Source organism: Nocardioides immobilis (assembly GCF_003515065.1).
GTDB classification, from domain to species: Bacteria; Actinomycetota; Actinomycetes; order Propionibacteriales; family Nocardioidaceae; genus Nocardioides; species Nocardioides immobilis.
Genome location: NZ_QXGH01000011.1, coordinates 54,407 through 112,077, shown reverse-complemented (window position 1 = coordinate 112,077; position 57,671 = coordinate 54,407). Strand labels below are relative to the sequence as shown.

General features: G+C 68.7%; 49 protein-coding genes (2 of these 49 running past the window's edge). 30 read left to right on the top strand and 19 right to left on the bottom strand.

Annotated elements, in window-relative coordinates:
- The 4 genes from D0Z08_RS06180 to D0Z08_RS06165 all read right to left on the bottom strand — a co-directional run.
- Positions 1-1,006, bottom strand: the 5' portion of a protein-coding gene (locus D0Z08_RS06180) for a hypothetical protein (protein WP_118923741.1). Its footprint begins 80 nt before the window's first position; the window shows 1,006 of its 1,086 coding nt (coding positions 1-1,006); it begins with the start codon at positions 1,004-1,006; the stop codon falls past the left edge of the window.
- 107 nt (positions 1,007-1,113) lie between these two features.
- Positions 1,114-1,827: a sulfotransferase family protein gene (locus tag D0Z08_RS06175; RefSeq protein ID WP_118923739.1), complete on the bottom strand. Its 714-nt coding sequence runs from the start codon at positions 1,825-1,827 to the stop codon at positions 1,114-1,116.
- 171 nt (positions 1,828-1,998) lie between these two features.
- Positions 1,999-2,877 carry a class I SAM-dependent methyltransferase gene (locus tag D0Z08_RS06170; RefSeq protein WP_118923737.1) on the bottom strand — a complete coding sequence of 293 codons (879 nt, stop codon included), beginning with the start codon at positions 2,875-2,877 and terminating at the stop codon, positions 1,999-2,001.
- Between the two features lie 3 nt (positions 2,878-2,880).
- Complete coding sequence (locus D0Z08_RS06165) at positions 2,881-3,633, bottom strand: sulfotransferase family protein (RefSeq protein ID WP_118923735.1); 753 nt, start codon at positions 3,631-3,633, stop codon at positions 2,881-2,883.
- A gap of 259 nt (positions 3,634-3,892) precedes the next feature.
- On the opposite strand from D0Z08_RS06165, the gene D0Z08_RS06160 reads away from it, so the two are divergent.
- From D0Z08_RS06160 to D0Z08_RS06130, 7 genes are all read left to right on the top strand, one after another.
- Positions 3,893-6,028: a class I SAM-dependent methyltransferase gene (locus tag D0Z08_RS06160; protein ID WP_147381341.1), complete on the top strand. Its 2,136-nt coding sequence runs from the start codon at positions 3,893-3,895 to the stop codon at positions 6,026-6,028.
- A 337-nt stretch (positions 6,029-6,365) separates the two neighbouring features.
- Positions 6,366-6,761: a hypothetical protein gene (locus D0Z08_RS06155; protein ID WP_118923731.1), complete on the top strand. Its 396-nt coding sequence runs from the start codon at positions 6,366-6,368 to the stop codon at positions 6,759-6,761.
- Between the two features lie 60 nt (positions 6,762-6,821).
- Positions 6,822-8,462: a tetratricopeptide repeat protein gene (locus D0Z08_RS06150; RefSeq protein ID WP_118923729.1), complete on the top strand. Its 1,641-nt coding sequence runs from the start codon at positions 6,822-6,824 to the stop codon at positions 8,460-8,462.
- A gap of 23 nt (positions 8,463-8,485) precedes the next feature.
- Entirely contained in the window at positions 8,486-9,433 is a 948-nt protein-coding gene (locus D0Z08_RS06145) for an NAD-dependent epimerase/dehydratase family protein (RefSeq protein ID WP_118923727.1), read from the top strand.
- A gap of 40 nt (positions 9,434-9,473) precedes the next feature.
- Complete coding sequence (locus D0Z08_RS06140; RefSeq protein ID WP_118923725.1) at positions 9,474-12,695, top strand: rhamnan synthesis F family protein; 3,222 nt, start codon at positions 9,474-9,476, stop codon at positions 12,693-12,695.
- A complete protein-coding gene (locus tag D0Z08_RS06135; protein ID WP_147381340.1) occupies positions 12,659-13,714 on the top strand; it encodes a hypothetical protein in 1,056 nt (351 codons plus the stop codon). The genes D0Z08_RS06140 and D0Z08_RS06135 overlap by 37 nt, the downstream gene beginning before the upstream one ends.
- A 132-nt stretch (positions 13,715-13,846) precedes the next feature.
- Positions 13,847-14,722 carry a hypothetical protein gene (locus tag D0Z08_RS06130; RefSeq protein WP_147381339.1) on the top strand — a complete coding sequence of 292 codons (876 nt, stop codon included), beginning with the start codon at positions 13,847-13,849 and terminating at the stop codon, positions 14,720-14,722.
- Positions 14,723-14,772: 50 nt separating this feature from the next.
- On the opposite strand, the gene D0Z08_RS31960 is transcribed toward D0Z08_RS06130, so the two are convergent.
- The 5 genes from D0Z08_RS31960 to D0Z08_RS06110 form a co-directional block, all read right to left on the bottom strand.
- Positions 14,773-15,594 (bottom strand): class I SAM-dependent methyltransferase, encoded by an 822-nt coding sequence (locus D0Z08_RS31960; RefSeq protein ID WP_182481188.1) that lies wholly within the window; start codon positions 15,592-15,594, stop codon positions 14,773-14,775.
- A 284-nt stretch (positions 15,595-15,878) separates the two neighbouring features.
- Positions 15,879-16,052 (bottom strand): hypothetical protein, encoded by a 174-nt coding sequence (locus D0Z08_RS31955; RefSeq protein WP_182481187.1) that lies wholly within the window; start codon positions 16,050-16,052, stop codon positions 15,879-15,881.
- Positions 16,053-16,539: 487 nt separating this feature from the next.
- Entirely contained in the window at positions 16,540-17,445 is a 906-nt protein-coding gene (locus tag D0Z08_RS06120) for a glycosyltransferase family protein (protein ID WP_118923717.1), read from the bottom strand.
- Entirely contained in the window at positions 17,442-18,272 is an 831-nt protein-coding gene (locus tag D0Z08_RS06115) for a glycosyltransferase family protein (protein WP_147381338.1), read from the bottom strand. The genes D0Z08_RS06120 and D0Z08_RS06115 overlap by 4 nt, the downstream gene beginning before the upstream one ends.
- Positions 18,273-18,388: 116 nt before the next feature.
- Complete coding sequence (locus tag D0Z08_RS06110) at positions 18,389-19,441, bottom strand: sulfotransferase family protein (protein WP_118923713.1); 1,053 nt, start codon at positions 19,439-19,441, stop codon at positions 18,389-18,391.
- Between the two features lie 408 nt (positions 19,442-19,849).
- Between D0Z08_RS06110 and D0Z08_RS06105 the strand changes: the two genes are divergently transcribed.
- The 5 genes from D0Z08_RS06105 (at position 19,850) to D0Z08_RS06085 (ending at position 29,330) form a co-directional block, all read left to right on the top strand.
- Entirely contained in the window at positions 19,850-20,857 is a 1,008-nt protein-coding gene (locus tag D0Z08_RS06105) for a glycoside hydrolase family 16 protein (protein WP_182481186.1), read from the top strand.
- Positions 20,854-23,073 carry a glycosyltransferase family protein gene (locus D0Z08_RS06100; protein WP_118923709.1) on the top strand — a complete coding sequence of 740 codons (2,220 nt, stop codon included), beginning with the start codon at positions 20,854-20,856 and terminating at the stop codon, positions 23,071-23,073. Before D0Z08_RS06105 ends, D0Z08_RS06100 begins: the two co-directional genes overlap by 4 nt.
- A gap of 145 nt (positions 23,074-23,218) precedes the next feature.
- Complete coding sequence (locus D0Z08_RS06095; protein ID WP_245993702.1) at positions 23,219-24,286, top strand: glycosyltransferase family 2 protein; 1,068 nt, start codon at positions 23,219-23,221, stop codon at positions 24,284-24,286.
- 63 nt (positions 24,287-24,349) lie between these two features.
- The gene (locus D0Z08_RS06090) at positions 24,350-27,778 is read left to right on the top strand and encodes a glycosyltransferase (RefSeq protein ID WP_182481185.1); all 3,429 of its coding nucleotides are present in this window, start codon (positions 24,350-24,352) and stop codon (positions 27,776-27,778) included.
- 919 nt (positions 27,779-28,697) lie between these two features.
- Complete coding sequence (locus tag D0Z08_RS06085; RefSeq protein WP_147381337.1) at positions 28,698-29,330, top strand: hypothetical protein; 633 nt, start codon at positions 28,698-28,700, stop codon at positions 29,328-29,330.
- Positions 29,331-29,441: 111 nt separating this feature from the next.
- On the opposite strand, the gene D0Z08_RS06080 is transcribed toward D0Z08_RS06085, so the two are convergent.
- From D0Z08_RS06080 to rfbB, 4 genes are read right to left on the bottom strand one after another with little or no spacing between them, the layout of a single operon-like run.
- Complete coding sequence (locus D0Z08_RS06080; RefSeq protein ID WP_182481184.1) at positions 29,442-30,887, bottom strand: glycosyltransferase family 2 protein; 1,446 nt, start codon at positions 30,885-30,887, stop codon at positions 29,442-29,444.
- The gene (locus D0Z08_RS06075; RefSeq protein WP_147381336.1) at positions 30,884-32,752 is read right to left on the bottom strand and encodes a glycosyltransferase family 2 protein; all 1,869 of its coding nucleotides are present in this window, start codon (positions 32,750-32,752) and stop codon (positions 30,884-30,886) included. The genes D0Z08_RS06080 and D0Z08_RS06075 overlap by 4 nt, the downstream gene beginning before the upstream one ends.
- Positions 32,749-34,134, bottom strand: coding sequence for a sugar nucleotide-binding protein (locus tag D0Z08_RS06070; protein WP_118923699.1), 1,386 nt, complete (start codon positions 34,132-34,134; stop codon positions 32,749-32,751). The genes D0Z08_RS06075 and D0Z08_RS06070 overlap by 4 nt, the downstream gene beginning before the upstream one ends.
- Positions 34,134-35,132, bottom strand: a complete 999-nt coding sequence (gene rfbB, locus D0Z08_RS06065) for a dTDP-glucose 4,6-dehydratase (RefSeq protein ID WP_118924138.1) — start codon at positions 35,130-35,132, stop codon at positions 34,134-34,136. Before rfbB ends, D0Z08_RS06070 begins: the two co-directional genes overlap by 1 nt.
- Positions 35,133-35,165: 33 nt before the next feature.
- On the opposite strand from rfbB, the gene rfbA reads away from it, so the two are divergent.
- Positions 35,166-36,032 (top strand): glucose-1-phosphate thymidylyltransferase RfbA, encoded by an 867-nt coding sequence (gene rfbA, locus D0Z08_RS06060; protein ID WP_118923697.1) that lies wholly within the window; start codon positions 35,166-35,168, stop codon positions 36,030-36,032.
- 13 nt (positions 36,033-36,045) lie between these two features.
- Here the strand turns inward: rfbA and D0Z08_RS06055 are convergent, their stop codons facing one another.
- Positions 36,046-36,627: an O-methyltransferase gene (locus D0Z08_RS06055; protein ID WP_220454079.1), complete on the bottom strand. Its 582-nt coding sequence runs from the start codon at positions 36,625-36,627 to the stop codon at positions 36,046-36,048.
- Positions 36,628-36,699: 72 nt separating this feature from the next.
- Between D0Z08_RS06055 and galE the strand changes: the two genes are divergently transcribed.
- Together galE and D0Z08_RS06045 are read left to right on the top strand one after the other, a co-directional pair.
- The gene (gene galE, locus D0Z08_RS06050; RefSeq protein ID WP_118923695.1) at positions 36,700-37,704 is read left to right on the top strand and encodes a UDP-glucose 4-epimerase GalE; all 1,005 of its coding nucleotides are present in this window, start codon (positions 36,700-36,702) and stop codon (positions 37,702-37,704) included.
- 6 nt (positions 37,705-37,710) lie between these two features.
- Entirely contained in the window at positions 37,711-38,313 is a 603-nt protein-coding gene (locus D0Z08_RS06045; protein ID WP_245993699.1) for a ribonuclease H family protein, read from the top strand.
- Between the two features lie 22 nt (positions 38,314-38,335).
- Here the strand turns inward: D0Z08_RS06045 and D0Z08_RS06040 are convergent, their stop codons facing one another.
- Positions 38,336-39,535 (bottom strand): NAD-dependent epimerase/dehydratase family protein, encoded by a 1,200-nt coding sequence (locus D0Z08_RS06040; protein ID WP_118923693.1) that lies wholly within the window; start codon positions 39,533-39,535, stop codon positions 38,336-38,338.
- 302 nt (positions 39,536-39,837) lie between these two features.
- On the opposite strand from D0Z08_RS06040, the gene D0Z08_RS06035 reads away from it, so the two are divergent.
- The 7 genes from D0Z08_RS06035 (at position 39,838) to D0Z08_RS06005 (ending at position 47,662) form a co-directional block, all read left to right on the top strand.
- On the top strand, positions 39,838-41,253 hold the full coding sequence (locus D0Z08_RS06035; RefSeq protein WP_118923691.1) for a hypothetical protein: 1,416 nt from the start codon (positions 39,838-39,840) through the stop codon (positions 41,251-41,253).
- Positions 41,246-41,977: a glycosyltransferase family 2 protein gene (locus D0Z08_RS06030; RefSeq protein ID WP_118923689.1), complete on the top strand. Its 732-nt coding sequence runs from the start codon at positions 41,246-41,248 to the stop codon at positions 41,975-41,977. The genes D0Z08_RS06035 and D0Z08_RS06030 overlap by 8 nt, the downstream gene beginning before the upstream one ends.
- A 132-nt stretch (positions 41,978-42,109) precedes the next feature.
- Positions 42,110-42,301, top strand: coding sequence for a hypothetical protein (locus D0Z08_RS06025; protein ID WP_147381335.1), 192 nt, complete (start codon positions 42,110-42,112; stop codon positions 42,299-42,301).
- A 22-nt stretch (positions 42,302-42,323) separates the two neighbouring features.
- The gene (gene ftsY / locus D0Z08_RS06020; RefSeq protein WP_118923685.1) at positions 42,324-43,463 is read left to right on the top strand and encodes a signal recognition particle-docking protein FtsY; all 1,140 of its coding nucleotides are present in this window, start codon (positions 42,324-42,326) and stop codon (positions 43,461-43,463) included.
- Between the two features lie 134 nt (positions 43,464-43,597).
- Positions 43,598-44,989, top strand: a complete 1,392-nt coding sequence (locus D0Z08_RS06015; RefSeq protein ID WP_245993698.1) for an ammonium transporter — start codon at positions 43,598-43,600, stop codon at positions 44,987-44,989.
- Positions 44,986-45,324: a P-II family nitrogen regulator gene (locus tag D0Z08_RS06010; RefSeq protein WP_118923683.1), complete on the top strand. Its 339-nt coding sequence runs from the start codon at positions 44,986-44,988 to the stop codon at positions 45,322-45,324. The genes D0Z08_RS06015 and D0Z08_RS06010 overlap by 4 nt, the downstream gene beginning before the upstream one ends.
- A 94-nt stretch (positions 45,325-45,418) precedes the next feature.
- Positions 45,419-47,662 carry a [protein-PII] uridylyltransferase gene (locus D0Z08_RS06005; protein WP_118923681.1) on the top strand — a complete coding sequence of 748 codons (2,244 nt, stop codon included), beginning with the start codon at positions 45,419-45,421 and terminating at the stop codon, positions 47,660-47,662.
- On the opposite strand, the gene D0Z08_RS06000 is transcribed toward D0Z08_RS06005, so the two are convergent.
- Positions 47,628-47,924 carry a hypothetical protein gene (locus D0Z08_RS06000; protein ID WP_118923679.1) on the bottom strand — a complete coding sequence of 99 codons (297 nt, stop codon included), beginning with the start codon at positions 47,922-47,924 and terminating at the stop codon, positions 47,628-47,630. The two genes, D0Z08_RS06005 and D0Z08_RS06000, sit on opposite strands and share 35 nt — an antisense overlap.
- A 91-nt stretch (positions 47,925-48,015) precedes the next feature.
- Here D0Z08_RS06000 and ffh point away from each other — a divergent pair, with 91 nt between their 5' ends.
- Together ffh and D0Z08_RS05990 are read left to right on the top strand one after the other, a co-directional pair.
- Positions 48,016-49,614, top strand: coding sequence for a signal recognition particle protein (ffh, locus tag D0Z08_RS05995; protein WP_118923677.1), 1,599 nt, complete (start codon positions 48,016-48,018; stop codon positions 49,612-49,614).
- A gap of 4 nt (positions 49,615-49,618) precedes the next feature.
- The gene (locus D0Z08_RS05990; protein WP_118923675.1) at positions 49,619-49,987 is read left to right on the top strand and encodes a hypothetical protein; all 369 of its coding nucleotides are present in this window, start codon (positions 49,619-49,621) and stop codon (positions 49,985-49,987) included.
- A 3-nt stretch (positions 49,988-49,990) separates the two neighbouring features.
- Here D0Z08_RS05990 and D0Z08_RS05985 read toward each other — a convergent pair whose 3' ends face one another.
- Positions 49,991-51,625 (bottom strand): ABC-F family ATP-binding cassette domain-containing protein, encoded by a 1,635-nt coding sequence (locus tag D0Z08_RS05985; RefSeq protein WP_245993696.1) that lies wholly within the window; start codon positions 51,623-51,625, stop codon positions 49,991-49,993.
- A gap of 161 nt (positions 51,626-51,786) precedes the next feature.
- Here D0Z08_RS05985 and D0Z08_RS05980 point away from each other — a divergent pair, with 161 nt between their 5' ends.
- The gene (locus D0Z08_RS05980; protein WP_220454078.1) at positions 51,787-52,866 is read left to right on the top strand and encodes an amidohydrolase family protein; all 1,080 of its coding nucleotides are present in this window, start codon (positions 51,787-51,789) and stop codon (positions 52,864-52,866) included.
- Positions 52,867-52,868: 2 nt separating this feature from the next.
- Here the strand turns inward: D0Z08_RS05980 and D0Z08_RS05975 are convergent, their stop codons facing one another.
- Entirely contained in the window at positions 52,869-53,147 is a 279-nt protein-coding gene (locus tag D0Z08_RS05975; RefSeq protein WP_118923671.1) for a hypothetical protein, read from the bottom strand.
- A gap of 309 nt (positions 53,148-53,456) precedes the next feature.
- Here D0Z08_RS05975 and rpsP point away from each other — a divergent pair, with 309 nt between their 5' ends.
- The 5 genes from rpsP to D0Z08_RS05950 all read left to right on the top strand — a co-directional run bounded on the left by rpsP (position 53,457) and on the right by D0Z08_RS05950 (position 57,402).
- Positions 53,457-53,972 (top strand): 30S ribosomal protein S16, encoded by a 516-nt coding sequence (gene rpsP / locus D0Z08_RS05970; RefSeq protein ID WP_118923669.1) that lies wholly within the window; start codon positions 53,457-53,459, stop codon positions 53,970-53,972.
- 4 nt (positions 53,973-53,976) lie between these two features.
- Entirely contained in the window at positions 53,977-54,225 is a 249-nt protein-coding gene (locus D0Z08_RS05965; protein WP_118923667.1) for an RNA-binding protein, read from the top strand.
- A gap of 107 nt (positions 54,226-54,332) precedes the next feature.
- Positions 54,333-54,878, top strand: a complete 546-nt coding sequence (gene rimM, locus D0Z08_RS05960) for a ribosome maturation factor RimM (RefSeq protein ID WP_220454077.1) — start codon at positions 54,333-54,335, stop codon at positions 54,876-54,878.
- Positions 54,875-56,053 (top strand): tRNA (guanosine(37)-N1)-methyltransferase TrmD, encoded by a 1,179-nt coding sequence (gene trmD / locus D0Z08_RS05955; protein ID WP_118923665.1) that lies wholly within the window; start codon positions 54,875-54,877, stop codon positions 56,051-56,053. Before rimM ends, trmD begins: the two co-directional genes overlap by 4 nt.
- A 140-nt stretch (positions 56,054-56,193) precedes the next feature.
- Positions 56,194-57,402, top strand: coding sequence for an ammonium transporter (locus tag D0Z08_RS05950; protein ID WP_118923663.1), 1,209 nt, complete (start codon positions 56,194-56,196; stop codon positions 57,400-57,402).
- A gap of 113 nt (positions 57,403-57,515) precedes the next feature.
- Here D0Z08_RS05950 and D0Z08_RS05945 read toward each other — a convergent pair whose 3' ends face one another.
- On the bottom strand, positions 57,516-57,671 hold the final stretch of the coding sequence (locus D0Z08_RS05945) for a Fic family protein (protein WP_118923661.1). 1,065 nt of this gene lie beyond the right edge of the window; 156 of the gene's 1,221 nt are visible here — the last part of the coding sequence; its start codon lies beyond the right edge, outside the window; it ends in the stop codon at positions 57,516-57,518.

The window sequence follows — 57,671 nt, the reverse complement described above, 5'->3', positions numbered from 1 at the left end:
CGAGCAGGTCGAGGTAGTCGTCGAGCCGGGCCGGGTCCAGGACCTGCCGGGTCGTGGTCCCGTCCGTCTTGCGCTCCGTGTGGAAGAGCTCGCCGGTCGGGTCGCCCAGGAGCTCACGAGCCACGCGACGGTTCGAGTCCTCCCACTGACCCATGAACTGGTCCAGCTGGGCAGGGGGGAGGGTGACCTGAGGTCCGGAGTCGACCTGGCGGAGTCGCTTGACGTGCGGGCGATTCGGGATCCGGCGGGGGGTCGCCCCCATGTGCTCGACGCGATGCAGGTTCAGGAGCCGCAACAGCTCGACCCCCTCCACCCCGAGGCTCTCGTTCCTGGCGGTGATCGACCTGAGGTCGTCGGCGCGGACGTCGAGTCCGGCGGCCTCGAGGAAGTCCCGCGTCAGCGAGCCCTCGGGGAAGCGCGCGCGTTCGAAAGGCCGGACGGCAACGACCGCGGAATCGAAGGCGTCCTTCCACCGCGTCACGCGGCCCCAGTAGTCGTAGATGCCGGCGAAGTCGCGGCGGGACCATGCGTCGAGATCGAGGACCTCGCCCATCTTGACTGCTTGCTGGTACCGGCTGATGAGGTGGTCGTCCTGCCGACGGAGGTACACGACGATCCGGACCTGCCCGGCCAGCTCGTCGACGAGGCCGCGCAGCCTGCCGATCGACGGCGGGTCGCTCCGGTAAAGGGCTTCGTCCGAGAGCACGACCGTGGACGCGCCGGCACCGGTGATCTCGCGCCGGAGGCGGCGCCGGAGACGCCGCCGGAAGACGTCGGGCGCGGCTGAGTAGCCGTCCCGCTTCCAGATCCGGGCCTCGGGAAGTGCCTCGTCTGGCATTGCGTAGAGCCCGAGCTCGACGTGCCGGAAGTCGCCGGGCGCGCGCGGGTAGAGGATTCCGCGGTCCTTGAGAGCGGCGCGGTTGCGCCGCAGGAACTGCTGGATCGACGTGGTCCCGGTCTTCTCGCACCCGATGTGGAGCACGACGTCGACCGTGTCGCCGACCATATCCACCCCCTTCCCCTCGGTTGCGGCGTCAGGCTAGCCCGGGCCCACTGACCGACGACGGAGGAGCAAGCCGCACTCCCCGGCGGATGCCCGGCAGCACAAGAACGTCAGTAGCCGAAGATCTCGAAGTCCCTGGCATAGATGGCGCGGACCCTTTCCTCGAGGTCTGGGCGATCGGTGAAGGTGTCGGCGACCGCGTCGCCCTTGGCGCGGTTGCGTACCTCGACCGGCACTTCGGGCAGGCCCGTCGCCTTCCGGATCGTCTCGAGGTCGTCCTCGAAGGTCTCGATCCGCCCGATGTGGTCGTACGAGATGAGATCCGTCATCACGTTGATGTGCTGGGGGCGCCAGTGAGGATCCATCTCCCCGATCGGATCCTGCCGCTCGACGCCTGCCACGAACTCGTCCAGGCTGACCGGCCGCTCCGGGTCGGGATCCTGGCCCAGGGCGACCTGGATCTGGCCACGCCACCGATCGGAGTTGACGATCTTGTCGAGGTAGGCGGACTGGAACCGGCGCAACGGGTCACGGACGAACGTGAAGCTGTAGCCCTCACCGGACAACATCCGCGCAATGCGTCGGCGACCGACCTCCGCCACCTTGGGCAGCCGGTTGTCAGTGTGCACGTTCTCGGGGCTGAAGTCGTAGTCACCGGTGTGTAGTCGGTCCATCCACAGCAGTACTGTCGAGCACGCCGCCTTGGGGTTCTTCACGTAGACAATGCCGTGTTCCGGAAGCGCGTGGACGTGGTAGGCGAGTCCGCGGTGCGGGAAGTACTCCCTCATGGCGCGCCAGGTGACGTTCACGACGTCGGGGTCCACGGACGGCTCCTCGCTCCCGCTGGTCAGGCGCTGCGAAGAATAGCCGAGAGGCGCGGGTTGATCGGGCTGATGCGCCTCGACCGCGATCCGCTGCTGCTGCAGGCCAACATGTCCGGCAGCGGGAGCGGCAACAGCATGGTGCCGTCGTTCGAACCGCCGTCCTGGAACCGGCTACTGCTGCCGCTTGTCGGTGAACCGGATCTCCTCAGGGAACCGCGACTCCTCGGCTGCCAGCCTCAACAGATCCTCTCGGGCCAGACCGGGGCCGGGACCGGTCGCCGAGAGGTTCACCATGAATTCGTGCCGCACGGTGTCCCGGAAGTGGCTTTCCCGCACCGCGATGTACCCGAGCAGGTCAAGGTCGTGAAGCAGCAGCCGCAGATGGTGGGGCGTGAACACCCAGTTGTGCATGTCGATGTAAGCGTCTCCTCGTGCGCGCTGCGCCCACGCCCGGACCTGGGCAAGCTGGTTCACGAGCTCGTACTCACCGCGGTGGTCGGGCGCCCACGCCGTCGCTCCCCGGTGCTTGACGGCGTTGAGCTTGGCCTCGATGACCGTTCCCACCGTGTGCACGGCCGACGGTGACTCCGCAGCGTCGATCACGCGTGCCAGCGACGCGCGCTCGCGGAAGCGGTCGAAGCAATACCGGCTGTCGGGCACCACGAGGGCCAGGACGCCATCGGGCCGGAGCAGCCGATCGCACTCGTTCACGAAGTCGATCAGTGACACCGTGTGCTCGATCACGTGCGAGGCGACGATCAGATCGAACCGGTCGTCGATGACGTCAGCCATCGCCGCGCCGGGAGGCAGAACGAAGTCGACCTCCTCGATGTCCGCCGCTTGGTATTGCTGGTGCCGCTTGTACTTGTCGACAAGGCCCGTGCGGTCGAGGTAGTCGACCACCTTCACGTCGAACCCGTCCCGCTTGCGGAGGATCCCGTTGTGTGCGGGACCGATCTCCAAGGCGCGCGGCGCTGGACCAGAATTGGCGAGAACAGACTCGCGACGCAGCTCGAGTCGCTTGGCTGCGACCTCGGGCGAGGTTGCCATCGGCTAGTTTCCCAGCGCGCGTGCCGCGTGCCACAGTTCGTGGGCGGCCTCGTGCTCGACGAACTCGGCAACGTCCCCCGGCAGGTCCCGGCGTTTCGGCGCGATCTTCTCCCGGTGCGTCTTGCGGGCACTGGCGAAGGCGCTCCCGATCTCATCGGTCATGGGCAGCTGCAGGAACCGGAGCACCCGGCGCAGGGGGCGGTCGTCGTTCGCTCCGAAGAAGTCGGCATACTCCACGAAGCACACGAGGTCCGGGCACTGCTCGCGCACGTCGAGCATGGTGACCAGAGATTCGTTCCAGAACTTCACCGCGGCTCTCGCGTCATGCTCGGCACGCCATCCCCGGTCGCCAGGGTTGGTCGCCCGTGCCTGCCAGGAGTGCGCCACCTCGGCCACGTCCCGGACGATGCACAGGAACCGTGGCCTGGGAAACTGATCGGCCAGCGCAGGCATCGTCCCGGGTTCCGTCAGCTTGTCGCCAACGTAGGCGGCCGAGGCGTACTTGCCGCGAACCTCCTCGTAGTACGCCGACCAGACGGGCACGTCCGGCGTGATGTTGGTCGTGCGAGACCCCGCGAAGTCGAAGAAGCGCTCCTCCGCGAACAGGTCGGGGACGAGGCGATGGACGTTCTGGGGCTTCCACAGGAACTTGTAGCGCTCGACGCCAAGCGCGACCCGTGGGTGCGACCCAACGACGCGAGCCAGGGCAGTTGTCCCCGATCGGCCGAGGCCCACCACGAATAGGTATTGCGGCATGCGCGGCACCTTACTCGGACCCCTCGACCCACCACAGGCCCGCGTGGGGCCCTGCTTGCTGATCTGGCTGGGTGCCTTCACGACCCTCTCTGCCGCGCTGCTCGTGGTGTGGAAGAAAGCGAAGCCCAACGTCGAGCGCTACTCCCGGGGTACGGCCCCTGCATGTGGCCGGTCGCCATGGGGACACGGTTGAGTCCGAGCGCGCGCGGCGCTGTATAGCCTTCAGTCATCCGACACCCCGTGAGGCGGCATCTCAGACGTGGCAAGCATCGCAATCTCCTGTGTGGTCGACGACAGTCCGATCTTCCTCATGCAGGGCTGGAACTGGCTGGGCAGCCTGCTCCGGCTCGGAACCGTGGAGCGTGCGGACATCTACCTTCACCACGTCGACAACATCGACCCGGCCAGGCTGCGCACGTTCGAGAAGCTCGGCGCCCGGCTGGTCCCCATCAAGCCGTTCGGCGAGGGCGGCGCCCGTTACTGCAACAAGGTGCGCCAGCTCGAGACCCCTGCGTTGCAGGACTATGACCACGTCATCCTCACCGACGCAGACGTCGTGTTCGCCGCCTGCCCGACGCGGTATGCCACCGGCACGGCGGTGCGCGCCAAGCAGGTCGACAGGGCGAACCCGCCCGAGGAGGTGTGGACCGCACTGCTCGTCGAGGCTGGGCTGGCCGATCGCGCGGTCCGAGTGCCGCTGGAGCTGCACCCGGACGAGCAGACGTTCGACACCAACTTCAACGGCGGCTTCTACGTGATTCCGGCGGCGGCGTGGGCTCGCCTGCGAACCGGCTGGAACGAGTGGGCCAGCTTCTGCCTTGACCGGGCCGCGCTGCTCGGCGACTACGCCCATCACGCCGACCAGCTAGGCTTCGGCCTCGCCGTACTCGATGCGGGACTGGCCGTTGAGCCACTTGGGCTCGAGGCGAACTTCCCGTTGCACCTGCGGTCCCTGCACGCCGAACTGGCGCCGCTCGAGCTGGTCGGCATCCACTATCACCGGGAGTTGGACAGCCACGGCCTGCTCAAGGCGGGCCCCGTCCCGTGGATCGCCCAGCAGGTCCGGGCCGTCAACCAGGGCCTGGCGGAGTTCCGGCGTGCGCGGCTTGACAACTCGATCTTCTGGGACTTCCGGTACGCCACCGACCCGATACTCGGCAGCGGTGTCGGCTCCCGCGGCGAAACCCTCATCGAAAAGCGCGCCCTGCTACTGCCGTACTTCCGCGCTTTCGCGGACGCGCAGGTCCTCGACGTCGGCTGCGGCGATCTCGAGACCACTCGTTACATGCCGGCCCGCGACTACCACGGCATCGACCTGTCCGCGACCGCAGTGGAGATCGCCCGCAGCAAGCGCCCGGACTGGCGGTTCGACGTGGGCCGGGTCTCATCGCTGCCGGACAGGGCGTACGACCTTTCGGTCTGCCTGGACGTCCTGCTGCACCAGTCCGACCCCGACGAGACACGAAGCCTGGTCGCGGACCTGGTCCGGGTGGCCCGCCAGGCAGTCATTGTCTCCGGGTACTCGCGCCCGATCGACCAGACCGGGATCGTGTTCTACGCCGAGCCGCTGGAGGAAATCCTGGCCGCCCAGCCCGACGTGGAGCAGGTCGTCCGCATCGGCGGCTACCGCGACGTCGACTTGTTCGTGGCGGTGAAGGGAGCAGGCGTCGCGCCCAACCGGCACGACATCTCGATTCCCGCCCTTGCCTACGGCGCGATGCAGACTCCGGACTGGCCGCTGCTGAACGATCTGGTCGCGCTGAGCCGCGAGCGCCTCGGCTTCTACCCCAGCACGATCATCCGCACGATCGAGTACCCCTGGTTCGCTCGCCGGCTCGAGCGGCACGCCGGCGAACGGGTGCTAGACGTGGGCGCAGGCGTCAGTGTGCTCCCGCTATGGCTCGCGCAGCAGGGGTGCCAGGTGACCACCGTCGACCCGCACACGTTGGTGCGGGATCCCGACCATCCGAAGAACACTTGGAACGAGTGGGGTTTCATCGACTATGCCAAGCTCGACCCCCGCATCACGGCGCTGCAGGTCGATGCGTCGACGTACACGGCAGGGGAGCCGTTCGAGGCGATCTACAGCGTCAGCGTGCTCGAGCACCTGCCCGCCGACCTCCGCCGGACCATCTTCGCAAACCTGCGACGACAATTGGGCGACAGGGGGCGGTTGTACCTCTCTTTCGACCTGATCCCCGGGAGCGACGCCCTCTGGTTGTTCAGCGAGGGCAAGCAGGTCGAGGACGACGAGATCCACGGCACTCTCGACTCGGTCGTCGGCGAGTTGCAGGCGCTGGGATTCCTCATCACCGAGCTCACGACCGTGAGGCACATCTCGGACAGCCGGACGGATATCGTCATGCTCGAGGCGCGCCTTCGTGATACCGACTGACCCCCCGTCCTTCTCGCCTGGTCCTTCACGTAGGGCTGCCGAAGACCGGCACCTCTGCGCTGCAGGAGTGGTGCATCACGCACCGTGGGTTCCTTGCCGCACCGTGGATCTGGGACTCGCCGACCCCCGCGGGAGGCCAAGCTCCAGTTCCTCGTGCGGGCGCTGATCCGCGCTCGCTGGGCTGCGTGAACTGACCGAGTCCTACGAGACGAAGTCTTCGCAGCTGTGCGCCCCAACGAGCCCTGGCTGCGCTGGAGCGGATCCAGCGGCTGGCTCGCTACCCAGGCGCGGCGCCGACCTGGCCGCGGCGTTCGGAGCAGCTGAGGTACGACTCGGGGTGTACCCGGGCGAGTGGTGGACGACCTTCCCCGACATTCTCGGACTGGACGACGCCCCACCGCTCGAGCAATCGAACTCCTCGGCCTCGCCCGCGCTCGTCGAGCTGATCCGGCAGGTGAACGCGCTGGGGCTCTCGCCGACGGAGCGAGCAGCAGCTCTGGCAGCGCTCGAGCACTGCTTCGCCACCGGGAACCTGGTACTGCTGGATCTGGCCAGACAGCACACCGTCCCGGCCGTGACCGCTCTCACCGCCACGCTGGTGGGTCGCCTCGGACGGCTGAGAAGTCTCGGCAGGGCGGATTCCAGTGGACGTCGCAACACGGTTGGGCCGAATAGGCTTGTCATTCTCACGTCCTCGTCGATGCTGGCGAGCGCCGCGGTCGTGGCCCAGTGAGCGACGCAGAGGTGACCACGACGGCTACGATCTCGTCGGCGGACGGGAGATCGGAGTCGCATGACCAGCCAGCACGTGATCGTGGCAGGCTTCCATCGCAGCGGAACCTCCATGACGGCGCAGGTGTTGAGCAGGGCTGGTCTGCACCTCGGCGACGCCCTCCTGCTCCCCGACGCGTTCAACCGGGACGGTTTCTTCGAGGACGCTGACATCGTCGAGGCCCACGATGACCTCCTGGCCGACGCTGGGCATAACTGGCAGTACGTCGACGACGATCTGCCGCCAGTGCCTGGGCACAGGCTCGCCAACCTGCGGCGAATGGCAGCGGAGCGCGACCGTCGCCACGCCGTGTGGGGCTTCAAGGACCCCCGCGTTTGCCTGTTCCTCGAGACGTGGCGAGTTGTCCTGGACGACCCGGTGGTCGTGGTCGTCTATCGCCATCCGTCCTCGGCCGCGGCGTCACTGCGCAACCGGGCGGCTTGGCAGGTAGCCATGAGGCCTCCCGCTCCCGGAGCCGTTCGGTTCTGGTCGGACCCGGCTCTCGCACCTCGGATGTGGCTGCGCCACAACCGCGCGCTGGTGGACTACGCAGTCGCACACCCGGATCGGACCGTCGTCGTCAGCCAGGACGCGCTCGTGGCGGGCTTACCACTGGTGCAGACCTTGAACGAGCGCTTCCGGCTGGGGCTGGACGCGTCCGCCTCGACGGGGATCCGGACTGACGCGCAGGGACGCTTCGGAGCCGTTCCTCCTGGACTGCCTCGTGAGCTCGAAGCCGAGCTCGAGGACACCTGGGCGACCCTCAACGACCTGGCGAGCCTCGCAACGCCCCCGACGGTCGCAGCCCTGCCACTTGCTCGTGAGCAGGGCACCACGGTGCCCCTGGCCATCCGGGAGCGTGTGGCGCAGCTCTTAGGACGCCCGGACGAGTCCGGGACGGCCACGCCGGACGACGTCGTCGCCCTCGCAGAGGAGGCCCTGCAGGAGGGGCATCACGCCCGAGCGCTCGACCTGTTGCAGCTGGAGGGATGGCGTGCGAGCGAGGACCCGCAGATGTGGGGCATCATCGGGCGAGCCCAATACTTCCTGCACCGACACGACGACGCGATCGAGTCACTGCAGCGGGCACAGGCGATGCAGCCGGGACGGCTCCAGTTCGCCGTGGAACTGGGCAGGTGCCTGGTGGCGCGCGGCGCTCACCGTGAGGCCGAAGACACGCTACGCGCAGCGATGGACCTGCACCCCAGGAGCCCGGCCCCGACCATCGTCCTGGTCACCTCGATGTTCCGCCAAGGCAGGTTCGTCGAAGCCGTCCAGCTGGCTTCCGAGGCCGTGCGCCGCGCTCCTGAGGCGTTCCCGGCACAGATGATCCTCGTGCATGCCTTGCACCGCTACGGCCAGCTCGCAGCGGCCCTCGAGGTCGCCCACGCCGTGCAGAGGCGTTTCCCAGGCAATCTCGCGATACACGCGATCGTGGCCGGCTTGTTGTTGCAGCTCGGGCGACAGGAGGAGGCCGACGTCAGCGCATCCAAGGCGGCCGCGTCCGTCTTGGACATGGAGGGGTACGCCCGTCGGCTGGTATCGGCCGTCGAGTCGATTCCGGATCCGGTGCAGCGGGCTGACCTCGACGAGCGGGCCGGACATCATCTGGAACGCATGCTGTCCGCCGCGGTCCATGCGACCCTATCCGCGGGGCCGTAGGGACCGAACCGGAGAGGAACGACATGAAGGTGGCAGTGATCGGGGCCGGCGGATTCCTGGGCGGCGCCCTGACGACCGCGTTCGCGCGGCAGGGGATTCCAGTCCACGCGCTGGGCAGGGACTGGCGCGGCGTGCCCGTCGATGACACGGAGGACAGAGTGACCCGGTTCGAGGGTGACGCCGGTGACCCAGAGGTGACCCGCGCCGCGATGCGCGGGTGCACCGTCGCGTACTTTCTCGCCTACCAGGGCGTTCCCCTCATGGACGGCGCCGACCACCTCGAGGAGTACGACAACAACCTGCGCATGCTGGTGTCCGCCATCTCAGGGGCGGAGTACGGCGGGGTGGAGCGGCTGGTACTGCTTTCCTCCGGAGGCACCGTCTACGGGGAGACCGACGGTCCTGCGACCGAGGACGTCGAGCTGAGGCCCATTTCCCACTACGGTGCGATCAAGAAGCTCTCGGAGGAGATGCTTGCTCACTACGTGGCCGTCGCGGGCACCCTCAGCTACGCCGTTGCGCGGGTCGCCAACCCGTTCGGTCCGGGCCAGGTCAATGCCAAGCGCAAGGGCCTGGTCGTCTCGGCGATGCTCAAGGCGCTGGCCCAGGAGCCAGTCCTCGTGCACAACGACGGGACCCAGGTGCGTGACTACGTCTTCGTTGACGACGTGGTGCGGGCCCTGATGGCGCTCGGGACGAGCAGCGACGCGGCCAACGAGGTCTTCAACGTCGGCAGCGGTGCCGGTCGATCCGTCGAGGACGTACTGGCGGACATCGAGCGGGTGTCGGGCCTGGCCCTGGATCGGCGACACGTGCGCGGACGACTCCAGGATGTGGACTCCAACGTGCTGAGCGTCGAAAAGCTGGCGAAGGTCCTCGGCGATCCGGAGGCGACCGGTTACGAAGACGGGCTACGACTCACCTGGCAAGCCGTGAGCCGGGCCGCCGGGCCGGCGCGCGACCTGCCATGATCTGAACCCCACGACCCGGCGTGCGATAGGACTGAAAGTAATGGCCCAACCCAAGCGGAACACCAAGATCCGCCGCGGCGCGGTAACCCCTGGCACCACCTCCAAGACGAAGCACGAGCTCCCCCGCGGGTCCAGCGCCCGTGATATCAGTCTCGTCCGGGAATCGGGTGCGTTCGACCTGGATCACTACTGCCGGCAGTTGGAGCGTGAGCTCTCCTTGGAGGAGGCGGTCGATCACTACGTCTCGGAGGGGGAAGCGCGGGGCCTCGACCCCACGCCGGACTTCGACGCTCAGTTCTACCTGAGGACGAACCAGGACGTGGCGGTGGCGGGCGTGAACGCCTTCGCCCACTACCTCAAGTCCGGGCGCCGTGAGCGTCGGTACCCAACTGCGGCAGCCCTGGCGAGGGATGCCCGCGTGGTCCTGGAGGCAGGTGCCTTCGATGCCGAGTACTACGGGCGCACGAATCCCGGCCTCGATCCCGCCCACTACCTCCGGTCCGGCAGCCGTGAGCCGTGGCATCCGACTGCACCACGGGCCAAGGATGACCTGGGGATCGAGGCAGGTGCCCTCGATGCCGAGTACTACCGGCGCACGTATCCCGGCGTCGACTTCGGCAAGGTCCGGTTGCTCGAGCACTACTTGACTCTCGGTTGCCGACGCGGCATGCGACCGAACGAACGGTTCGACGACAAGTTCTACGCGCGGAACTACCCCGAGGTAGCCGATTCCCCGGCGCTGCCCCTCGTGTACTGGATCCAGGTCGGTGCCAAGCGTGGCCACCGCACGTGCTTCGAGGACGTGGAGCCGATTGTGGAGAAGGTTCGGGAGTCCTCGCTCTTCGACCCGCGCTACTACGAGTCCGCGCACGACCTGCCCGAGAACGACGCGGACCCGGCCCTCCATTACGTCCTCCACGGGGCGCGGAAGTGGCTGGACCCGGGGCCGGCGTTCTCGACCGAGTACTACCTGCGCCGATACCCCGATCTGCAGAGGGCCGGGGTCAACCCCTTGGCCCACTTCGAGCAGTACGGAAGTGCCGAGGGGCGGCGCGGAGTGCCTCCTTCCTACCGCACGGTGTTCGTCCCGGGCCGTGCGACGTTCCACTACGACCGCCCCAACCTCATGATCCTCTTGCACGAGGCTTCCCGGACGGGAGCGCCGCTCCTGGGCCTGGCCCTGGTGCAAGAGTTCGCCTCGAGCTACAACGTGTTCGTGTGGGCCGGTAGCGGTGGGGTGCTCGACGAGGACCTCATGGACGCGGCCTGCCTCGTCGGACACGGGTTCGCAGACCCGTTGGACTGCGAGTTCGTCCTCCGCGACCTGCTGGTCGAGTACGCCGTGGACGCGGTGATCGCGAACTCGGTCGAGACCTCGCCGGCGCACGCGGCGATCCTGGCATGCGACCTACCATCGGTGGGCCTTATCCACGAGTTCGCGAGCTACTCCCGGCCGATGGGCAAGATCACCGACGCCGTGGCGAGGCTCGACCGGTGCGTGGTGCCGGCCGAGCTGGTGAGGACGTCCGCTCTTCAGGAGATCGATACGATCTGCGGATCCAGTGCCACGAACCTGGTTGTGCGGCCCCAGGGGCACCTCCCGGAGTCGCTCTGGTCGTCCCGGTTCGCCGTCAACGACGACGACGACGGCATGCGGGCCCAGATGCAGCGGAAGCTGTCCGGTCACCGGGTCGTCCTCGGGGCCGGGTTCGTCCACATCCGCAAGGGGCTCGACCTGTTCGTGGAGACTGCCCGCTGGGCCAAGGAGCTGTCGACGGAGCCGGTGCACTTCCTCTGGATCGGCGACGGCTGGGCACCAAGGACTGACTTCACCTACAGCCTGTGGATCCAGGACTCACTGCAGCGGTGGGAGCTCGAGGACGACGTCACCATCATCGACGCCCAGAACACCATCGACTGGGCCTTCGAGCTTGCCGATGTCTTCCTGCTCTCCTCCCGCCTCGACCCCTTCCCCAACGTCGCGGTCGACGCGATGGCCGCCAACGTGCCGGTGGTGTGCTTCGACGGGACCACCGGCGTCGCCGAGTTCATCGGCGACACGGGCGCCGCGGGCGCCGTGGTGCCCTACCTCGATGCGCGAGCGGCCGCCGCTGCCGTGGTCGACCAGCTGGGACTCGACACGGGCAGCGTGCGCAACGAGAAGATCGTCGAGGAGCGGCTTGACTTCCGCCGCTACGCGCGCGCCATCGAGGGGGAGATCGAGCTGGCGAAGCAGGATGTGGCGAGCCGGCGGCGGCAGGTGGGGGCTCTGCACGACGCCGCCTGCTTCGACCGCTCCTTCTATGACATGCGGTGGTCGAGGTTCCCAGACGACAGCGGTGCGCTCAAGGAGTACGTCGCCCGCTCGATGAAGGGGATCTACCGGACGTCGCCCCTGCCAGGGTTCCGGGACACGGAAGTCACCGGGGCGGGATCGGCAAACGGCGACGTTCCCCTGCTGCGGAAGGTGCTGGAGCATCCCTCGGTGCTCCCGCGAACTCACGACTGTGTCATCGTGGACGAGGAGACTGAGGTACGTGCGTCGCCGGGTCTCAAGGTTGCCCTACATCTGCATCTCTTCTACGCCGATCTGGCCGAGGACGCCCTCGCCATGCTCATGGACGCGGGAATCTCGGCGGATCTCTACGTCTCGTGCAGCGAGCTCGCGGCACAACACCTCGGCGTGCAGTTTCGGCGCTACCGGCGCGGGAACGTCACGATCCGAGCGGTGCCGAACATCGGCCGCGACATCGGCCCGTTCGTCGCCGAGTTCGGCAAAGAGCTACTTGAAGGGGGCTACGACATCATCGGCCACCTCCACGGGAAACGCAGCAAGGACATCGGGACCGGCGACGCCTGGCGCGCCTACCTCTGGGGCAATCTCCTGGGCGGGCCCGGGGTATGGTCCGCCGTCGAGCACGAGTTCGCAGCCGACGGTTCCCTCGGTCTGATGTTCCCCGAGGACCGCCACGTCATCGGGTGGGCGCGAAACAAGGAGTTCGGCGAGGAACTACGAGAGCGGCTGGGCGTGAACCGAGAACTCCCTGCCGTGCCAGTCTTCCCGCTGGGAACCATGTTCTGGGCCCGTCCCGAGGCCGTGCGTCCACTGCTGGAATCCGGACTCACCTGGGACGACTTCCCGTCGGAGCCGCTGCCGTACGACGGGTCCATGCTCCACGCAATCGAGCGACTGCTGCCCACCATCTGCGAGGAGACAGGACACCGGTGGAAGACAATCTACGTCCCGGGCACGACGTGGTAGAACGCGGCGAGCCGGTCCGTCTCTGCCTGCACATCGGGATGCCGAAGACCGGCACTTCACTCATCCAGTCGGTGCTGCAGGGCCTACGCCCCCAGTTGGCCCACGAAGGTGTGTGGCTGCCGCCCAACAACTTGGCGGCGCACCGCATCGCCGTAGAGGCTTTCGCTGCTGACAGCCGGTTGAGCACCAGGGCCGATGTGGAGGCCATTCGGGAAGCGATCACCTTCGAGGAGGCCGTGGCGCACTCTCGCCCGACGTCCGAAGAGTTCACCAAGGTGATCCTGTCCTCCGAGTACTTCCAGCAGTGTTCAGTCCCCCTGTTGCTCCCTCTGCTGGAAAAGATGGGCTTCTCCTCGGAGGCGACCTCGGTGGTCGCCGCCCTCCGCCGCCAGGACCGGATCCTGGTCTCGGGCTTCAACCAGGACGTCAAGGCCATGCACCGGAGCACCCCGCTGATCTGGGATCCCGACGACGCGCACCAACTCGACTGGTACGCCTTGCTCACGCCGTGGGCGGAGACGTTCGGCAAGGACGCGATCAAGGTCCAGGTCTTCGATCGGGAGGTCGCCAAGAAAGAGAGCCTGACCTGCCTGTTCCTCGAGGCCTGTGACGTCTCGTACGACGAGGCGAGCGTGACCTCACTGGAGGTGAGCCGCCGCGATCAGGAGAACGCCAGCCTGCCGGCAGACCTGCTCGCCTTCAAGTTCGTCGCCAACGGGGTGACCCGCCCGGGCGAGGTGGACTGGCTCATCGACGAGGCTCAGGCGCGCGGCGTCGGCGGCGGCGTCTACGGACTTGCAGAGGAGACTGTCCAAGCGATACTTGAGCATTATCGGATGTCAAATCGGCAGGTGGCACTCGAATACCTCGGCGAAGATGGCGACCTTTTTGATGATGTGGTGACGGCGCCGACCCATACAGACCTGACAGTCGATCCGGTAATACTGTCGTCTCTACTCGCCATCTGCGTAGCTGCCCAGCCTCGTGCCGAGGGCGCGCGTAATCATCATCTGAGGTAATCGAGAGAATCTATGGGTCTAGTCACGCTGCACATCGGGATGCCGAAAACGGGGACGAGTGCGTTTCAGGAGGCACTCATCCGGGGCAGGGACAGCGTGGTGGCGCAAGGGCGTTGGACTCCGAGGCACCTGATGGACAACCATCGGATCGCGCTCGAGGCCTTCCCGCCGGATCACAAAGATTGGCGGTTCCCGCATTTTCAGAGAGTCAAAGCAAGTGGCCACGACCATTCGCTCGAAGAGTTCGGCTCAGCTGTTGGTGAGAACCGGGACGTCGTATTATCCTCCGAATACTTTTCGGCAGCTGGGCCTGACCTCACGCGGGGGTTCTTGGAGGCACGTGGGGTGGCGCCTGGTGATGTGAGGGTGGTCGTTGTCATCCGGCGGCAGGACGCCTTCTTGGCCTCGGCCTTCAATCAAGAAGTGAAACGGACGGGGAGATCGCGGCCCTTCGCGTGGGATCCGCAGAATGCCGTGTCTTGGGACTGGTACAAACGGATAAGCCGGTGGGCCGATGTCTTTGACGACTCGGCCATTAACGTGCTTGTCTATGAGCGTTTGGCGCATGATGCGGCGCCGCGAGGTCTTGTGCAAGGGCTGGCGCAAGCGTGTGGCATTGAGCTGGCCAGTCCGGAGGATGGCTCCGACAGAGAAACGGGGGCAAATCGGAGCCTCAGTGCACCGTTGTTGCGATTCCAGATGCGCGCCAACGCAGTCACGGCACTAGGGGAGACCGAGTGGCTTGTTGATCGCGCCTTGGAAAGAGGGGGTTCATATGAGCGCTTCTGCATTCCTGCGCCCTTGGCACGGGAAATTGTCGACTACTACCGAGAGTCGAACGAGGCCGTCGCTGCGAGATTTCTCGGGAATGAGGTGCCGATTTTCCCCGACCAGGTAGACGGCGACCCTGACCAGGTTTCGCTCGATGAGGACACTCACGCACTGACGAGCTTGCTCGCTCTCTTGGCTGCCGAGATCGGCCGGACGCGAAACACCTGCAGTTCATAATACCTGCGAGCCACGAGTCGGCTAGTGAGAACAGACCTGCTTCCGGGTTACTAGTTTTTGCGGAGGACCGCGACGTCCTGCCGCCCAGCAACAGAGCCGTTGAGTACAATATCCACCACTTCGAAGAACTCACCCCAGTGTGTTCGCACGTACTCCGAAGTATGGTACGCATCACTATAGAACCCGGGGAAGACGCCCTCCCAGGCATCATTGGAAATATAAGTGAAGCCGCCGCCATCCCGAAGACCGGCGCGGACGCGGGCAGCGTATTCGGCATTGTCCGGGGAGATGACCCGGGACACGAAGTCTTCGCTGCGAAATGTGGGAATAAGTAGACCGCCCGGGCGCAGCAGTCGGTGCCACTCCCACAACCAGGCATCTTGTTGGACCTCGTTGAGGTGAGTCAACACCGAGGCAGCGTAGATAAGATCGAACGTCCCGGTCGCCTCGTTCAGTGGCGGAGTCTCATGACCGTCGTGCCAACGCCCGAAGGGCATATGTGTGCGGCACCATTCTATCGACGGCTGATGCAAGTCGTAGCAGACGAGTTCAGCATCGGAGTCTGCATGGATGGCTCTCAGCACGCGTCCCGCGCCACCGCCGAAGTCCATGATTCGCTCCATGGTTTGCAGTGACGCTCCAGCGTTAGAGACGAACTGGGACAGAGCTTCGGCAGAGCTTCGACCAGTCCGAAGATAGGCGTCAGAGCTTGGAACACTCGTAAAGGCTTGAGCGAGCCAACTGGGAGGTATCGGTAGGCCAGTGTCATCGACGAGCGGGTTGGTATAACTGGGGTCTGCAACTCCATCCACAGGCCGAGCTAGGATTCCGGTAGCATTTGGTGTCCATTTGATAACGTCACCCGTGCGCATGCCGAAATTGTGACCAGGGAGGACGAATCCCTTAGCGGTTAACCGAATGGGGGTGCCGTCTACGGCTTCTTTAGAGATATGGATCGCTTCCCCCTCGAGTGTGGCTTGGTAAGTGCCAGGGGGAGACCACCCCATTTCCTTTAGCATCGTCGGCGGGGCCATCAGTCGTTGACGGGACCGCATGATGCTGGTGCTGTTGGGATTTCGAGAGGGATCCAGTTGCATATCCATACGTCCTGTTAGCGGGATGGGATGGCGAAGGCGCCGAGATCTGTCAGCCGTACTCAGTCGCGGCCGGACTGCTCCCGCATGCTTTGCCGCACTCTTATCTTGTACTCCTTGCGGCTCTCCTGGGGGAGGCTCTTCCAGTCGACTCCCTCTGATCGAGCCAAGCGCGCTGCCTGCCGAGCGACCTCCTGGGGGTCGAACGCGGTGGGCTTGTCTGCCGTCTCGTTCATGAGGCACTCCTCGCATCATTGGTCTTGACTGCCAACCGGAACACTACCAGTCGGGGATCGTTGACGTGTGACGCTTGGGAGCGCGGGCGGGGACCGTGTCAACCACGTCAAGTCAATCGCGTCGCGTGGTGCTTTGCGGAATGCTTGAGCCAGGTTGAATCGACCAGTGCCAAGACAGTCCTCTATTCTTCAGCGAGGCTCTTCAGTGCGAGCGACGAGCGAGTTTGGTTGAATTGCTTGACGACCGAGGGTTTAGGACTGAGGTGACCGTGTTTATCCGGAGCCCGGTCGAACATGCGATTTCCTCTTGCCGACACGGGTGGCGGACTGGCTCTCCGAGAATGCGCGCTACCTCACTGATTGTCTGGTCGACGTGGCCAATGGTGTTAAGCGAAAGGGCATGGACGGGCGGTCGGCAAGACGCTCGCTCTCACCCTGCCGTGAGCATTCTCGACCGGCGTCGGGTGTTCTGGGCAACGGCGGATAGTCAGCGGGTGACGGCTGCCAGGGCCTCGGCCAGGCCGCGGTGGGCGACGTGGTCGATGACGTGAACGCCGGCCGGGGCTTCGACCCGGTAGAGGAAGTCGGGCTCGAGCTCGGCATACAGGCCGGCCCGGAGCTTGGTGAAGACGTCGTACTCGCGCACCTTGCGGGGTGAGCGCTCGGGGTGGAACGCCTCGATGCTGGTCCAGTGCGCGAACTCGTCCGTGTCCAGCCACTTCAGCTCGAAACACAGACCTGGTGGCATCGTGATCCGCTCGGCCTCGGCGGGGTGGGAGCGGATCTCCCAGTCGAAGCCCTTGAGGTAGATCGACTCCGGGCCCATGGGGTAGATCCAGGGTTCGACATTGCGCAGCTTGAGGTCGAGGTACGCCACCTGCGGACTCTCGATGTACAGCGGGTGGTGCTGGAAGAGGACCACGGTTTCCACTGCGCTGATCTGCCATCCGAGGTCCCTGAGCATGCTGGCGCCCTCGGGCGTGAGGACCATGTCACCGTCCCACTTGAGCGAATACCTGGTCTGCACCTGACTGAACGACCAGTTGTAGAAGTGCGTCAGGCTGTGCACGGAGTCGGCTGGTGTCTCCAGGTGCTCGGGGCCACATCTGCTGACCTCGAAGGGGTACTCGACGATGGAGATGCGGTCACTTGCGTCGTTCTTCATCGCCACTTCTGCGCCGACCGTGGCCGTGCCATCGTCCGAGCAGTTGTCGATGAGCACGACATGATCAACGGAGCGCAGCAGCCGGGGGAGAACCCAAGGGAGGCTGCGCGCCTCGTTGCGCACACGCAGGACCGCCGTCATGCCCGGCGGCAGGACGCGTTGCGCCCAGGGCCAGGTGACGTCGAACTCCTCGATCCCCTCGCGGTTCCTGATGACGGGCGAGATCATGACCGGGGAGGCATCTCCCGATCGTGGACGAGGGGGCGAGCCGCGCGGGGGAGCCACTCGCGGGCGACGTGGTCCACGATATGCACACCTCTCGGGGCTTCGATCCGGAACAAGCGGTCGCAGGCGTCCCACCGGCCGGCCTTGATCGCCTGGAACGTCGCGAACTCGCGTCGCTTGCGACGAGTGCGAGAGCTCGTCGCGAAGGCCTCGTGATCGGTCCAATGGGCGAACTCGTCTTCGTCGAGGTGCTTGAGCTCCAGGCACGAGCCGCCGGGGAGGGCGTGGTTCCGGCTACCCTGCGGGACCCGGAGCATCTCCCACTCGAAGGCCTTGACGTAGGAGTAGCTCGAGAGGATGGGGTGGCCGTAGTGCTCCACGTTGTGCAGCCCCAGGTCGAGGTAACCGACCTGTTCACTCTCGACGTAGAGCGGGTGCCTCGGCAGCAAGAGGTTGACACGGGTGTAGCCGACCTGCCAGCAGAAGTCCCTGATCTGGGCCGCTCCTTCCGCGGTGAGCGCCATGTCGCCGTCCCACTTCAGGGCGTAGGCCGTCCGGACGTGCGAGAACGCCCAGTTGTTGAAGTAGACGAGACTGTGCACCGAGTCCGGGGGCGTCAGCAGGTGTTCGGGACCGCAGCGGCTCAGGGCAAAGGGGTAGTCGAGGATCCAGAGCCGATCACTCAGGCCCAGCGCCGCTGCGACGCCGTGGGCGACCTCCGCGGTGCCGTCGCTCGACTGGTTGTCGACGAGGATGACGGCGTCGGTCGCCCGGAGGAGCGGGGCCAGCGAGAACCGGAGGTTGTGTGCCTCGTTCTTGACGCGTACCACCGCCGTGACGCCACGCTGCAGCCCTCTCCCACCGAAGGGCGACCGGCCGAACCGAGGGAGGCCGTCGGTGGGAGGGACGGAGGACTGGACCTCGGTCGAGCCGGGATGCACGACGCCTAACCCCTCAACCGGCCCAGGATCCCCGTGGTCCGGAGTGCTGCGCTCGGGGAATCGGAGGTTTCGGGGGGTGCTTCGGGTGTGCCGGACGTGCGGTGGCTCCGCCGCTTCTTACGAGCCGCCAGCATCGACGACTGCGCGATGGCCTCGGCCTCCTCGTAGAGCTGGACGTACTCGTGGCGGATCTGGTCCAGGGCAGTGTGCTGGTCCGTGGACTCCTCCTCGTCCTTGGCCAGGTTGCCCAAGTGGTGCCACGTCTCGTCGATCAGAAGGCGCAGCGACTTCGGGACGCGGACGTCCTCCCAGGTGGTGTGGACCCGGTGCAGGTCCGGATCGATCAGGTCGTGGATGTTCCGCAGGTCGCGGGCAGAGGCGGAGTTGACGGCTTCCAGACCGAACCGCTGACCCAACCGGTAGATGGGGATGGTCCAGTCGTCGATCAACGACGAGTAGTGCACGAACGCGCGGCGCTCCTCCCGCGTGGCCCGCTCGGTGTGCAACATCTGGTTGATCCAGCTGGCAGCTCGGCTGACGGCGCTCACGTCGGTGGCGTGGGCTGAGTAGTACTTCTGCTTACTGCCCACCACCTCGGACGGCGTGCGAAGCATGATGACGTAAGAGGACTCGATGTTCAGCCTCAGCGTCGCCGAGCGCCACAGGCCGATGAACCACGCCATGCGCGGATCCTTCAGCACGACCTCGCTGACGCCCTCGTCGAACTGGCTCGCGAGCCACTGGAAGGCTTCCTCACGTGGCTTCTCGAGGGCGCTGACCCTCCCGGTGTCGAACCAGGCCTGCGGGCGAGCGTCCGCGACACGCACGTTGGCGCGGCGCAGCATCCGGTCGTGGAAGTCGACGACCCACTGTGACTCCCCGAACCCCTTGGGGTTGGAATCGTCCGGGGGGACTTCCGGCTGGGGTACGCGCAAGCCGAGCGACTGCAGGGTGCACGCGAGTGCGCTGGTCCCGCTGCGACCCGACCCGACGATGAAGACCCCACGCCTGTTCGGCGTCGCCTGAGAGAACTCCGGGCCGGAATCACCGAGAATCACAAGTGGCTCCCCATGGTCGACATCGCCACAAAGGTTACTGCACCGGGCCGCTGGCGCAGCAACTTCGCAAAAATCCCGGACGCAGCGAAAGGGCCTGCTCTTTCGCGTCGCGACACGATCCCCCGTCTCGTCGTCGAAAGTGACCTATGCTCGCCTCCTCATCGACGGAGAATCAGGACCATGCCACGCAATCGACGCCCACTTCTCGCTGCGGCGGTTCTGGTCTCCCTCTCGTTGTGCGGGGCGGCTATCACCGCTGCCTCGGCGGTCGCCCAAGGACCCTCGGTCGCATCGAGCGCGGTTTCGCCCGTCCACGCGACGGCAAAGCAGAGGGCCGCCCTGAGGATGCACCCGCAGATCGTGCAGCCGGGCAGAGGAACCAAGAGGGCCGCCAAGGCGAAGAGCGCAATGACGGGCGTGTTCGCGCCGGCCCGCAAGGGCCGGGCGGTCAAGCTCCAGCGCAAGGCGGGAGCACGGTGGGTCACGGTCGCCCAGGCGAAGCAGAACGGCAGGGGTGAGGCCCAGTTCACTGCTCCCTACAAGCTCAAGGGCAGGCTGCTGACCTACCGGGTCCTGGCACCGGCCGGAGGCGGTCTGGACAAGATCGCCAGCAACGGTGTGAGGACCGACCAGTGGGGCCAGGCCGACTGGACCGATGAGTTCGGCGGGCACGCGCTGGGGGCCGACTGGAACCACCGGCTGCAGGGCTATTCCGCGGTCAGCCTGAGGCGGTGCTCGAAGGCCTCCCCCCGAGCAGTCCAGGTCACGGACGGCGCTGTGCACCTGAGTGTCCTCAACGACCCCGCCCGCCCCACGCTCGAGGACGAGCTCAACGGCACCCGTAAGTGCCGGTACGCCGGCCGCAGTTACGAGTGGCGGCTCAACGGCCACATCGGCACCCAGGACGCCGAGAAGGACTTTCTCTACGGCTTCGCCGCAGCCCGGGTCAAGGTCCAGCCGCTCCGCGGCCAGCACGCGTCGTTCTGGCTCCAGCCCACGGCGCCTGCAGCCCCCGAGGGGTCGGCGAAGCAGACCGGAGCCGAGATCGACGTGATCGAGTGGTTCGGGAAGAACCATCCGAACGGCGGCCTCTCGAGCTTCATCTGGCACTACCCGGACGATGGCGGGCCGGGCAAGACGGGCGTGAAGATCGGCGGTTTCATCAAGAACCCGGGCAGGTTCGGCGGCAAGTGGCACCAGCGGTACCACGTCTTCTCCGTCGAGTGGACCCCGAAGCGGTACATCTTCCGGATCGACGGCAAGGAGACGTACCGCACCGGCAAGGGCGTGTCCGGCCAGCGTCAGTTCCTCATCCTGAGCCTCCTGAGCTCTGACTACGAGCTCCAGTACCTCGGCGGCGAGGACAGGCTTCGGCAGACCATGGCCGTCGACTGGGTCCGCTACTGGGAGCGGTGAACGGCGCGCGGCCGGGGCGTCGTACCGACGATCCCGTCGGGGAACTGCTGGCGTCCCGCCTGTTCGACGAGCACTGGTACACCCTCCAGACCCACCGCGACTTCCGGTCGCGGGAGGAGGCGGCGGCCGACTACGTCCACCGAGGCCAGTTCACAGCCACTCCGCACCCGCTCTTCAGCCCCGACTGGGTCTTCCCGAGAGGTGGGTGGGGCAGATCAGGCGCCGACCCGCTCTCGGCCTATCTCCGTAGTCGTCAGCGACAGCACCGTCGCTCACCACACCCGCTCCTGCACCTGGATCGGTTGATCGAGACCGATCCGGCGGCGGTCGACGACCGACGTGGCCCGGCTGAGCGGTGGCTCGCCTCGCTCACGGACACCTCGCCGATCCCAGGTCCTCGTGGGGCCGAACCCCTGTCGTGGGGGGAGCTCCTCTCCCGGCTCCGGACCGCCACCATCCACCCGGGACGCCGCCCTCCAGCGGCCACCGTGCCCGGCCGGATCAGCGTCGTGGTGCCGCGGGGTCCTGCGCCGTGGATGGCCCGCATGGCGCTCGGGGTCTTCCGCGAGCATCCTGTCCACGACGTCGAGGTCGTCCTGGGTTCACCCACTCCGGGTCTGGGACGGCGGTTGCTGCTCGACGTGGCCGCGGGTACCTCTGCCACAACGGTGGTCGACGTGTCGCCCTCGCACGCCGACGAGCTGAGGTCCTGCCTCTGCTCCGCCACCGGTGAGCACGTCGTTCTGGTCACGGAGGAGACGTCTGCCCCTTACTGGCCATGGTTGGGTGAGCTCGTGGCGCCCCTGCGAGACGACGCCGACACCATCGTCACGCAGCCGCTTCTGCTCGACTCCGAGCGGGTCGTGCTGAGTGCCGGGACAAGCTTCATCGACGGCCGCTTCGGCGAGACTCCGCTGCTGGCGGGAATGCCGGAGGCAGACGCCGACCGCTTGGGCGACGGAACGGTCCCAGGGGTGGGAGGGGTCGTCGCTCTGGCGACAGACCTGGCGCGCGAGATAGGACCCGGACCTGACGTGCCGGCGGCCCATCTGCTCACGGACCTCGCCCTGCGGGCCTGGTGGAGCCGCGGCGGGCGCGCCCGTTGCGTCCCGAGCGCGAAGCTGCTGCTCACTGGGGACCTTCGGTCAGGAGAGCCCGGTCCGCCAATCGCCACGCCCACGCCGGAGGGGGCCAGAGACGTCTGGTGGCGCGCCGGCTACGACGTCCTGACGGACGGCGCTGGTCGCGTCACCCCGACGCCGACGCCGAGGCCGCAGTCAACAATCAAGGAGTCCGCGCCTCGGTGGCGATGGACGATCGACACGTCGGTGACGGGCGGCCCCTGGGGTGCGACGTGGGGAGATGCGTACTTCGCGAGATCACTGGCAGGCGCGCTGGAGGGGCTCGGTCAGCATGTGACGGTCGATAGCCGGGACAGCAGGTCACGGCGTTCGCGAGAGCTCGATGACGTGGTCCTCGTGCTGCGAGGTCGCGACCAGGTGACGGCTGGACGCCGGCCGGGCCACGTCATGTGGGTGATCAGCCACCCCGACGACGTCACAGCGGAGGAGGTGGATGGCTACGAACTGGTGTTCGCCGCGAGTGAGAGCTGGGCGGCCACGAAGTCAGGCCAGTGGGGCAGGCCGGTGATCCCGCTGCTCCAGTGCACCGATCCGGAGCACTTCCGACCGAGCGTGACAGGGCCGAGCGATGACGTGCCGCTGCTGTTCGTCGGCAATGCCCGAGGTCGGCCGCGTCCGGTCATCTCAGCGGCGTTGTCCGCGGGACTCGAGCCGGCGATCGTCGGTGACGGTTGGGAAGGGCTGGTCCCCGAGCACCTCGTCGTCGCCGCTCACGTGAACAACGCCGAGCTGGGTGCCCTCTATGCGAGCGCTGGGGTGGTCCTCAACGACCACTGGGCCGACATGCGACGTGAGGGATTCGTGGCCAACCGGATCTTCGATGCGGTCGCCAGCGGGACCAGGGTCGTCAGTGACGTGGTGCCAGCGGACCCGATCGTCGCCTCTGCGGTGAGAGTCTGGCGCACGCCGGACGAACTGCGCTCCCTCGTCGTGGAGCGCGCGGATCGCTTCCCCTCCCGTCAGGAGCGCCAGGAGGTGGCGCGGCACGTGCTCGCAGCGCACTCCTTCGAGGCGCGGGCGCGCACGCTGGTCGACGAGCTCGCCCTCAGCCGAACACCGGAGGGTCGAGGCTGATCCGCCGTTCTCCTGGACCAGCAACCGCAGGTGGCGGGGCGTGCAGATCCCGTAGTGGGCGGTCCAGGCCGTGGTTCCGCCGTGAGGCATACTCCGGCGTGCAGCAGGTGAAGTGTGAAGGTCTGAGCACCAGGAGTCAGCGCAGATGAGGGTCGTGGGCACGATGATGGTGCGCGACGAGGTCGACATCGTCGCGGCCATGGTGGAGCATCACGTCGCGCAGGGTCTCGACCATCTGATCGTGACCGACAACGCCTCGGTGGACGGGACCCGGGAGGTCTTGGAGGAGTACGCGGCCCAAGGCGTGATCGAGCTTCACCACGACCCGGTGCACCGCAAGCAGCAACATTCTGTGGTCACGGCGATGGCCCGCCGGGCGCGAACACACTTCGCTGCCGACTGGGTGGTCAACGCCGACGCTGACGAGTTCTTCGTCCCCGTCGACAAGCGGTTGACCCTGCGGGACGCGTTGGAGGAGATCCCGGTGGGCCTCTTCGCGTTCACCGCGGAGGTCCACAACATGGTTGGTCCGCCCGCCGAGCGGGGAGCCGGGATCGGTCGCCTCCACTGGAGGGACCGACGCTCCGTGGCCGAGCTCAACCGCGTCGGCATCCACGCCCAGCCGACCCCCAACGCGCTCCACCGTGGCGACTCCGAGGTGGTCGTCGCCCAGGGCAACCATTTCGTCTCGCTGCCGAGCAGGGGTCAGCCCGCGCCGGAGCTGGAGATCGAGGTCTACCACCTGCCGTGGCGTTCCTGGAGTCAGCTTGAGCGCAAGGTGCTGAACGCGGGGCTCGGCTACGCCGCCAGCCCTGACCTGCGACCCAGCAAGAACCACCACGGCATGGCGGACTACCGGCGTTACCTGCAGGGTCGGCTGCGCTATGCGTACCTGCTCCGGACTCCCCGGATAGAAGACCTCGAGGGCGGTGAGGTGGCCTCGTTCGAGCGGGACACCTGGCTCGACAGTCACCTGAGGGCGCTGACCGGCCGAGCCGTGCTGCCCCATCAGTTGGCCAGGTGCTTGGCGGACGAGGCCAGCGACCTGATCGGTCCCGTCGAGCACGCGGAGGGTGCGCACCTGGGATCGTTGTTCCACGGACTCGAGCAGGAGAACCTTGCGCTGGGCGCCCGGCTGGCCGCCTGGGAGAGGAAGGTCCACGCGATGAACGGCCAGATCCGCAACCTGAAGCGCGACACCCGCAGACGATGAGAGAGTATGCGCCACGGGCACACCGCGGCCCACGATCACGAAGACGTCGGACGGGGATTGATCATGAGTGGGAAGCAGGAGAACGGCGTGACCGGGCGTAGCCGCGCCAGGCGCGTGGTTCGCCGCGCCCTGGGGGCCAGCCGACGGGCCGTGCGGCGGTTGGTCCGCATCGAGGCGCCGACCAGCCCACCACCCACCCGCCGGCAACGCTCAGGGGAGGCTGCTCCTGGGTCCGGACGAAAGGCAGGGAAGGGGAAGGGCCGCGCTGCTGGTGGTCAGCAGGCACGGCAGCGGGCGGGGCAGGGGCCCGGCAAGAAGGGCGCCTCCCGCGCGGCCCAGCCACGGAAGAAGGGCCCCGGACGGAAGGCCCCGTCGAAGAAGAAGGCCTCCGCGCCCCAGGGTCTGGAGGTGCTCCGTGACTCCGTCCTCTTCGACCCGGAGTGGTACAGCCTCGTCACCAACCGGCCGAACATGGGCCGGAACCGCGCCATCCGCCACTACCTGACCATAGGTGCCGCGAACGGCGTCCCCCCTCACCCCCTGTTCCATCCTGGCCACCTCACCGAGGAAGCCGACCGGCCGCTCCCGGCCGACGTCGCACCTCTGGTCGCCTACCTGCAGGATGCCGACCTCCGGTCCGCATCGACCCATCCGTTGTTCGACACCAGCAGGTATCTCCGGGACAATCCCGCTGCCGGGAGGCACCCGCAGGGACCACTCGCTCACTACGTCGAGTTCGGCGCGCGCCAGGGTCTCGCGCCCAACGCCTGGTACCGGCCTCGCCCCACCGAGGAGCCGGAGGGCCTGGCGGGTTGGGTCAAGGACCGAAAGCGCGCGCTCGGAGAGGCCCACCGGTCCGGCGGGGCCGAGTGGAGGGCACAGCCGTCGGGACTGGCTGAGGACTTCGTCGCCAACCGCCCCAATCTCGCCCCCGCCATCGACCACAAGGCTGCCCGACCGCTGGTGAGCGTCATCGCCTTCTCCGGTCTCGAGGCACCCACCCTGAAGGAGACGCTCCAGGGCGTCGCACTGCAGACGGTCAACGCGTGGCAGCTCATCGTCGTGGACCAGGGGCACTTCGCCGGGCTGCGGTCGCTGGTGGACGACGCTCTTGGTGGCGCTTCGGTCACCCTCGTGGAGCAGGGCGGACGGTCTCAGGTCGAGGCGATGAACCTCGCCATCGCAGCATGTGAGGGAGACTTCGTTGCCTGGCTCGCCAGTGGCGACACGTGGGACGCCAACCGGCTGCGGCGTACGACAGCACTCGCGCAGCAAGACGGCACCGGCGGCACCTACGACGGGATGCGTCGCCTGGCAGCCGAGGGCCAGGTGCTCTACGCAGCCCGAGAGTTGACGCCGGAGCGGATCCTCAGCGGTCAACGGCCCGACCTCACCCGTTTCGTGCTGCGCCGCTCCGTCCTGGCGGAGGACGGCCTTGACGAGGACCTCCCCGCGGCCAGCGAGCTCGACCTCGTCATCCGGACGCTCCGGGGCCCGGGGGCGAGCTACCTACCGACCGTCGGGGTGACGCGGGACGACGCCAAGCACTTCAAGGCCAACCGACTCCCGCCACGGTTCCGACCATGGCCCGACCACGAGTACATCCGCACCTGGGGCGACGTCGTCGTCAACGAACGACTCGTCCCCTGGGAGGATCTGGAGGCAGCGCCTCCTGAGCCCGGGCTGGTCACCGTGGTGATCCCCACCTACGCGGACTCTCGGATGACCGTCCAGTCGGTGCGAAGCGTCTGCCGGGCCGGCGCCGGCCAGTACCGGTTGCAGGTCGTGGTCTGGGACAACGGGTGCGGCTACGCGGACTCCATCGTCCTGGCCGCGCTCGCCGAGCAGTACCCGGAGGTGGAGGTCCACCACAGCCGGGTCAACCACGGCTTCGGCCTCGGCAACAACCTGGCGGCCCAGCACGCCCGCGGCGAGCACCTCGTCTTCCTGAACAATGACACCCAGGTCGAGCCCGGCTGGCTCGCGCCCCTGGTGGACGGGCTCGCCGAGCCCGATGTCCTGGGAACCCAGTCACTTCTGCTCTTCGCAGATGGCACCATCCAGTCAGCAGGGGTGGCCTTCCCCGCCACTGGCGGGCTGCCCCACGAGTTCCTCCGCGGATTCGCGGCGGAGGAGGCGGAACGCGCGGAGGGCCTGCGCTTCAGCGCCCTGACCGGTGCCGCTCTGTGCGTTCGTCGCTCCGAGTTCTCGGCCATCGGCGGGTTCGACCCCGTGTTCAGAAACGGCATGGAGGACGTCGACCTCTGCCTGCGTATCGCCGCCGGTCGGCACGGTGCCTTCCGCGTGGTCCCGCGGTCACGCGTGGTCCACCTGGAGTCCCAGACACCAGGCCGCTTCGCCGCTTCGATCTCCAACCGTGCGGTCTTCGTCGACCGGTGGAGCACGGAGGCACCACGTGACGACCGTGACCTGTGGGCCTCGGTCGGCATAGCCGTGACCGGGCACCAGATCCGCAACGTCGTCGCCGACGACCGCCGACTCTGCCAGCCGACACCGCTGCTGGCCCGGGCGGACTCCATCGTCGAAGGCTCACCGCGCCTGCGGTGGGCAATCAAGAATCCTGCCCCCGCCGGGTTCGAGGGCGAGCACTGGGGAGACACCCACTTCGCTCGCAACCTCGCCGAGGCACTGCGGAGCCTGGGCCAGCAGGTGGTGATCGATGCGCGGCAGGCGTGGCACCGGGAGTCGGGGTACCTGGACGACGTGACGCTCGCCCTGCGTGGGCTCACCCCGTTCCGCCCGGCCTTCGGGCAGGTCAACATCGGATGGATGATCTCGCACCCGGAGATGATGAGTCGGACGGAGGCCGCGTCCTACGACAGGTTGTTCGTGGCCAGCCTCTCCTATCCCCGCTGGCTGCGGGACGAGTGGGGCATCTCGGCGACCCCGCTGCTGCAGGCCACGGATCCGGAGCGGTTCAACCCATCGCGTGGGATGCCGGACACCGGGCACCAGATGCTGTTCGTGGGCGGATCCCGCCGGCAGTTCCGTCCGGTCGTGAGGTACGCCGTGGAGGCCGGCGCGCCGCTCGCCATCTACGGCAGCGAGTGGGAGCCCTTCGTGCCGTCCGCGATGATCCGCGGCCAGTTCCTCGCCAATGAGAACCTTGGAGGGGCCTATCGGTCGGCCAGCCTGGTCCTCAACGACCACTGGCAGTCGATGCGGGATGAGGGATTCTTCTCCAACCGGCTGTTCGACGCCGTAGCTAGCGGCGCCCGCGTCATCTCGGACGACGTGGAGGGCATGGCCGAGATCTTCGGAAGGTCGGTCGCGGTCGTGCACAGCTCCGCCGACCTCGCCCGGATCCTGGGCTCGACCGACCTGGACGCCGTGTTCGGCAGCGATGAGGAGCGCATCAGCGTCGCCGAGCAGGTGGCGAAGGAGCACAGCTTCCTCGCCCGCGCGCAGACGTTGCTCGAGACCGCGCTCGATCTGCGCGCGTGGCAACGTGACCAGAGAGGTGGCTCGTAGCGCCGCGGTTGGGCCCGTCCTCGTACTTCCGGTAGTGGTCGCCCGAGAGCTGACCCCCGCGCCCGCTGCTGAGGGTCGGGAGCTGCCGCGCGGCGAAAGGTCCTTGATGATCTTCTTCTAACAGCCGCTGGTACTTCGTGTCGAGGTCCGCGACGCTGGCCCGCCAAGCGTCGTACTCCTCCTCGGTCGGCTCGACCAGTTCCACCTTGTTGCCCAGGGATTCGTTGGCCCGTTCGTCCGCGGCCTCGACGTCGTCCCGGTTGGACTCGCTGCCCACGAAGAACCGGATGTTCGACTCCTGGCCGTCGAGCTCCCCGTCCTCAAGGGCGTCCGTGAGCTGGTCGACGGGCACGTTCTCGGGCTTGGCACCCCAGCGAGTCTGGCCGTCCAGCCTTGGCACACGCGCTGACCGCTGTGGAGGTCGGTCCCGTTCCGGCACTCCCAGCCGGTTCAGCCATGCGACATCCGCCGCGAGCAGGCGCTGAAGCGCTACGCAATCACGTCCGGCGCCTGCCCTCGGCTCCCGCGGTCTTGTTCACGGCGCCCACGTCGACCAACGGCACCCCGCGAGTGCCTCGAGACGTTTGCGCAGATTGGGTCGGTACGCCGGAGATTCTGACTCAGCCAGTTCCTCGCGCACGCGATCGAGAAACCGCGGGCTCGGCGCCTCGCCAGCGAGATGGGCAGGAGCGCCGTACCGTCCCCCGGTGACTCGCCCCGCCCGGCTGCATTGTCATTTTGGCTGCCGGGTAGGTGATGCCGCGGTTCGCAACCGTGTCTCGCTGCTGCGCGAGGGCCACCTGAAGGGCCGACGACCCTGTCTTCGGGTGCCCACATGCAGGACGAGTGTCGGCATCAGGTCACATTATCGCTTCGCCGACTTGACCAGGGCAGCAGGCGACCGCGTAGCCTCGACGCCGTGCGCCTTCCTCGGATCATGATTGTCCTTGCCGCTGTCCTCGCGCTCGTCGTTGGCTGCTCGAGCTCCGACAATGACGACCCCGACGCAGCGGCATCGAGCAGTTCGCCAACGGAGTCCGACGGCGACGAACCCTCGGATCCGGATCCAACTGGCAAGCAGTCCGGAGACGTGCAGTTCCGCCCCATGATCGCGGCCCGTCCCGCCGACGCCGGTGCGCCAGCGGACACCCCCAAGAAGCTCCGCCGGAACTTCGCCGCCACCGACTGCACAGAGGACCCAAGGCCCGCCAAGGCGAAGAAGACGACCGTGGCCTGCGGCATCGGAGACACGAAGTACCTTCTCGATCCAGCGGTGGTCGTGAACAGCCTGACCTCTGCGCAAGCCGTCGAGTTCCGGGGCGAATGGGTCGTCGCCGTGATCGTCTCCTCGGAAGCTCAACAAGCCTTCGAGACCTTGGCCGAGTCCGCCGATAACCCGCCCCTCATCGCTATCGAGCAGGGCGGCACCGTCCTGCAAGTGCGGGGGATCGCGCAATTGGCCGACAAGGGCCGAACCAGCATCGACGGTGACTTCGACGAACGAGAGGCCGCGGAAATCGCGGAGCTACTTGGCGCAACCATCGACTCCTGAGCGGTGTGGTTTGATCGCTCGGGTTTCCCGGGTTGCTGCCGTCGACTGAGATCTGGCCGGCCTCTTGCGCCGCAGGACGCCGCTGTACTGGAGAATCGCTCAGCTGAGACCTCACGGCGCGAGGCCACGCACCTGCTTCACCGGCGGTACGTCGTCGGGGGGAACGAACCCGGCTTCCTCAGCGGTAACTCGGAGGGTCGGATAGACCTCGTCCAGTGCCGCCGCGCGGGTGGCGGCGTCGGCGCTCGTGCGGCGCGCCCGGGCCTCAGCCGCCGTCCTCACCACGCTCGCAACCGTCCGGCCGTCGTCCACGACCTCGACGACGCCGAACTGGTCCTCCTCCATGGTGCGGAGCAGCCGGGGGAGGGCCCTGCCGACGGGCACCCGCTCCACGCGAGGCAGGGTGATCCGGAACGTCGCCTCGCTCCTGCTCGCCGGAGCGATGGGCATCCGTACTCGTGGTTCCGCCGTATACGCCGCACGGACCAGCCGGAGCTCGAGATCGTCGTCGGACAGCACCAGCCGGCGGTCCTCGGTCAGCCGACCCCACTCGGCGGTCAGGGTCACGACGAGGTCGGGCACCGCGCCGGCGAGAAAGGCATCGACGACGAGCCGGACCGACTCGTAGGTCTGGCCGGTCACCGGGAGCACGACCTCGAGGTAAGGCACCTCGTACGAGCGTCCCAACTGGTGCCGGTGACCGCGGAACTCCGGGACCTTCTGCATGATGAACGGCTTGTTGTAGCGGTTGACGTCGTCGGCGGCGCGTCGCACACCCGACTCGCCCAGGTGCAGGCACCGGGCGTCGGGATCCGGGATGAAGACGGCACCTGCCTCGCGCAGCCGGTACCCCAGCACGATGTCCTCGCCCAGGACCAGGTCGACCGGCATCCCGGCCGAGTCCTCGTAGAGCGCGCGGGAGACCGACCCTGACATCCCGACGTGCATCCGCATGGCGCGGGCACCGGCCTCGGCGAGCCCGGCGGTCTCCGACTCGACGTCCTCCGCCCAGTGGTGGTGGACCTCCCCCCGGGCGAGCTCGACCGGGTCCGCGCCGTCGGCGATCGTCCGCCTGAGCTCGGCGGGGGACAGGTGGTCCAGTGCGTTGTCCGCGGCGAAGAACTTCCGGCCGAGGATCACGGCGTAGTCGACGAGGTGGTGCCAGCGCAAGTGTGCCTCGACCTCGTGCCGGACCGGCACCACGTCGGAGTCCAGCCAGTGGAGGACATCACCCTCGCTGCGGTCGACTCCCAGCTGGCAGGCGGCCGCCCGACCCCATCCGGTGGACAGGAGCTCGACCCGGCTGTGCTCGGGACGGACCTCGGGGAGCGAGACCGGCGGTGTCGAGCCGTCGTCGACGACGACCACCTCGAGCAGGTGGGCGGGGTAGGTCTGCGCGGCCAGCGCGGCCAGGACCCGGTCGAGGTGCACGGGATCATGGGCGGGGACCACGACGGTGACGCTCAGGTCGGGTACCCAGCGGCCGAGCTCCGCGGGTGCGAGGGTCCGCCAGTCGTTGGCGCGGACCCGCGGCTGGTCCGGTCCGGGACGGGTCACGGGGGGCCGCCCTTCGGCGCGTCGGCAGGGTCGTACGTCAGCAACCGGCTGGGGCTGAACCCGGGCCACCGGTCGGTCACCCGGCTGGGGTCAAGGAAGTAGTCGAGGCCGGGGTCCCAGGTATGACCCTGGCGGGACCGTCGGTAGGTGTAACCCAGGCCGTGGGTGCGGTAGACGGTGCCGCCCACCGCATGGGTGGCGGCGAGCAGCTGGGCGTCGACGAACCGGGTGACCGGGCGGAAGCCGCCCACGGCGGTGAGGAAGCTGCGTTCCAGGAGCATCGTTCCTCCTGCGACGAACTTCGCCGGCCGCTCGGAGTCGTCGTGCCGGCGGAGGGTGGTGTCGAGCTCCTCCAGGTAGACGAAGTCCGGGGTCATGCCGACCAGGTCCGCGCCCGAGTAGTGGCGGGCCCACAGCAGGTCGCTGAGGAAGTCGGGGCCGTACCAGTCGTCGTCGTCCATCTTGACCAGCAGGTCGTGCCCCGCGGCGCGGACCCCGGCGTTGAGCACGTCACCGAAGGGCAGGGACTCCGGCACCTCGACCACGACGACGGACTTGCCGGGGAGCCGGCTCCGGACCAGCCCCTCGTCGACGGTGAAGCCGTGGCAGACCAGGACCAGCTCGGCGTCCACTCCTCGTTGCCGTGCCACCTGCCTCAGCGCGAAGTCCAGCTGCTGCGGCCGTTTCGTGGCCAGGACCACGCTCACCTGGGGAAGCAGCCCCGCCGCGGATCCGGCCGACCGCGAAATGCGGTGCAGCCACGCCAGCGTGGAGTGCGTGGCCAGCGCGGCTCGCCGCAGCCGGACGCTGTGCTCCTCGCGGGGGAGCGGGAGGTCGAGGTCGACATCCAACGACAACAGCTGCGTGAGTGCTGGCCCGAGCAGGTCCGCCGCGGCCGGGGGAACCGCGTCGCCCACCAGGGGGACGCCTGCGATCGCCAGGCCGGCGACCACCCGGGCCGTCTCCGGCGCCACGACCGGCGACCACCGGACCCGTACGCCGCGCCGGGCGCGCAGCGCGCGGACGACGGCGGCGGTGGTGCCGCGCGCCGCGTCCAGGTCGATCGCCAGGTCGGCCCCGCGCAAGGTGAGCCCCGTGCCGTCGTGGCCGAGGTCGACGGGGCCACCTACCGTGTCCCGGAGGAAACCCGCCGGGTTGAGGACTCCTTCGTCGAGAGGTGGCGGACCGAGGTCCACCTCGGCGACCACCAGCGGTCGACGTCCGATGACAGGCTGGAGGGGAAGCGCCTCGAGCGGCCTGTCGGTCACCACCACGTCCGGTGGCACCGCCAGAGTCGGGTCGGCGACCTCTGTGGCGTCGACCGACACCAGCAGGGCGGTGTCGGCCGGGGCGAAGGCGCGGGGAGTCGCGGCGGCGGTGGCCATCACCAGCCCGGACGGGTTGCCCCGTCGCCGGGTGCCGCCGGCTCGCGCCAGCTCGTCGAGGACCGCCTTCGCCGCCACGGGGCGGGAGAATCGGAACGAGGTCAGGGCCGAGCCCGTGGGCAGCGCTCGGGCGGACGTCGACGCCAGCGGGGGCCACTCGGCCCGGACCGCTGCGAGGAGCGGGCCCTCGGCCTCTGCCAGCCAGCAGGCGACCGTGCGCGTCCGGCCCAGGCCGGGCAGCAAGGGGACGGCCCTCCGGAGGGACGCGACGTCTGCGACGGTGAGCAGCACCGTCGACCATCGGCGGGTGGGGGCGGGGACCTCGGTCGCGACCTCGGCCGCGATCACGCCCTCCCCAGCCAGTGCGGTGGCGACCCCTGCGGTCGAGGCGTCGTGCAGCACGAGAACCTCGGCACCGCCCTGGCCGACGAGCCTTCGAAGTGCCTGGTCGGGGCCGGGCCGGTCGTTGGGCGGCGTCACGGAGCCTGCAGGTAGTGGGCCAGCGCCGTGAGCGCCTCCTCGGACTCGAAACCTGTCCCGCGCAGTCGCTCGAGACTCAGCACGCTGGAACGCGGTCGGGGTGCGAGGGCGCGACCGGCGGCATACTCGTCCGTCGTCACCGGGGTCACGTCGTCCTCGTCCCGGCCCGACAGCCGGAAGACGGCCCGGGCCAGGTCGGCCCAGCTGGTCGGCTCGCCACCGTTGGTCACGTTGTAGGTCCCGGAGGGGGCGCCCTTGTCGAGCAGGTGGCGGGTGGCCCTCGCGAGCTCGGTGGTGAAGGTGAGCCGGCCGACCTGGTCGTCGACCACCGTCGGCGATACCCCACGCTCGGCGAGGGAGCGCATGGTGCGCACGAAGTTGGGACCGTCGCCCACCACCCACGAGGTGCGGATGAGGTAGTGATGAGGCGTGCCCGACACCGCGAGGTCGCCCGCCGCCTTCGTCTGCCCGTAGACGCCGAGCGGAGCCATCGGGTGGTCCTCCGAGAACTCGTCGGCGCTGCCATCGAAGACATAGTCGGAGGAGTAGTGCACGAGCGTGGCGCCGTGCTCCGTGGCCGCGCGCGCGAGGCGCGCTGGTCCCTGCCCGTTGACCTGCCAGGCCTGGATCCGACCCTCAGCCGTCTCGGCGACGTCCACCGCCGTGTAGGCGGCTGCGTTGAGGATCACGGAGTAGTCCCGCCACGGCCAGGCGGCCACCGCGTCAGCATCGCCCAGGTCGAGCTCGCCGCGGGTGACCCCGTGCGCATCGGGGAACTCCTCCATCAGCGCGCGGCCGAGCTGACCGTTCGCGCCCAGCACGATGATCCGCCGGGCCTCCATCGGGACCACCTCACCCAGGCCGGGGTTGCCGCGGTCCTTGTCGGACACCTCGGCCTCATCGAGCGGGATCGGCCAGGGGATCGCGAGTAGGGCGTCACCGAGATTGACGGCCGGGTAGCTGGCGCCAGCTCGCCAGTGCTCGTTGACCAGGTAGGTGTAGGCGGTGTCGTCCTGCAGAGCCTGGTAGGAGTTCCCCACCCCTCGCGGTACGAAGACTGCGATGCCGGGGTCGATCTCGATGTGGAAGCTGGTGCCGAACGAGTCACCGGGGCGCAGGTCGACCCACGCGGCAAAGACCGAGCCCGTGGCCACCGAGACGAACTTGTCCCACGGCTCGGCGTGGATGCCACGCGTGACCCCTCGCCGGGAGTTGAATGCGATGTTGTTCTGCACGGGCCCGAAGTCCGGCAGGCCCAGCTGCAGCATCTTCTCCCGTTGCCAGTTCTCCTTGAACCAGCCCCGGTCGTCGGCGTGGACCGGCAGCCGCACGACCAACAGGCCGGGGATCGGGGTCGGTTCCAACCCGAGGGTTCCCGACATCACTGCCCCTTGGCGGCGTACGTGGCCTCCACGGCGTGCTTAGCTGGGCGCCACCAGTCCTCGTGGTCGCGGTACCACTCGATCGTGCGTGCGAGCCCCTCCTCGAAGCTCGGGTACTTCGGCGCCCAGCCGAGCTCGGTGCGCAACTTCGTCGAGTCGATGGCGTAGCGCAGATCATGCCCGGCGCGGTCGGCGACGTGGTCGAAGTCGTCCTCCGCGCGACCGAAGTGCTTGAGGATCATGCGCACCACCTCGAGGTTGTTCCGCTCGCCGTCGGCGCCCACCAGGTAGGTCTCCCCGACGCGGCCGTGGTTGAGGATCCTCCACACCGCAGAGGAGTGGTCGTCGGCGTGGATCCAGTCGCGAACGTTGAGGCCGGCCCCGTACAGCTTCGGCCTTCCACCGGCGATGACGTTGGTGATCTGGCGAGGGATGAACTTCTCGATGTGCTGCCAGGGGCCGTAGTTGTTGGAGCAGTTCGAGATGGTCGCCCGGACCCCGAAGCTCCGCACCCAGGCGCGCACCAGGTGGTCACTGCCCGCCTTGGACGCGGAGTAGGGGCTGCTCGGGTTGTAGGGGGTGGATTCTGTGAACCGACCCGGGTCGTCGAGCTCCAGGTCGCCGTAGACCTCGTCGGTGGACACGTGGTGCAGGCGCGTCCCGGCCTTCCGGACAGCCTCGAGCAGGGAGAAGGTGCCGACGAGATTGGTCCGCACGAACGGGCTCGGGTCATTGAGGGAGTTGTCGTTGTGCGACTCAGCTGCGAAGTGGACTGTGGCGTCATGGGCCGCCACGAGTGGCTCGACCATCGCCGCGTCCGCGACGTCACCGACCACGAGCTGGACCCGGTCCGCAGGCAAGGGCTCGAGCGCCGCCCGGCTCGCGGCGTAGGTGAGCTTGTCCAGCACGGTCACGGTCGCTTCGGTGTGCTCGACCAGGTGGTGTACGAAATTGGATCCGATGAAACCGGCGCCTCCGGTCACGAGCACGCGATGCATGACGACCACCCTAGTTGGCTAAGGTGCGTTCTCATGCGCGGGATCATTCTGGCAGGGGGGACCGGCTCTCGGCTGCATCCCATCACCCTCGGCATCAGCAAGCAGCTCGTCCCCGTCTACGACAAGCCGATGATCTACTACCCGCTCTCGACGCTGATGCTGGCCGGTGTCCGGGAGTTCCTGGTCATCACCACCCCTCACGAGGCGGAGCCCTTCGCCCGCCTGCTCGGTGACGGGTCGGCGTTGGGCATCTCGATCACCTACGCGGTGCAGCCAAGTCCCGACGGCCTCGCTCAGGCCTTCATCATCGGCGAGGACCACATCGGGTCCACGAGCGCCGCCCTGATCTTGGGCGACAACATCTTCTACGGAGCCGGCCTCGGCGAGACGCTGACCCGGTTCGAGGACGTGGACGGTGCAGCTGTGTTCGGCTACCGGGTGGCCGACCCCACGTCGTACGGCGTGGTGGAGTTCGACCACGAGGGTCGTGCGATCTCGCTCGAGGAGAAGCCGGCCGAGCCGAGGAGCAACTACGCTGTCCCGGGTCTCTACTTCTACGACAACGACGTGGTTGCCCGAGCGAAGTCGCTCCGGCCGTCGGCCCGGGGCGAGCTCGAGATCACCGACCTCAATCGCCTGTACATGGAGGAGCGCCGGCTCCAGGTGGAGGTGCTTCCGCGCGGGTGTGCCTGGCTCGACACGGGGACCTTCGACGACATGAACGACGCGAGCAATTTCGTCCGGACGATCGAGCACCGGCAGGGCACCAAGATCGGCGCGCCCGAGGAAGTGGCCTGGCGGATGGGCTTCATCGACGACGACCAACTGGCCGACCGGGCGAGGTCGCTGCTCAAGAGCGGATACGGGGCCTACCTGCTGGACCTGCTGAACCACGGGTGAGTTTGTCCGGCGCCTACTGGGTCCGGGTGAACGCGTCCATGAGCCACGAGAGCTCGGCGGCAGGTACCGCCGTCGGTTCCAGGTCGAAGCGGGCCATGCGTCCGCGTGTCTCCTGTGGCGTGACCAGGCGCTCCACGACGTGGTACGACGGACGGTCGCCGTAGTCGTCGAAGTACACCGCGGTCGGTCGAGACGCGCGGAACAGCACGGTGAGCAGGCAGGCGACCCGGAAGCGACCGTCAACGAGGACGACGTCAGGGTGCTGGAAGTCAGCCCGATCCCAGACCGAGAGCGGGTAGTGGTGGAAGCGGGACCACTGGCTGTCGTCGCGGGGGTATCCCCACGGGCCGGTTGGTCCGATGTCGACGTGGTGCAGGTGGACGGGGGACGTCGGCGGGTGGGCGGCGAAATACGCGGCCAGGGACTCGGCCCACTCCGGGTCGCTCTCGACCGCGAAGATCGTCTTGCCGGGCATGTCGGCCGCCAAGCAGGTCGACCCGCCCGAACCGTACTCGAGGATGGTCTCGGCGGCGTGGTAGGCGTCGCGGATCCAGGTGGCCTCCGCGGGTGGCATGGTGAGCTCGGGGGCGGTCACGCACCGAGCCTACGGTCGCGGGCCCAACCTGCAGGAGCGCTCGCGGCCCGGACAGCGCCTAACCTGACCGGCATGAAGGTACTGGTCACCGGCGGCGCCGGCTACGTCGGTTCGACCACGGCGAAGGCGCTCGAGGAGGCCGGTCACACGCCAGTCATCCTGGACTCCCTGCTCACAGGCCCCCTGGTGTTCGTGAAGGACCGGATCTTCTATCAGGGCGACATCGCCGACCGCGCCCTGGTGCGCCGGGTCGTGGAGGAGCACCCGGACATCGAGGCCACCATCCACATGGCGGCCCGGGTCATCGTGCCGGAGTCGGTGGATCAGCCCTACGAGTACTACCGCGACAACGTCTCCAAGTCGCTCGACCTCTTCGACGAGTTGGAGAGGCTCGGCAAGCCGCGGGTGCTATTCTCCTCCTCGGCGTCGCTCTACGCCCTCAAGGACGAGTTCGAGGTCGTCGAGTCCGACCCGCTCGACCCGGGATCGCCGTACGCCCGCACCAAGTGGATGACGGAGATGGCGCTCGAGGACATCGCGGCCGCGACCAGCCTGCGGGCGATCATCCTGCGCTACTTCAACCCGATCGGCTCCGACCCGGACCTCGAGTCCGGCATCTACGTCAGGGAGCCGTCGCACGTGCTCGGCCAGCTCGTCGCGGCCGCGCGCGGGCTGAAGGACTCGTTCACCATCACCGGCGTCGACCACCCGACTCGTGACGGCACCGGCATCCGCGACTACGTGCACGTCTGGGACCTAGCGCAGGCCCACGTGCGCGCCGTCGAGAAGTTCGACGAGGTCCTGGCCGCCGTCGGTGCGGCGAGCACGATCATCAATGTCGGCACCGGCTCCGGCGTGACCGTGCGCGAGTTGGTCGCGTCGTTCGAGAAGGTCTTCGGGTCGTCGGTGCCGGTGGCCGAGGCGCCGCCACGGCCGGGCGACGCGGTGGGTGCCTTCGCCAACGTCGACCGGTCAGCCCGGCTGCTCGGGTGGCGGGCGTCGTCCACGCTCGACGACGCGATCGCCTCCGCGCTCGCGTGGGGGGAGAAGCGCAAGGAGATCCTTGGCTACGAGTGAGGAGACATGACTGCGATGACGGAGGCGTACACGGACGGCGCTTGCGAGCGCAACCCGGGCGGCCGGGGCGGGTGGGGCTGGGTGGTGGACGAGAACACCTTCGGCCTCGGCGGAGACCCGTCCACCACCAACCAGCGGATGGAGATCCGCGCCGCGCTGGAGGCGGTCCGCGCACTTCCGCGGCCGCTGACCGTGTGGTCGGACTCGAAGTACGTCGTGGACTGCTTCGAGAAGGAGTGGTGGCGCAAGTGGCAGGCCAACGGCTGGAAGAACGCCAAGAAGGAGCCCGTCGCCAACCGGGACCTCTGGGAGCCGCTGGTCGAGCTGATGACGCCGAGCGTGCAGTTCCGGTGGGTGAAGGGCCACTCCGGAGTCGACCTCAACGAGGTGGCGGACCGGCTGGCGAATGCGGGGATGCTCGGTGACGTCCTGAGCGCACCGCTGGATCTCGCCGCGACGGTCAAGGCAGCCACGTCCGCAGCTGGGCGGCGGTTCGTGGTGACGGCGAAGTGGACCGCCCGGTGCAAGGCCTGCGGCGACTCCTACTCGGTGGGCGCGAACGTCACGAAGAACGAGCTGGGCTGGGTCCACGCCGCGTGCGGCGGGTGAGATGGCCGGCCTGGGACCTCGGTCAGCTGACGGGGACGCCGGCCTTCGCCGCGGCTGAGTCGGCGCTCCACACCGAGACGCAGGGGATCTTCTCCTGGTCGCAGCGGTCGGCGTACTTCTTGGTGATCTCGGTGACCTCCTCCATCAGGCCCTCGCTGAGGGTGATGGGGGTGAGGCCGAGGTGCAGGAAGCGCTGGTTCGCGACGTGCAGATCGTTCTCGTCGGCCTCGTTGCGCGGGTTCGGCATGAGGGCGACCTCGACGCCGGTGCGGTCGGAGATCATCTTCGCCAGGTCGCGGACCCGGTGAGTCTCGGTCATCTGGTTGAAGACCGACACCCGGTCACCCTTGGCCGGCGGGTTCTCGATCGCCAGCTGGATGCACTTGACGGAGTCCTGGATGTGGATGAATGCGCGGGTCTGGCCACCGGTGCCGTGGACCGTCAGCGGGTAGCCGATGGCCGCCTGCATGAGGAACCGGTTGAGGACGGTGCCGTAGTCGCCGTCGTAGTCGAAGCGGTTGATGAGCCGCTCGTCGAGACGGGTCTCCTTCGTCTGGGTGCCCCACACGATGCCCTGGTGCAGGTCGGTCGCCCGGACCTTGTCGTTCTTCGCGTAGTAGGCGAAGAGGAGCTGGTCCTGGGTCTTCGTCATGTGGTAGATCGAGCCCGGGTTGGCGGGGTACAGGATCTCTTGCTCCACCAGGCCGTTCTCGCCGGCGTCGACCTGGACCTTGAGGTAGCCCTCGGGGATCTCCATGCCGGCGGTGCCATAGCCGTAGACGCCCATGGTGCCGAGGTGCACGACGTGGATGTCGAGACCCGACTCCACGACGGCGGCCAGCAGGTTGTTGGTCGCGTTGAGGTTGTTGCTCACCGTGTAGCGCTTGTGACGGCTGGACTTCATCGAGTACGGCGCTGCCCGCTGCTCGGCGAAGTGCACGACTGCCTCGGGCCGCCAGTCCTCGAGCAGGTCGAGCAGGCGCTGGTAGTTGACCGCCACGTCGATGTCGTGGAACGCGATGTCCTTGCCGGACACCTCCTTCCACGCGCGGAGTCGTTCTCCCATGGGGCGGATCGGCGTGAGCGAGGAGACCTCGAGCTCGATGTCGATCTTGCGACGAGACAGGTTGTCGACGATTGCGACCTCATGGCCCAGAGCTGAGAGATGCAGAGCCGTCGGCCAGCCGCAGAACCCGTCCCCCCCAAGGATCAGTACCCGCATTGCATGTCCTCCATTGTCAATCACTGGATGGGCTGTGGTGGTTGCAGCTTCTCGCTGTCCCGGAGCGCGACCATTCTGTGCCCCAGGCTTCGCCTTCTCGTCCTCACCTGAGTTGATCGCGCGCGTGCACGTCGCGACCCGATGCTGGTGTAGCCGCGGTCGTAGAACTCGTTGTGGGGCACCGAGAGTGGGGTGGACGTCGCTCGTCCCGGAGCGGATCAGGCCGTCGATGCTAGCATCGCGGCGCCGTCGACGACTGCAGATCGCGGCGCCGTCGATCACTGCAGAGGGAGGGGCTGCCGATGAGGTCGATCCGGCTCCGCCGGCGCCCGGGTCCCGGGCTCGCTCAGTCCCCGGTCGGACTCTTCGGCGACGCCGACGTCAACAACGCGAGCGATCTGACGCTCCCGCGTGACCTCCTGCCCGTGGGTCACCGACACCGCGCCGAGCGGCCCCTTCTCGCGCGGCGGCTGCGGGCGGTCACCCATCCCCGGTTCTACGCCGCCCAGGTCGGTGAGGCGACACTTGCCGACGACGTCGAGGGCGCGATGTCCCACTTCGTCTCCTCTGGCATGCGGGACGGCGCGCGGATCAGCGGGCTGTTCAACGTTGAGATCTACGAGGAGCGGCTCGCTGAGCGGGGTCTGAAGATCGAGCCCGGAATCGATCCGTTCCTCCACTGGGTGTCGGTCGGCTGGGACGAGCGGGTCGCGCCTACGGTGCTGTTCGACGAGGAGTTCTACCTCGGGCGTCACCCCGACCTGGCCGGCGGGCCGGAATGGGGATTCGCTCAGTACGTGCGGGCGGGTTGCTACGCCCCCGGGCGGTCGCCGACGCCGTTCGGTCCCAACTACGGCGGGGTCCCGGCGCCTGACGCGCGAGAGCGCCAGGACCCGCCGCTGGTCGCGGGGCTGCTGCACCGCGCCTCCAACTACGACCTGACCCGGACCAGCTGGCTAGAGGAGGGCGTCGCCGCTGGCACGGCGAAGCTCGCGGCACTGGGATCCGACCGCATGCGCGAGCTGGTGGAGAAGGCGGCCGCGATCGAGCCGCTGATCGCCGAGACGCCGCGGGAGCGATGGGTGAGCTGGCCTCCGCACACGCACCTCATGGTGATGCCGACCGCCCGTGCGGAGGAGGTACGACGCGGGCTCGGGCTGGCCCGCGCCGACACCGTCGTCGTGGTGCCCGGCGGCCGCGCGGTGGGCGCCGGGCTGGACGCCGCCGTGTCCACGCTCCGCACCCTCGAGCCCGCTGCCACGGTCCTGGTCGTGACGACTGACGACCCGGTGCGGCCGGACCTCGACGACAGCGCGGTCGTGGTCGACCTGAGTGTGCCGTGGACGGGATTCACCGAGCACCGCCGGCTACTCGGACTGCTCGACCTCGTCCGCGGCGTGCGCCCGCGCCGCGTCGTGGTGGCGAGGAGCGAGCTCGGCTGGCAGCTGCTGTCGTCGTACGGCACGACGCTGCGGCACGAGATGTCGCTGGCCGCGGTGCTCGCCGGCGGCGCGGCCGACACCGCTTCGTTCGAGGACTTCCAGGGGTGCTTCGACCGCCTCGACTGGGTGGCCACCGACACCGACGCCTACCGCGACGATCTCATCGCGCGCTATCTGTTGCCCGCGGCCGGGCAGGCCCGGGTGCTGGGTCTGAGCGACCTCGCGGCGGGCTCGCTGAAGACGGTCGTGGACTGGGAGCGGGATCGCCGTGCCTGACGTAGCCGCGATCCTCACCGCGCATGCCGAGGGAGTGATGGCCGGGCTGTCGCTCCGCAGCCTCCTCGACGCCGTCGAAGTCGCGCGTGCCGGGGGCATCGACGTCGAGATGCTCGTCGTCCTCGACAACCCGACCGACGCAACCCGCGCGGCCTTCGCCGAGGCCGACCAGCACGGCGTCACGGTCGCCGAGGTGTCCTACGCCGACCAGGGCAAGGTCCGCAACCACGCGGTCGGGCTGGTTGCCGCCGGTCACATCGCGTTCCTCGACGGCGACGACCTCTGGAGCGAGAACTGGCTCGCGGACGCCTATCGGCTCTGCGCCGGGGACGACCAGATGATCGGGCATCCGGAGCTCAACTGGTTCTTCGGGAACCAGCAGAACCTCTACTTCCTGCCCGACCAGACCGACCCCGAGTTCGACCCGGCCCTGCTGCGCATCGCCAACCCGTGGGACGCGCTCTGCTTCGCGCCCCGGAAGGCATACGTCGAGCACCCGTTCGCGGCGCGGGCGGTGGCCGACGGCTACGCCTACGAGGACTGGCACTGGATGCTCGAGACCTACCTCGCCGGCTACGTCCACCGGGTGGTCCCGGAGACCATCCACTTCAAGCGTCGGCGGGAGGGCTCGCAGTACGTCCAGGCGCGCGCCCGGAGCGTGCTCACCCGGCCGAGCGACCTGCTCGACTTCGCGTGGTGGCAGGAGCGCGACCGGACGGTGTGACCGACCCGATGCGGAGTGGTGTCCTCTCGAGTCGGATAACGACGGTACTGCCGGGTAACGTCGTTGCTGTGGCGTCCCCATGACGCCATCTGCCGTTCCAGGTCCGTGCCCTACTCGGAGGAGTCGAACGTCTTGCTCTACATCGTGATCGCCATGCTGGTCTGCCTGGCCGTCGCCGGCCTGGTCGTCGCCTACGTCGCCTACCCCCACCGCGGGGAGACGATGCCCGCCGTCCCGTGGCTCGGCGAGGCGCTCGGCAAGGCTGCCGACGCCGCCCCCGTGATCGACGAGGAAGAGGCAGACCTCCTGCGCAGCAGGTCCTGACGTCCCTGCGAGGATGAGCCCCATGCTGAGCGACCTCATGCTCTACCTCGTCATCGGCCTTGCGCTCCTCCTGGTCGTCGCCGTCGTCGGCGTCGTCCTGGTCGTCGGCCGCGGCCGCAGGTCCCGCCCTGTCGAGGCGCCGCGCACCACGCCCGGCGAAGTGCTGGCTCCGCCGGCCACCCCCGAGACAGAGGTCGCCGAGCCGGAGGCCGAGCCCGAGGTCGCCGTACCGACGCTCGAGGTCCCGGAGCGGCCCGCGTCACGACTGGTCCGGCTGCGCCAGCGGCTCGCCGGCTCCGGCACGCTCGGCCGTGGCCTGCTGGGCCTGCTCAGCCGTGACCAGCTCGACGAGGACACCTGGGAGGCGATCGAGGACCTGCTCCTCGGCGCCGACATCGGCGTCCAGCCGACGCAGGAGCTGGTCGAGCGGCTGCGCACCCGGATGCGGGTCGAGGGCGGAGGCGCCGCCGACGCCCGCACGGTGCTCCGCGAGGAGCTGATCACGCTGGTCGACCCGTCGATGGACCGGGGGCTGCAGGTCAGCGGCGCCGACGGCAACCCGGGCGTGGTTCTCGTGGTCGGGGTCAACGGCACCGGCAAGACCACGACCGTCGGCAAGATCGCCCGGATCCTCGTCGCCGAGGACCGCACGGTGCTGCTCGCCGCTGCCGACACCTTCCGAGCGGCCGCGGCGGACCAGCTCAGCACCTGGGGTGAGCGGGTCGGCGTCGAGGTCATCCGCGGTCCCGAGGGTGGCGACCCGGCCAGTGTCGCGTTCGACGCGGTCAAGGACGGCGTCGACCGGGGCATCGACACCGTGGTCGTCGACACCGCCGGCCGGCTGCAGAACAAGCAGGGCCTGATGGACGAGCTCGGCAAGGTGAAGCGGGTCATCGAGAAGCAGGCTCCGGTCACCGAGGTGCTGCTCGTGCTCGACGCCACCACCGGCCAGAACGGGCTGATCCAGGCGAAGGTCTTCTCCGAGGTCGTCGACGTCACCGGCATCGCCCTGACCAAGCTCGACGGCTCCGCGAAGGGCGGGATCGTCGTCGCCGTACAGCGTCAGCTCGGCGTCCCGGTCAAGCTGGTCGGCCTCGGTGAGGGGCCCGACGACCTGGCGCCGTTCGACGCCGCCGCCTTCGTCGACGCCCTGTTGGGCTGACGGCCGCGCACGAAACGCGCCGGTAACAAACGGGCGGAACTCGTTTCCTGCCTGAAACAACCAGCGGACGGCGGCGAAACCTCCTCCGTCGAAGGTGGGGCAGTCCCACCGACGACGTGCCCCCTGGAGGTTCTGTGGACGGCTACTACACCTGGATGCTGGTGTCGGCCTCGTTCGTGCTGGCCATGACCGTGCCGGCTCTCGCCCTGTTCTACGGCGGCATGAGCCGGTCGAAGTCCGTCCTCAACATGATGATGATGTCGTTCGTCGCCCTGGCGATCGTCGGCATCGTCTACTGCCTGTGGGGCTGGTCGATGACCTACAGCTCGGTGCCGTGGGCCGCGGTCGACGCCGCCGAGCCGGCCAACGAGATCGGCAAGTTCTTCGCCGACCCGTTCGCCCAGTTCGGTCTCTCCGACACCCTGCCCGGCAACTACGTGTTCGTCGCCTTCCAGTTCACGTTCGCGGCGATCACCGCGGCGCTGATCTCGGGTGCGGTGGCGGACCGGTTGAAGTTCTCCGCCTGGGTGGTGTTCGTGCCCGTCTGGGTGACGCTCTCCTACTTCCCGCTGGCGCACATGGTGTGGGGCGGGGGCTTCCTCAGCAACGTCAAGGACGGCCTCGCCGACCTGATCTACTCCGGCGCAGAAGCGGCCGAGGTCGCGCCGATCGACTACGCCGGCGGTACGGTCGTGCACATCAACGCCGGTATGGCCGGCCTGGTTCTCGCGATCCTCCTCGGCCGCCGGCTCGGCTTCGGCAAGGAGCCGATGAAGCCGCACAACCTGACGCTCACCATGATCGGCGCCGGTCTGCTGTGGTTCGGCTGGTTCGGCTTCAACGTCGGCTCGATCGTCTTCGTCACCGGTGACGGTGCCAACGAGGACTGCACGACGGCCGCCAACTGCGGTGACATCGCGCAGTACATGTCGGAGACCGGCCTGGTCTGGCTGAACACCACGCTCGCCACCTGCGCGGCCATGCTCGGCTGGCTCATCATCGAGAAGATCCGGGACGGCAAGGGCACCTCGCTCGGTGCCGCGTCGGGCATCGTGGCCGGCCTCGTGGCCATCACCCCCGCCTGTGGCGCGCTGTCCCCTGTCGGCTCGATGATCCTGGGTGCGGTCGCCGGTGCGGTCTGCGCGATGGCGGTCGGCCTCAAGTACAAGCTGAAGTACGACGACTCGCTCGACGTCGTGGGTGTCCACCTCGTCGGCGGCCTGATCGGCACCATCGGCATCGGCTTCCTCAGCACGTCGACGGGTCTGTTCTACGGCGAGGGCGGCAAGCAGCTCGTCATCCAGGTCGTGGTCGCGCTGTTCGCGATGCTGTGGTCCGGTGTGGCCACGCTGATCATCGGTCTGGCCATCAAGTACACGATCGGCCTCCGCCTCGACCCCGAGGACGAGGTCGAGGGGATCGACTTCGTCGAGCACGGCGAGTCGGCCTACGATCTGAGCACGGGCGGCGGCGCCCGGCGCACCTCGGTCCTCACCTCCACTGGCTCGGAAGGAGCAAGTGCATGAAGCTCGTCACGGCGGTCATCAAGCCGCACAAGTGGGAGGACGTCCGCGAAGCGCTCGAGACGTTCGGCGTCACCGGCATGACCGTCAGTGAGGTCAGCGGCTACGGACGGCAGAAGGGCCACACCGAGGTCTACCGCGGCGCCGAGTACGACATCGCCCTGGTCCCGAAGATCCGCATCGAGATCGTCGTCGACGACGGCGACACCGAGGACATCGTCGGGATCATCACCAAGACCGCGCAGACCGGCCGGATCGGTGACGGCAAGGTCTGGGTCAGCCCGATCGAGACCGTGATCCGGGTCCGCACCGGTGACAAGGACTCGGCAGCGCTCTGAATCCCGCCGAAGTGTCAGGGTTGGTCGCCCGAAGTGTCGAGCTTCGAGGCGCCAACCCTGACACTTCGTGGCGCCGACCCTGACACTTCGTGCGATGACAGCAGCCGACAGAGCGGACCGCACCGACGCGGCGGACGACCTCTGCATCGGTGCGTACGGCGCCGCGGGCGGGCCGGACACGGGCGTGTCCCTGGTGGCGGTCGGTGGCTACGGCAGGGGCGAGCTGGCGCCGTACTCGGACCTCGACGTGGTGCTCGTCGCGGACGACGGCGTTGAGATCGGCGAGCTCGGCCAGCAGGTCTGGTACCCGATCTGGGACTCGGGGGAGAAGCTCGACCACTCGGTGCGGTCGCTCCGCGAGATGCTGGATGCCGCCGCCGAGGACGTGCGCGTCGCGTCGGGCCTGCTCGACGTCCGGCACATCGCCGGCGACCCGAGCCTGACCATCCAGCTGCGCACGAACGTGCTGGCCCACTGGCGCCGCGACGCGCGGCAGCGGCTGCCGGAGCTGCACGAGATGGTGCGCAGCCGGCACCGGCTGATCGGCGAGCTGGCGCACATGTCGGTGCCCGACCTCAAGGAGGCCGAAGGCGGGCTCCGCGACGCGACCGTGCTCAAGAGCCTGATGGCGACCTGGCTGGTCGACATCCCGGCCGCCGACCTGGAGCGGTCCCGGCAACAGCTGCTCGACGTGCGCGACGAGCTGCACGCGATCGCGGGCCGGGCCACCGACCGGATCGCTCCTGAGCACTGGTCGGCGCTGGCCGAGGCGATCGGCGTGGCCGACGACCGCGCCGCGCAACGCCAGGTGCGCGAGCTCGGCCGCCGGCTCACCCACCTGTCACGGCTGGTGTGGCGGCGCGCGGACGACGCGGTCCGCCGTACTCCTGCCGGCAAGCCGCGCCGACCCGAGCTCGAGCGGATCGCGTCCGGCGTCGCGCTGTCGAAGGGCGAGGTCGTGCTCGACCGCGGCGCCCATCCCGGCTCCGACCCCGTGCTGCTGCTGCGCGCGGCCGCGGAGGCGGCCCGCCGCAACGTCGTCCTCGCACCGCCGACCGCGGCCCGCCTCGTGCGCGAGTGCCCGCCGCTTCCCGACCCGTGGCCGGAGGAGGCGCGGCGCGAGCTGGTCCGCCTGCTCGCGGCTGGGCCCGGTCTGCTCGGCGTCTGGGAGACGCTGGAGGAGACCGGCGCGCTGGCCGGGATCCTTCCCGAGTGGGAGCGGATCCGGCTCCTGCCGCACGCGTCGGTGATCCACCGGTTCACCGTCGACCGGCACGTCGTCGAGACCTGCATCGAGGCCTCCGCGCTGATCCGTGAGGTGGCCCGGCCCGACGTCCTCCTGGTCGCGGCGCTGCTCCACGACATCGGCAAGGGCGGCACGGAGGAGCACTGCGCCGTGGGCGAGCCCATCGCCCGCGCGATCGCGACCCGGATGGGCTTCGAGCCGGCGGCGGTCGACCTGATCGCCCATCTGGTGCGCTGGCACCTTTTGCTGGTGACCACGGCGACCACCCGCGACCCGGACGACCCGGCGACCATCGAGCTGCTCACCGACCACGTGCCCACCATCGAGACGCTCGCGTTGCTGTCGGCGCTCACCGAGGCAGACGCGAAGGCGACCTCGGGCAAGGCATGGTCGTCGTGGCGAGCCGGCCTGGTCCGCGAACTGACGCGGCGGGTGCGCGCGGCCCTGGTGCACGGCAGCCTGCCCACGACGGTCGACGTGGAGGAGATCGAGATCCCCGCCGCCGCCCGCGGCGGATCGATCGCCGTCACCGTCGAGCCCGTCCACGACGGCTCCCGGGTCACGACCGTGTCCGAGGACCGGGTCGGTCTGCTCGCCGACTGCGCGGCTGCGTTCGCGCTCCAGCGACTCCGGGTGCGCGCCGCGCGGATCTGGTCGCAGGGGGAGTACGGCGTCTCGGTGTGGGACGTCGCCGACGACCACCTCGACGCGGGGCGGCTGCGCAACATGTTCGACTCGGTCGCGGCCCGCAGGGTCGATCCGGTCTCGCGGCTGGCCCCGCGCACGAACGGCTCCGGACCCGACCTCGCGCCGACGGTCGTCGTACGGCCCGAAGCCAGCGACCAGGCGACCGTGATCGAGGTCCGCGCGGCGGACCGGCTCGGTGTCGTCTACCTGGTCAGCGCAGTGATCGCCGAGCTCGGCATGTCGGTCCGGTCGGCGCACATCTCGACCCTGGGGCCGCAGGCGGTGGACGTCTTCTACGTCCAGGAGCCCGACGGCGAGGCGCTCGCACCCGTGCGGGCGACCGCGGCTGCCGACGCGATCCGGGAGCGGCTCAGTCCGCCGGAGGCTTCGGGGTCGGACGCCTGATCGTCGCGCGCATCGTGACGTGGTCGATCTTGATCGGCAGGTCGTCGTCCTCGGGACGGGGCACGATCTCGCCCTGGATGTCCTTCGACTTGAGGTCGCGGTCGGCCCGGGCGCGGGCCGGGTCGAACACATCGATGAAGTTGCCCATGCCGTCGGCGACGCCGCCGCTGGACGGGGACGGGTTGCGGAGCATCCGGTGCCCGGCCACGACCACGAGGAGGAGCAGCAAGACTCCCGCGGCGCCGAACACGACGTACATCACTTCGCCAGCGTATGCCTGTGGCGGGCACGCTCACACATCACGGATAGAGTTGCCCGTCGAAGCCCTGCACGATCGTCCTTGAGGATCCCCTTTGTTCGCCACCCTGTCCGACCGCCTTGCCGAGACCTTCAAGAACCTCCGCGGCAAGGGCCGACTCTCCGAGGCCGACATCGACGCGACCGCGCGCGAGATCCGGATCGCCCTGCTCGAGGCCGATGTCGCGCTGCCGGTGGTCAAGGACTTCGTCGCCGCCGTCAAGGAGCGCGCCCGCGGCGAGGAGGTCAGCGGTGCGCTGAACCCCGCTCAGCAGGTCGTCAAGATCGTCAACGACGAGCTGGTCACCATCCTCGGCGGCGAGACCCGGCGTCTCCGCTACGCCAAGACCGGGCCGACCGTCATCATGCTGGCGGGTCTCCAGGGTGCCGGTAAGACGACGCTCGCGGCCAAGCTCGCGCTGTGGCTCAAGGAGCAGGGCAAGTCGCCGCTGCTGGTCGCGTGCGACCTCCAGCGCCCCAACGCCGTCCAGCAGCTGCAGGTCAACGGCGACAAGGTCGGCGTACCGGTGTTCGCGCCGGAGGCCGGCAACGGTGTCGGTGACCCGATCGGCGTCGCCCGGGCGTCCATCGAGGAGGCCAAGCGCAAGCTGTACGACGTCGTCGTGGTCGACACCGCGGGCCGGCTCGGCGTCGACTCCGAGATGATGGCCCAGGCTGTCGGCATCCGTGACGCCGTCCAGCCCGACGAGGTCCTTTTCGTCGTCGACGCGATGATCGGTCAGGACGCGCTGACGACGGCGCAGGCGTTCCTCGACGGCGTCGGGTACGACGGTGTCGTCCTCACCAAGCTCGACGGCGACGCCCGTGGTGGCGCCGCGCTGTCGATCCGCCAGGTCACCGGCCGGCCGGTCATGTTCGCCTCGTCCGGCGAGAAGATGACCGACTTCGACGTCTTCCACCCCGACCGGATGGCCTCGCGCATCCTCGACATGGGCGACGTCATGACCCTGATCGAGCAGGCCGAGAAGGCCTTCGACCAGGAGCAGGCGCTCAAGGCGGCGCAGAAGCTCAGCGGGCAGGGCGGCGAGTTCACCCTCGACGACTTCCTCGAGCAGATGCAGCAGATCAAGAAGCTCGGCTCGATGACGAAGATCCTCAAGATGCTGCCGGGCGCGGGCCAGATCCGCGAGCAGCTCGAGAACTTCGACGAGCGCGAGATCGACCGCGTCGAGGCGGTCATCCGCTCGATGACGCCGGCCGAGCGCGACAACCCCAAGATCATCGACGGCTCTCGCCGGGCCCGGATCGCCAAGGGCTCCGGACGCACCGTCGCCGACGTCAACGGTCTCGTCGACCGCTTCTTCGAGGCGCGGAAGATGATGATGCAGATGGCCAAGGGCGGCGGCTTCGGTGGAGTGCCGGGGATGCCCGGCATGCCGGGGATGCCGGGCATGGGCGGTCCTGGCGGCGGCAAGCGGGCCAAGGCCAAGCAGGCGCAGAAGGCGAAGGGCAAGGGCGGGCAGCGCCGGTCCGGCAACCCGGCCAAGGCTGCGCAGGAGGCGGCGGCCGCCAAGGCGAAGGCCGAGGAGCAGGCGGCGAACCCGTTCGGTCTGCCCGCCGGCGAGGACGTCGACTACGAGGCTGCGGCCGCGAACCTCGACCTCCCCAAGGACTTCTCCAAGTTCCTGAAGTGACCTCGTGGCGACGGTCCTGATCGTCGACGCGGCGAACGTCGTCGGCACCCGGCCTGACGGGTGGTGGAAGGACCGCGCCGGCGCGGCACAGCGGCTGCACGAGCAGCTGCTGGTCGCCGACGTGCCTCAGGACGTGGTCGTGCTCGTGCTCGAGGGGGGCGCGAAGGGCGGCGTACGACCGGGGCGCGACGCACACGTGCGCACCGTCCATGCGCCGAAGGACGGCGACTCGACCATCGTCGCCGAGGCGCGCGCTGCCGCCGAGCGCGGCGACCGGGTCACCGTCGTCACCGCGGACCGCGCCCTCGACGCCCGGGTGGCCGGGGTCGGGGCGGTCACCGTGCGCCCGTCCTGGCTCCTCGACCTGCTCTGACCTTCAACCGCTGATGTCGAGGCCCGGCCCCTGCCAGCGACGCCGAAGCCAGCGGTCGTGGGAGGCGACCACGATGGTGCCGGGGCTGCGCCCGATCGCCTCCTCGAGCTCGCCGACGAGCGTCAGTGAGATGTGGTTGGTCGGCTCGTCGAGGAGCAGCAGGTCCGGCGCGGTGGCCACGGCGACAGCGAGCGCGAGCCGGCGGCGCTGCCCGACCGAGAGGAGGACGAGGGGCTTCGCGTGCTCGCGCGGGTGCAGGAGCCCGAGCTCGCGGAGCGGGCGCTGCTGGGCCAGGTCGGCCCCGACGAGCTTCTCGTACGCCGCAGCGGCCGGCACCGTCAGGTCGGGGAACTCGGGATCCTGGGTCAGCTCGGCGATCCGCTGCGCGGCGACCTGCACCGTCCCGCTCGTCGGGGTGATCCTCCCTGACAGCACTCCGAGCAGGGTCGACTTGCCGGATCCGTTCGAGCCGGTGACGAGCAGGTGCTCACCCGGCTCCACGTCGAGGTGGGGGAGCGCGAGGCGGCCGGCCACCACCAGGTCGCGGACCATGACGAGGTGCCCGCCGGCCGCCGTACTGCCGACGTCCGCGCGGAAGCGCAGCGGTGCCGGTGGCTTGCGGACCTGGTCCCGCTCCGCGGACTCCAGCTTGCGCTGCGCATCGCGTTTCCGCCGCGCCACGGTGCGGTCGACGTTCTGTCCCTTGAACGCATAGATGAACTTGTCGTTGTCGCGGGGTCCGCGGTTGTGGGCGACCGCCGAGCTGTCGACGCGGGCGGCCGCTCGCAGCCGCTTGATCTCCTCCTGCTGCTCGGCGTAGGTCTCCTCCCACCGACGCCGCGCCGCGGCCCGGGCCTCGGAGTAGGCGGTCCAGCCGCCGCCGTACCTCCGACCGCCGCGGCCGTCGGTGCCCAGGCCGACCGGGTCGAGGTCGACGATGTCGGTGCAGACCTCGTCGAGGAAGACCCGGTCGTGGCTGGCGAGCAGCACGACCCCCGGCAGGTCACGGAGGAACGACACCAGGGTCGCGACCGCCTCGTCGTCGAGGTGGTTGGTCGGCTCGTCGAGCAGCAGGCACCGTGGCCGACGCGTCATCAGCGTCGCCAGCGCGAGCCGGGTCCGCTGCCCGCCCGACAGCGTGCCGACGCGCCGGTCGTGGTCGAGCCCGTCGAGGCCCAGCTGCTCGGCTGCGAGCAGGGCGCGCCGGTCGGCGTCCCACGCATCGTGCGCCACTGCCTCCTCGAGCGCCTCGGCGTACTCCGCCGCCACCGCCCGGTCCTCGAGGCGGTCTGCCAACGCCTCGACCTTCGCCACGGCGTCGCGCAACGGGCGCAGGGTGCTGGCCAGGACGTCGGCGACGGTGTCCGCGTCGCCGAACGGTGGCTCCTGGGTCAGGAAGGCCAGGTCGTCGGACCGGTCGACGTCGCCGGACGTGTGGGCATGGCGGGGGAGCTCGTCGGCGATCGCGCGGAGCAGGGTCGACTTGCCGGCGCCGTTCTCGCCGACCAGCCCGATCCGCCGGCCCGGCTGGGCGACGAGGTCGAGGCCGTCGAGGACGGTACGGCGCCCGAACGCCACGCTCAGGTCGCGGACGACGATCGGAGCGAACATCATGCTGCTGGTGGTGGGTGCTGACATGGCGGGACCTTCGGGACGAGGAGGACTCGCCGGGCGTGCGGCCGCGGGCGCGAGTCGGGGTCAGCCGTGGATCAGCATGGTCCGTTCAGCGTACGGGCGGCTCCGACCGAGGAGCGACCCATTTTCTCCACGCTCGTGTGAGCATCGGTAGGTTGCGAGGGGTGACAACGACTCCTCTTCGCTTCTCAGGCCCGGTCCTCCCTGACGGGGAGGTGCGGGAGCTGTACGTCGTCGACGGCCGGGTCACCTACGAGCACCAGTCCGGCGCCGACACTGCGGCCGAGGGTTGGATCGTCCCGGGCCTGGTCGATGCCCACAACCACCTCGGGCTCGAGGACGGGGGAGCGGTCAGCGAAGAGGACACGGAGCAGCAGGCGATCGCCGACCGCGATACCGGCGTACTCCTCATGCGCGACTGTGGCTCGCCGGCTGACACCCGGTGGGTGCACGAGCGCGAGGACCTGCCGCACCTGATCAGGTGCGGTCGTCACATCGCCCGCACCCGTCGCTACATCCGTGGCTACGGCGTGGAGATCGAGCCCGACGACCTTGCCGACACCGTCGCCGAGCAGGCGCAGGCCGGCGACGGCTGGGTGAAGCTCGTCGGCGACTGGATCTCGAGGGACGAGGGAGACCTCACCCCGTCCTTCACCGACGACGCGGTCGCGGCCGCGATCGGCACCGCGCACGCGCTGGGCGCCCGGGTCACCGCGCACTGCTTCGGCGCCGACTCGCTGGCCCCGCTCCTGGACGCCGGCATCGACTGCATCGAGCACGGCACCGGCCTGCAGGAGCACCACATCGAGCAGATGGTCGCGCGCGGCGTCGCGCTGGTGCCGACCGTGCAGCAGACCGACAAGTTCCCGGAGTACGTCGAAGCCGCGCGCGACAAGTTCCCGGCGTACGCGACCACCATGGAGTCGCTGCACCGGAGCCGCCGCGACGTGCTGATGGCTGCGTACGACGCCGGGGTCGACCTCTTCGTCGGCAGCGACGGGGGAGGCAGCAGTCGCCACGGCTGCCTGCACGAGGAGATCCTCGCGATGGCGGACATGGGGCTGCCGGCGGACTACGTCCTCGGCGCCGCCTCCTGGCGGGCGCGGTCCTGGCTCGGCCGGAACCCCGGTCTCGACGAGGGCGACCCGGCGGACTTCGTGGTCTACCCGCGCAACCCGGTCGAGGACCTCACGGTGCTCGCCACGCCGTCGTACGTGGTGCTCCGCGGGCGGCGCTTCGGCTGAGCTCAGCGCAGGTGGCCGGCGAGGAACAGCTGGTCCTGCGCGGCGTCCAGGTGGTCGCGCGCGGTCCGGATCTCCGCCCAGGTGCTCTTCGCCGTCACCGACAACGCGACCGCGAACGCCCGCTCGATGTGGGTCAGCACGGTGGGAAGGCCCTCGGCAGCCGCCAGCAGCGTCTCCGCCCGGTGGACGACCCGCGTGGCGAGCACGTAGTTGTCGTGCGCCTGGCTCTCCTCCGAGCGCGCGGCCGGCGAGGCCGGGACGTGATGTGGAAGTGTCGTCATCGGCCTTTTCCCTTCGCTGGACTGCAGGACGTCTGACCCGTGTTGATCCTGCCGTCCGGGTGCAGTCCTGGGACCCTTCGTGCGGCCGGCACTCCCTGGTCACACCGGACTAGGGACCCCGCCGGATCGTCAGGTCCGGCGCGATTGGTGGGGCGGCGGCACTGTCTGGCAGACTTGGAGGCTGAGTTCTGTGCCGTCCGGACCCTCTCAACCGGTAGGTGCAGCGCCCTTTCGGTCGGCCTCTCCCGGTGTTCCCCACCTGGTCGGAGCCGATCACCCACCACAAGTTCTCAAGGAGACACCACAAACGTGGCCGTCAAGATCCGTTTGAAGCGCCTGGGCAAGGTCCGGGTGCCGCAGTACCGCATCGTCATCGTCGACTCGCGCAAGAAGCGTGACGGCAAGGTGATCGAGGAGATCGGCAAGTACCACCCCAAGGAGGACCCGTCGTACATCGACGTCGTCTCCGAGCGGGCGCAGTACTGGCTCAGCGTCGGCGCGCAGCCGACCGAGGCCGTCGCCGCGATCCTCAAGGTGACCGGTGACTGGCAGAAGTTCAAGGGCGAGCCCGGCGCCGAGGGCACCCTGAAGGTCAAGGAGCCGAAGCGCGACAAGCTCGAGATCTTCAACGAGGCCCTCAAGGAGGCCGCCAACGAGCCCAAGGGCTCCGCGGTGACGACCAAGAAGAAGGCCGAGCCGAAGGCTGAGGAGCCCAAGGTCGAGGAGCCCAAGGCGGAGGAGCCCAAGGCGGAGGAGCCCAAGGTCGAGGAGCCGGCTGCCGAGGCGCCGGCTGAGGAGCCGGCCGCCGAGTCGGCCGAGGCCTGATCCGATGCTCGCCGATGCGCTGGAGCACCTCGTCCGCGGAGTGGTCGACAACCCCGACGACGTCGTGGTGCGCGACAAGCAGCTGCGCCGTGGGTCGGTGCTCGAGGTGCGGGTGCACCCCGACGACCTCGGCAAGGTGATCGGTCGCGGTGGCCGTACGGCGACCGCCTTCCGCACCGTGATCTCGGCACTCGCCGGCAACGGTGGCACCCGGATCGACTTCGTCGACGTCGACCGACCCGGCCGCCGCTGACCAGCGAGCCACACGAGGACGGGCGCTGCCATGATGGCGGCGCCCGTCTTGCTTTTAACGTTGGCCGAGGAGCCGCGCTCGCGGCGCCTCGAGACCCGGAGGATTGAGTGGAGACCATCGAGGTCGTGATCGGCCGGATCGGCAAGCCGCACGGCATCCGCGGCGAGGTGACCGTCGACGTCCGTTCGGACGAGCCGGACCGTCGCTTCAATGTCCGCGCCCGGCTGCTGACCGAGGCGCCCCGCGGCTCCGCGTTCGCCCACGACACGCTGACGATCAGGCGTGCCCGCTGGCACCAGTCGACGCTGCTCGTCGCCTTCGACGAGATCCCGGACCGCGACGCCGCCGAGGCCGCCCGCGGCGTGGTGCTGCGTGCGACGATCCCGGCCGACGAGACCCCGGAGGACCCCGAGGAGTTCTACGACCACCAGCTGATCGGGCTGGCGGCGTACGACGTCGACGGTGCGCACCTCGGTGAGGTCACCGGTCTGGTGCACGGCGCCCAGGACCTGCTGCAGGTGCGGACACCCGACGGCCGGGAGGCGCTGGTGCCGTTCGTCGCCGCACTGGTGCCCGAGGTCGACCTGGCCGGCGGCCGGGTCGTCATCGCCGACCGCCCGGGCCTGGTCACCCCGTTCGAGGACGAGTCGTGAAGATCGACGTACTGTCGATCTTCTCGGACTACCTGGCTCCGCTCGAGCTGTCGCTGCCTGGCAAAGCGCGCGCGAAGGGCCTCCTCGACATCGCCGTGCACGACCTCCGTGCGTTCACCCACGACCGGCACCGCACCACCGACGACACGCCGTACGGCGGTGGCGCCGGGATGGTGATGAAGCCGGAGCCCTGGGGCGAGGCCTTCGCCGCGCTCGAGATCGCCGAGAGCGACACCATCGTCTTCACCACACCGTCGGGCGATCGTTTCGACCAGCGCAAGGCGGAGGACCTGTCGGCCCGGCCGCGGCTGGTCTTCGCCTGCGGCCGCTACGAGGGCATCGACCAGCGGGTGATCGAGCACGCTCGCGAGATCGCGAACGTCGAGGAGATCTCGCTCGGGGACTACGTCCTCAACGGGGGCGAGGTCGCGGCACTCGCGATCATCGAGGCGGTGGTCCGGCTGATCCCGGGCTTCATGGGCAACCCGGAGTCGCTGGTCGAGGAGTCGCACTCGGGCGACACCGCCGGCCTGCTGGAGTACCCCGTCTACACCAAGCCCCCCGTCTGGAACGGCCGCGAGGTCCCGGCGGTGCTGCGTTCGGGCGACCACGGCGCGATCGCGCGGTGGCGCCACGAGCAGGCGCGACGTCGTACGGCGGAGCGCCGGCCCGACCTGCTCGCCCCGTCGGCCCTGGCCGACGGGACGCCGATCCAGCGTGCGGTCCCGGGCGACGCCGGCGAGCTGATGACGCTGCAGCGCGCCTGCTGGGTCCAGGAGGCGCTCGCGAACCCCGGGGTGCACATCCCGGCCCTGCACGAGTCCCTCGACGACATCCGGGCGTGGATGGGGGAGTGGGACACCTACGTCGTGCGCCGGGCCGGCCGGCTGGTCGGTGCCGTCCGCGGAAGGCTCGAGGGTCCTGACCGCACGGCGTGGGACATCGGCCGGATCATGGTGGCGCCCGACCTCCAGGGCGAGGGCCTCGGGCGGGCCCTGCTCGAGCACATCCAGGATGCCGCGCCGGCCGCGGCGACGTCGTACCTCCTCTTCACCGGCGCGGGCAGCGAGCGCAACCTGAGGATGTACAAGAAGGCCGGCTTCCGGCTCCGTTCCGACCTCGCCACACCGCCCGGAGCGGTCGTGCTGAGCAAGCCGCGACGCCCGAATTCCTGAGAACCGGCTGAAAAACCTGTAACACCGGCGAAACATGTTCGGTCGTGAGGTGAAACGACCCGTCGCGAAGATCTCGCTCAAACGTGGGGACAGCACTGCGGCTGACTCGCGAATGATCCCGAGAACTCCGAGAGGTATCAATGACCGACTCGACCGCGTGGTTGCTGATCAGCACCGCACTCGTCATCTTCATGACACCCGGTCTCGCCTTCTTCTACGGCGGCCTGGTGAAGTCCAAGAGCGTCATCTCGATGATGATGCTGAGCTTCGGCTCCCTCGGCCTTATCAGCGTCCTGTGGATCCTGTACGGCTTCAACATGGGCAACCTCACCGGCGACGGCCTCGGGAAGTTCGTCGGTGACCCCTTCTCCGACTTCGGTCTGACCGAGCTCTCGAAGGTGACCGAGGGCTCCCCGCTCGCCGGCGTCGCCTTCGGTGGCTCGTTCGCGATCATCACGGTCGCGCTGATCTCGGGCTCGATCGCCGACCGTGCGCGCTTCTGGCCGTGGATGCTCTTCGCCGCCATCTGGGCGACCGTCGTCTACTTCCCCGTCCAGGCCTGGGTCTGGAACGTCGACCACGGCTGGATCTTCAACTTCGGTGAGACCGGCGTGCTCGACTGGGCCGGTGGCACCGCGGTGCACATCAACGCCGGTGCTGCGGCGCTCGCCCTCGCCCTGGTTCTCGGCAAGCGCAAGGTCGGCTTCTCCAAGGAGGAGACCCAGCCCCACAACGTGCCGCTGGTGCTCATCGGTGCAGCGATCCTGTGGTTCGGCTGGTTCGGCTTCAACACCGGTCTCAACACCGGTGAGGCCGGAGCGGGCCTGATCTTCCTCAACACCCTGGGTGCCCCGGCCGCCGCGATGCTCGGCTGGATCGCTGTCGAGCACTTCAAGGAGGGCAAGCCCACCGCGGTCGGCGCCGCCTCCGGCGTCGTCGCCGGGCTGGTCGCGATCACCCCGGCCTGCGCTCACGTGACGCCGGTCTTCGCGCTGGTGCTCGGCCTCATCGCTGGTGTCATCTGCGCCTTCGCGATCGACCTGAAGTTCAAGCTCGGCTTCGACGACACGCTCGACGTGGTCGGCATCCACCTGGTGGCGGGCTTCGTCGGCTGCTGGTTCCTCGGATTCCTGGCCTTCTTCCCGGAGACCGGCCTGCTCTACGGGGCCAACGCCGACCAGCTGATCGCGCAGGTCGTCTGCTCGCTGGCCGTCGCCGCGTTCTCGTTCGTCGTCGCCTTCGTGGTCGGCATGGCCATCGAGAAGACGATCGGCTTCCGTGCCAAGGAGGAGGACGAGATCGCTGGTCTCGACCTCGCGCTGCACGGCACCGGGTACGCGATCGACTGATCAAAACAGCGTCAACCCGCAGGCCCGTCCCGGTTCGTCCGGGGCGGGTCTGCTGCCGTTTGGTCCCCAACGGCAGCTGCTGGCGGCACAACGATGTCGTTGGGGACCAAACCTCAATACTCCCGCAGCCGCCGGCTCGACGCCTGGATCCGGCTGCTGAGGTCGTCGACCTCGTCGAGGACCTGCTTCGCGAGCCAGACCGGCGCCCGGCGGGACCGGGGCGCCTTCGACAGCACCTTGGCGTCGACGAGCTTCGCGATCGCCTCGCG

Excerpts from the sequence above, each read along its gene's own strand:
- D0Z08_RS05975 (WP_118923671.1), bottom strand. The coding sequence starts at position 53,147 with ATGACGACACTTCCACATCACGTCCCGGCCTCGCCGGCCGCGCGCTCG.
- D0Z08_RS06010 (WP_118923683.1), top strand. The coding sequence starts at position 44,986 with ATGAAGCTCGTCACGGCGGTCATCAAGCCGCACAAGTGGGAGGACGTC.
- D0Z08_RS06130 (WP_147381339.1), top strand. The coding sequence starts at position 13,847 with ATGGACAACCATCGGATCGCGCTCGAGGCCTTCCCGCCGGATCACAAA.
- D0Z08_RS06145 (WP_118923727.1), top strand. The coding sequence starts at position 8,486 with ATGAAGGTGGCAGTGATCGGGGCCGGCGGATTCCTGGGCGGCGCCCTG.
- D0Z08_RS05965 (WP_118923667.1), top strand. The coding sequence starts at position 53,977 with ATGCTCGCCGATGCGCTGGAGCACCTCGTCCGCGGAGTGGTCGACAAC.
- D0Z08_RS06090 (WP_182481185.1), top strand. The coding sequence starts at position 24,350 with ATGAGTGGGAAGCAGGAGAACGGCGTGACCGGGCGTAGCCGCGCCAGG.
- ftsY (WP_118923685.1), top strand. The coding sequence starts at position 42,324 with ATGCTGAGCGACCTCATGCTCTACCTCGTCATCGGCCTTGCGCTCCTC.
- D0Z08_RS05985 (WP_245993696.1), bottom strand. The coding sequence starts at position 51,625 with ATGTCAGCACCCACCACCAGCAGCATGATGTTCGCTCCGATCGTCGTC.
- D0Z08_RS06045 (WP_245993699.1), top strand. The coding sequence starts at position 37,711 with ATGACTGCGATGACGGAGGCGTACACGGACGGCGCTTGCGAGCGCAAC.
- D0Z08_RS06150 (WP_118923729.1), top strand. The coding sequence starts at position 6,822 with ATGACCAGCCAGCACGTGATCGTGGCAGGCTTCCATCGCAGCGGAACC.
- D0Z08_RS06035 (WP_118923691.1), top strand. The coding sequence starts at position 39,838 with ATGAGGTCGATCCGGCTCCGCCGGCGCCCGGGTCCCGGGCTCGCTCAG.
- D0Z08_RS31960 (WP_182481188.1), bottom strand. The coding sequence starts at position 15,594 with ATGCGCACGGGTGACGTTATCAAATGGACACCAAATGCTACCGGAATC.
- D0Z08_RS31955 (WP_182481187.1), bottom strand. The coding sequence starts at position 16,052 with ATGAACGAGACGGCAGACAAGCCCACCGCGTTCGACCCCCAGGAGGTC.
- D0Z08_RS06070 (WP_118923699.1), bottom strand. The coding sequence starts at position 34,134 with ATGTCGGGAACCCTCGGGTTGGAACCGACCCCGATCCCCGGCCTGTTG.
- D0Z08_RS06040 (WP_118923693.1), bottom strand. The coding sequence starts at position 39,535 with ATGCGGGTACTGATCCTTGGGGGGGACGGGTTCTGCGGCTGGCCGACG.
- D0Z08_RS06095 (WP_245993702.1), top strand. The coding sequence starts at position 23,219 with ATGAGGGTCGTGGGCACGATGATGGTGCGCGACGAGGTCGACATCGTC.
- rfbB (WP_118924138.1), bottom strand. The coding sequence starts at position 35,132 with ATGCATCGCGTGCTCGTGACCGGAGGCGCCGGTTTCATCGGATCCAAT.
- D0Z08_RS06120 (WP_118923717.1), bottom strand. The coding sequence starts at position 17,445 with ATGATCTCGCCCGTCATCAGGAACCGCGAGGGGATCGAGGAGTTCGAC.
- D0Z08_RS06005 (WP_118923681.1), top strand. The coding sequence starts at position 45,419 with ATGACAGCAGCCGACAGAGCGGACCGCACCGACGCGGCGGACGACCTC.
- D0Z08_RS06140 (WP_118923725.1), top strand. The coding sequence starts at position 9,474 with ATGGCCCAACCCAAGCGGAACACCAAGATCCGCCGCGGCGCGGTAACC.
- D0Z08_RS06165 (WP_118923735.1), bottom strand. The coding sequence starts at position 3,633 with ATGCCGCAATACCTATTCGTGGTGGGCCTCGGCCGATCGGGGACAACT.
- galE (WP_118923695.1), top strand. The coding sequence starts at position 36,700 with ATGAAGGTACTGGTCACCGGCGGCGCCGGCTACGTCGGTTCGACCACG.
- D0Z08_RS05950 (WP_118923663.1), top strand. The coding sequence starts at position 56,194 with ATGACCGACTCGACCGCGTGGTTGCTGATCAGCACCGCACTCGTCATC.
- D0Z08_RS06105 (WP_182481186.1), top strand. The coding sequence starts at position 19,850 with ATGACGGGCGTGTTCGCGCCGGCCCGCAAGGGCCGGGCGGTCAAGCTC.
- rfbA (WP_118923697.1), top strand. The coding sequence starts at position 35,166 with ATGCGCGGGATCATTCTGGCAGGGGGGACCGGCTCTCGGCTGCATCCC.
- D0Z08_RS06170 (WP_118923737.1), bottom strand. The coding sequence starts at position 2,877 with ATGGCAACCTCGCCCGAGGTCGCAGCCAAGCGACTCGAGCTGCGTCGC.